This is a genomic window from Synechococcus sp. LTW-G, assembly GCF_054459035.1.
Genome location: NZ_JBTKYW010000005.1, coordinates 110,579 through 156,354, shown reverse-complemented (window position 1 = coordinate 156,354; position 45,776 = coordinate 110,579). Strand labels below are relative to the sequence as shown.

Annotated in this window: 50 protein-coding genes, 2 tRNA genes and 1 pseudogene (1 of these 53 cut by a window edge); 27 read left to right on the top strand and 26 right to left on the bottom strand. The window is 63.1% G+C overall.

All coding sequences use genetic code 11. From position 1 onward, the window contains the following. The coding region (locus ACXIQ9_RS09615) for a tetratricopeptide repeat protein (RefSeq protein ID WP_459016529.1) at positions 1–1,184 on the top strand (1,184 nt) is incomplete at its 5' end. Continuing rightward, positions 1,142–1,588, top strand: coding sequence for a DUF6165 family protein (locus ACXIQ9_RS09610; protein WP_459016536.1), 447 nt, complete (start codon positions 1,142–1,144; stop codon positions 1,586–1,588). The genes ACXIQ9_RS09615 and ACXIQ9_RS09610, both read left to right, overlap by 43 nt. Here ACXIQ9_RS09610 and ACXIQ9_RS09605 read toward each other — a convergent pair whose 3' ends face one another. The 4 genes and pseudogenes from ACXIQ9_RS09605 to ACXIQ9_RS09590 form a co-directional block, all read right to left on the bottom strand. Then, the gene (locus tag ACXIQ9_RS09605; protein ID WP_459016528.1) at positions 1,589–1,834 is read right to left on the bottom strand and encodes a hypothetical protein; all 246 of its coding nucleotides are present in this window, start codon (positions 1,832–1,834) and stop codon (positions 1,589–1,591) included. A gap of 82 nt (positions 1,835–1,916) precedes the next feature. After that, positions 1,917–2,471, bottom strand: a complete 555-nt coding sequence (locus tag ACXIQ9_RS09600; protein WP_459016527.1) for a hypothetical protein — start codon at positions 2,469–2,471, stop codon at positions 1,917–1,919. Between the two features lie 323 nt (positions 2,472–2,794). Then, complete coding sequence (locus ACXIQ9_RS09595; protein WP_459016526.1) at positions 2,795–3,865, bottom strand: site-specific integrase; 1,071 nt, start codon at positions 3,863–3,865, stop codon at positions 2,795–2,797. A gap of 178 nt (positions 3,866–4,043) precedes the next feature. Beyond that, positions 4,044–4,343 (bottom strand): annotated as a pseudogene (locus ACXIQ9_RS09590) (DNA-3-methyladenine glycosylase); the annotation flags it as partial. A gap of 96 nt (positions 4,344–4,439) precedes the next feature. Here ACXIQ9_RS09590 and ACXIQ9_RS09585 point away from each other — a divergent pair. From ACXIQ9_RS09585 to gatC, 3 genes are read left to right on the top strand one after another with little or no spacing between them, the layout of a single operon-like run. After that, entirely contained in the window at positions 4,440–4,577 is a 138-nt protein-coding gene (locus tag ACXIQ9_RS09585; protein ID WP_459016525.1) for a hypothetical protein, read from the top strand. Positions 4,578–4,624: 47 nt separating this feature from the next. Beyond that, positions 4,625–5,401, top strand: coding sequence for a creatininase family protein (locus ACXIQ9_RS09580; protein ID WP_459016524.1), 777 nt, complete (start codon positions 4,625–4,627; stop codon positions 5,399–5,401). 9 nt (positions 5,402–5,410) lie between these two features. Continuing rightward, entirely contained in the window at positions 5,411–5,704 is a 294-nt protein-coding gene (gatC, locus tag ACXIQ9_RS09575; protein ID WP_459016523.1) for an Asp-tRNA(Asn)/Glu-tRNA(Gln) amidotransferase subunit GatC, read from the top strand. A gap of 3 nt (positions 5,705–5,707) precedes the next feature. Here the strand turns inward: gatC and crtR are convergent, their stop codons facing one another. Both crtR and ACXIQ9_RS09565 read right to left on the bottom strand, forming a co-directional pair. Beyond that, positions 5,708–6,733, bottom strand: a complete 1,026-nt coding sequence (gene crtR / locus ACXIQ9_RS09570; protein ID WP_296416457.1) for a beta-carotene hydroxylase — start codon at positions 6,731–6,733, stop codon at positions 5,708–5,710. 47 nt (positions 6,734–6,780) lie between these two features. After that, positions 6,781–6,862 (bottom strand) — tRNA-Leu (locus ACXIQ9_RS09565). Positions 6,863–6,913: 51 nt separating this feature from the next. On the opposite strand from ACXIQ9_RS09565, the gene ACXIQ9_RS09560 reads away from it, so the two are divergent. Continuing rightward, on the top strand, positions 6,914–7,459 hold the full coding sequence (locus ACXIQ9_RS09560) for a Ycf66 family protein (protein ID WP_459016522.1): 546 nt from the start codon (positions 6,914–6,916) through the stop codon (positions 7,457–7,459). Between the two features lie 114 nt (positions 7,460–7,573). After that, complete coding sequence (gene ileS, locus ACXIQ9_RS09555) at positions 7,574–10,438, top strand: isoleucine--tRNA ligase (RefSeq protein WP_459016535.1); 2,865 nt, start codon at positions 7,574–7,576, stop codon at positions 10,436–10,438. Here ileS and ACXIQ9_RS09550 read toward each other — a convergent pair. Beyond that, entirely contained in the window at positions 10,435–10,749 is a 315-nt protein-coding gene (locus tag ACXIQ9_RS09550; RefSeq protein WP_459016521.1) for a DUF7734 family protein, read from the bottom strand. The genes ileS and ACXIQ9_RS09550 overlap by 4 nt on opposite strands. Before the next feature lie 9 nt (positions 10,750–10,758). Next, positions 10,759–11,376, bottom strand: a complete 618-nt coding sequence (locus tag ACXIQ9_RS09545) for a DUF3177 family protein (RefSeq protein ID WP_010314528.1) — start codon at positions 11,374–11,376, stop codon at positions 10,759–10,761. A 50-nt stretch (positions 11,377–11,426) separates the two neighbouring features. Between ACXIQ9_RS09545 and ACXIQ9_RS09540 the strand changes: the two genes are divergently transcribed. The 4 genes from ACXIQ9_RS09540 to ACXIQ9_RS09525 are packed head-to-tail and all read left to right on the top strand — an operon-like array spanning position 11,427 to position 15,677. Then, entirely contained in the window at positions 11,427–12,701 is a 1,275-nt protein-coding gene (locus tag ACXIQ9_RS09540) for an FIST signal transduction protein (RefSeq protein ID WP_459016520.1), read from the top strand. 9 nt (positions 12,702–12,710) lie between these two features. Then, positions 12,711–13,421 carry a tRNA (guanosine(46)-N7)-methyltransferase TrmB gene (gene trmB / locus ACXIQ9_RS09535; protein WP_459016534.1) on the top strand — a complete coding sequence of 237 codons (711 nt, stop codon included), beginning with the start codon at positions 12,711–12,713 and terminating at the stop codon, positions 13,419–13,421. Continuing rightward, positions 13,418–14,725, top strand: coding sequence for an IctB family putative bicarbonate transporter (locus tag ACXIQ9_RS09530; protein WP_459016519.1), 1,308 nt, complete (start codon positions 13,418–13,420; stop codon positions 14,723–14,725). The genes trmB and ACXIQ9_RS09530 overlap by 4 nt, the downstream gene beginning before the upstream one ends. Beyond that, positions 14,718–15,677, top strand: coding sequence for an N-acetylglucosamine kinase (locus ACXIQ9_RS09525; RefSeq protein ID WP_459016518.1), 960 nt, complete (start codon positions 14,718–14,720; stop codon positions 15,675–15,677). Before ACXIQ9_RS09530 ends, ACXIQ9_RS09525 begins: the two co-directional genes overlap by 8 nt. On the opposite strand, the gene glmM is transcribed toward ACXIQ9_RS09525, so the two are convergent. Next, a complete protein-coding gene (glmM, locus tag ACXIQ9_RS09520; protein WP_459016517.1) occupies positions 15,656–17,032 on the bottom strand; it encodes a phosphoglucosamine mutase in 1,377 nt (458 codons plus the stop codon). The two genes, ACXIQ9_RS09525 and glmM, sit on opposite strands and share 22 nt — an antisense overlap. Before the next feature lie 97 nt (positions 17,033–17,129). Here glmM and ACXIQ9_RS09515 point away from each other — a divergent pair, with 97 nt between their 5' ends. Further along, positions 17,130–19,145, top strand: a complete 2,016-nt coding sequence (locus ACXIQ9_RS09515) for a transglycosylase SLT domain-containing protein (RefSeq protein ID WP_459016516.1) — start codon at positions 17,130–17,132, stop codon at positions 19,143–19,145. A gap of 9 nt (positions 19,146–19,154) precedes the next feature. Here ACXIQ9_RS09515 and ACXIQ9_RS09510 read toward each other — a convergent pair whose 3' ends face one another. Both ACXIQ9_RS09510 and ACXIQ9_RS09505 read right to left on the bottom strand, forming a co-directional pair. Continuing rightward, entirely contained in the window at positions 19,155–19,682 is a 528-nt protein-coding gene (locus ACXIQ9_RS09510) for a hypothetical protein (protein ID WP_459016515.1), read from the bottom strand. Next, complete coding sequence (locus tag ACXIQ9_RS09505) at positions 19,682–20,110, bottom strand: NIL domain-containing protein (protein WP_459016514.1); 429 nt, start codon at positions 20,108–20,110, stop codon at positions 19,682–19,684. The genes ACXIQ9_RS09510 and ACXIQ9_RS09505 overlap by 1 nt, the downstream gene beginning before the upstream one ends. A gap of 84 nt (positions 20,111–20,194) precedes the next feature. On the opposite strand from ACXIQ9_RS09505, the gene ACXIQ9_RS09500 reads away from it, so the two are divergent. Both ACXIQ9_RS09500 and thyX read left to right on the top strand, forming a co-directional pair. After that, complete coding sequence (locus ACXIQ9_RS09500) at positions 20,195–20,734, top strand: thioredoxin domain-containing protein (RefSeq protein ID WP_459016513.1); 540 nt, start codon at positions 20,195–20,197, stop codon at positions 20,732–20,734. Positions 20,735–20,788: 54 nt separating this feature from the next. Then, a complete protein-coding gene (gene thyX / locus ACXIQ9_RS09495; RefSeq protein WP_459016512.1) occupies positions 20,789–21,511 on the top strand; it encodes an FAD-dependent thymidylate synthase in 723 nt (240 codons plus the stop codon). Between the two features lie 3 nt (positions 21,512–21,514). On the opposite strand, the gene dcd is transcribed toward thyX, so the two are convergent. Together dcd and ACXIQ9_RS09485 are read right to left on the bottom strand one after the other, a co-directional pair. Next, entirely contained in the window at positions 21,515–22,108 is a 594-nt protein-coding gene (gene dcd, locus ACXIQ9_RS09490; RefSeq protein WP_010314503.1) for a dCTP deaminase, read from the bottom strand. Beyond that, positions 22,108–22,686 (bottom strand): cob(I)yrinic acid a,c-diamide adenosyltransferase, encoded by a 579-nt coding sequence (locus ACXIQ9_RS09485; RefSeq protein ID WP_296416446.1) that lies wholly within the window; start codon positions 22,684–22,686, stop codon positions 22,108–22,110. The genes dcd and ACXIQ9_RS09485 overlap by 1 nt, the downstream gene beginning before the upstream one ends. 117 nt (positions 22,687–22,803) lie before the next feature. On the opposite strand from ACXIQ9_RS09485, the gene rph reads away from it, so the two are divergent. The 4 genes from rph to ACXIQ9_RS09465 all read left to right on the top strand — a co-directional run bounded on the left by rph (position 22,804) and on the right by ACXIQ9_RS09465 (position 26,034). Further along, positions 22,804–23,538, top strand: a complete 735-nt coding sequence (gene rph / locus ACXIQ9_RS09480; RefSeq protein ID WP_459016511.1) for a ribonuclease PH — start codon at positions 22,804–22,806, stop codon at positions 23,536–23,538. A 64-nt stretch (positions 23,539–23,602) separates the two neighbouring features. Continuing rightward, a complete protein-coding gene (gene ntcA / locus ACXIQ9_RS09475) occupies positions 23,603–24,343 on the top strand; it encodes a global nitrogen regulator NtcA (RefSeq protein ID WP_029626096.1) in 741 nt (246 codons plus the stop codon). 75 nt (positions 24,344–24,418) lie between these two features. Next, positions 24,419–25,600: a DUF3084 domain-containing protein gene (locus ACXIQ9_RS09470; protein WP_459016510.1), complete on the top strand. Its 1,182-nt coding sequence runs from the start codon at positions 24,419–24,421 to the stop codon at positions 25,598–25,600. After that, the gene (locus ACXIQ9_RS09465; protein WP_459016509.1) at positions 25,597–26,034 is read left to right on the top strand and encodes a RuvC family protein; all 438 of its coding nucleotides are present in this window, start codon (positions 25,597–25,599) and stop codon (positions 26,032–26,034) included. The genes ACXIQ9_RS09470 and ACXIQ9_RS09465 overlap by 4 nt, the downstream gene beginning before the upstream one ends. On the opposite strand, the gene ACXIQ9_RS09460 is transcribed toward ACXIQ9_RS09465, so the two are convergent. From ACXIQ9_RS09460 to psbH, 4 genes are read right to left on the bottom strand one after another with little or no spacing between them, the layout of a single operon-like run. After that, complete coding sequence (locus tag ACXIQ9_RS09460; RefSeq protein ID WP_010314492.1) at positions 26,031–26,288, bottom strand: DUF3146 family protein; 258 nt, start codon at positions 26,286–26,288, stop codon at positions 26,031–26,033. The genes ACXIQ9_RS09465 and ACXIQ9_RS09460 overlap by 4 nt on opposite strands. Before the next feature lie 6 nt (positions 26,289–26,294). Next, positions 26,295–26,927, bottom strand: coding sequence for an aminoacyl-tRNA hydrolase (pth, locus tag ACXIQ9_RS09455; protein ID WP_247476314.1), 633 nt, complete (start codon positions 26,925–26,927; stop codon positions 26,295–26,297). A gap of 8 nt (positions 26,928–26,935) precedes the next feature. After that, the gene (locus ACXIQ9_RS09450; protein ID WP_296418256.1) at positions 26,936–27,187 is read right to left on the bottom strand and encodes a TatA/E family twin arginine-targeting protein translocase; all 252 of its coding nucleotides are present in this window, start codon (positions 27,185–27,187) and stop codon (positions 26,936–26,938) included. Between the two features lie 4 nt (positions 27,188–27,191). Beyond that, the gene (psbH, locus tag ACXIQ9_RS09445) at positions 27,192–27,392 is read right to left on the bottom strand and encodes a photosystem II reaction center phosphoprotein PsbH (RefSeq protein ID WP_010314489.1); all 201 of its coding nucleotides are present in this window, start codon (positions 27,390–27,392) and stop codon (positions 27,192–27,194) included. Positions 27,393–27,478: 86 nt separating this feature from the next. On the opposite strand from psbH, the gene psbN reads away from it, so the two are divergent. Then, positions 27,479–27,619 (top strand): photosystem II reaction center protein PsbN, encoded by a 141-nt coding sequence (gene psbN, locus ACXIQ9_RS09440; protein WP_010314488.1) that lies wholly within the window; start codon positions 27,479–27,481, stop codon positions 27,617–27,619. On the opposite strand, the gene ACXIQ9_RS09435 is transcribed toward psbN, so the two are convergent. Next, the gene (locus tag ACXIQ9_RS09435) at positions 27,616–30,594 is read right to left on the bottom strand and encodes an alpha-mannosidase (RefSeq protein ID WP_459016508.1); all 2,979 of its coding nucleotides are present in this window, start codon (positions 30,592–30,594) and stop codon (positions 27,616–27,618) included. The genes psbN and ACXIQ9_RS09435 overlap by 4 nt on opposite strands. 100 nt (positions 30,595–30,694) lie before the next feature. On the opposite strand from ACXIQ9_RS09435, the gene ACXIQ9_RS09430 reads away from it, so the two are divergent. Further along, complete coding sequence (locus ACXIQ9_RS09430; RefSeq protein WP_010312075.1) at positions 30,695–30,814, top strand: photosystem II reaction center protein I; 120 nt, start codon at positions 30,695–30,697, stop codon at positions 30,812–30,814. A 158-nt stretch (positions 30,815–30,972) separates the two neighbouring features. Continuing rightward, complete coding sequence (locus ACXIQ9_RS09425) at positions 30,973–34,164, top strand: DUF3769 domain-containing protein (protein WP_459016507.1); 3,192 nt, start codon at positions 30,973–30,975, stop codon at positions 34,162–34,164. Here ACXIQ9_RS09425 and ACXIQ9_RS09420 read toward each other — a convergent pair. From ACXIQ9_RS09420 to ACXIQ9_RS09390, 7 genes are all read right to left on the bottom strand, one after another. Beyond that, the gene (locus ACXIQ9_RS09420) at positions 34,158–34,661 is read right to left on the bottom strand and encodes a pentapeptide repeat-containing protein (protein WP_459016506.1); all 504 of its coding nucleotides are present in this window, start codon (positions 34,659–34,661) and stop codon (positions 34,158–34,160) included. The genes ACXIQ9_RS09425 and ACXIQ9_RS09420 overlap by 7 nt on opposite strands. Before the next feature lie 54 nt (positions 34,662–34,715). After that, positions 34,716–35,339, bottom strand: coding sequence for a 3-isopropylmalate dehydratase small subunit (leuD, locus tag ACXIQ9_RS09415; protein WP_459016505.1), 624 nt, complete (start codon positions 35,337–35,339; stop codon positions 34,716–34,718). A gap of 25 nt (positions 35,340–35,364) precedes the next feature. Then, the gene (gene leuC, locus ACXIQ9_RS09410; protein WP_459016504.1) at positions 35,365–36,774 is read right to left on the bottom strand and encodes a 3-isopropylmalate dehydratase large subunit; all 1,410 of its coding nucleotides are present in this window, start codon (positions 36,772–36,774) and stop codon (positions 35,365–35,367) included. Between the two features lie 32 nt (positions 36,775–36,806). Next, the gene (locus ACXIQ9_RS09405; RefSeq protein ID WP_459016503.1) at positions 36,807–38,048 is read right to left on the bottom strand and encodes a competence/damage-inducible protein A; all 1,242 of its coding nucleotides are present in this window, start codon (positions 38,046–38,048) and stop codon (positions 36,807–36,809) included. Next, a complete protein-coding gene (locus tag ACXIQ9_RS09400) occupies positions 38,038–39,135 on the bottom strand; it encodes a glycosyltransferase family 4 protein (RefSeq protein ID WP_459016502.1) in 1,098 nt (365 codons plus the stop codon). The genes ACXIQ9_RS09405 and ACXIQ9_RS09400 overlap by 11 nt, the downstream gene beginning before the upstream one ends. 115 nt (positions 39,136–39,250) lie before the next feature. Next, positions 39,251–40,540: a serine hydroxymethyltransferase gene (glyA, locus tag ACXIQ9_RS09395; RefSeq protein ID WP_459016501.1), complete on the bottom strand. Its 1,290-nt coding sequence runs from the start codon at positions 40,538–40,540 to the stop codon at positions 39,251–39,253. Positions 40,541–40,647: 107 nt separating this feature from the next. Beyond that, positions 40,648–40,721: transfer RNA gene (locus tag ACXIQ9_RS09390), tRNA-Arg, on the bottom strand. Between the two features lie 83 nt (positions 40,722–40,804). On the opposite strand from ACXIQ9_RS09390, the gene ACXIQ9_RS09385 reads away from it, so the two are divergent. The 3 genes from ACXIQ9_RS09385 to ACXIQ9_RS09375 are packed head-to-tail and all read left to right on the top strand — an operon-like array spanning position 40,805 to position 41,635. After that, positions 40,805–41,044 carry a hypothetical protein gene (locus ACXIQ9_RS09385; protein WP_459016500.1) on the top strand — a complete coding sequence of 80 codons (240 nt, stop codon included), beginning with the start codon at positions 40,805–40,807 and terminating at the stop codon, positions 41,042–41,044. A gap of 23 nt (positions 41,045–41,067) precedes the next feature. Continuing rightward, complete coding sequence (locus tag ACXIQ9_RS09380) at positions 41,068–41,355, top strand: DUF3181 family protein (RefSeq protein ID WP_459016499.1); 288 nt, start codon at positions 41,068–41,070, stop codon at positions 41,353–41,355. A gap of 25 nt (positions 41,356–41,380) precedes the next feature. Next, on the top strand, positions 41,381–41,635 hold the full coding sequence (locus tag ACXIQ9_RS09375; RefSeq protein ID WP_010314477.1) for a hypothetical protein: 255 nt from the start codon (positions 41,381–41,383) through the stop codon (positions 41,633–41,635). Here ACXIQ9_RS09375 and murJ read toward each other — a convergent pair. Then, positions 41,632–43,254, bottom strand: coding sequence for a murein biosynthesis integral membrane protein MurJ (gene murJ / locus ACXIQ9_RS09370; RefSeq protein WP_459016498.1), 1,623 nt, complete (start codon positions 43,252–43,254; stop codon positions 41,632–41,634). The genes ACXIQ9_RS09375 and murJ overlap by 4 nt on opposite strands. 45 nt (positions 43,255–43,299) lie before the next feature. On the opposite strand from murJ, the gene sfsA reads away from it, so the two are divergent. The 3 genes from sfsA to ACXIQ9_RS09355 form a co-directional block, all read left to right on the top strand. Next, positions 43,300–44,070: a DNA/RNA nuclease SfsA gene (gene sfsA / locus ACXIQ9_RS09365; protein ID WP_459016497.1), complete on the top strand. Its 771-nt coding sequence runs from the start codon at positions 43,300–43,302 to the stop codon at positions 44,068–44,070. 25 nt (positions 44,071–44,095) lie between these two features. Next, positions 44,096–45,316, top strand: a complete 1,221-nt coding sequence (locus ACXIQ9_RS09360) for a 4-hydroxy-3-methylbut-2-enyl diphosphate reductase (RefSeq protein ID WP_459016496.1) — start codon at positions 44,096–44,098, stop codon at positions 45,314–45,316. A 95-nt stretch (positions 45,317–45,411) separates the two neighbouring features. Continuing rightward, positions 45,412–45,776, top strand: partial view of a DUF1997 domain-containing protein gene (locus tag ACXIQ9_RS09355; RefSeq protein WP_010314473.1) — the 5' portion only. It continues 274 nt past the right edge of the window; the window shows 365 of its 639 coding nt (coding positions 1–365); its start codon is at positions 45,412–45,414; its stop codon lies beyond the right edge, outside the window.

Below are 45,776 nucleotides of genomic sequence, written 5' to 3'. Positions count from 1 at the left end.
ATGCTCTCAAAGAGCAAGGCAACCTAGACGCTGCCATTGCCTCATACAACACTGCTCTTCAACTCAAGCCCAACTACACAGAAGCTCACAACAACCTCGGCAATGCTCTCAAAGAGCAAGGCAACCTAGACGCTGCCATTGCCTCATACAACACTGCTCTTCAACTCAAGCCCAACTACCCAGAAGCTCACTGGAACTCTTCGCTGACAATGCTTCTTTGCGGCGACTACAAGAATGGCTGGGAGAAATACGAATGGCGAACAAAGAAAAAGAAAAACGCCTCAAAGCCACACGCCCAACCCCAATGCAGCCTATGGGATGGATTGAAACCAGATCCAAGCAGCCAATTTCTCCTGGTCAGCGAGCAAGGTCTTGGCGACACGCTCCAGTTCATGCGTTATGCCATTGCCCTAAGAGAACAAGGAGCTTCTGTTTCCATCTGCGCCCAAGCCAAGCTACACACCCTGATCCAGGCATCAGGAATTGATACATCACCTCTCACGCCACAACAAGCCAACAAAATCAATGATGGGCAATGGATACCTCTTCTATCTGTTCCTCGCCACTTAGAAGTCAGCCCAGACAACCCCGTCATCACCGAGCCATACATCAAAACCACTGACGAACTAACCTCCAAGTGGCAAGACATTCTGGATACCGAGAAACAACCCATCATTGGCATCAACTGGCAGGGAAATCCAAAAACAGAAAAAACAGCTCTGCGTGGTCGCTCGCTCCCACTTGAGAGCTTCGCGCCAATTGCTCAGCTGACAGACGCCTCATTGCTCTCACTCCAAAAAGGCTTTGGCAGTGAGCAGCTAGAAACCTGTTCATTCAAGGATCGTTTTGTCAGCTGTCAGCCGCAGGTAGATGAAACCTGGGATTTTCTTGAAACCGCAGCCATCATTGCCAACTGCAATCTCGTCATCACCAGCGACACCTCTGTGGCACACCTTGCGGGCGGAATGGGCAAAGCCACCTGGCTGCTGCTCCATAAAGTTCCTGATTGGCGATGGGGGTTAGAAGGCGACACCACCTTCTGGTATCCCTCTATGCGCCTCTTCCGCCAGAACGAGCGGGGAAACTGGAATGAGGCGCTTCAACGGGTGGCAGAGGCACTTCAGGAGCAGTTTCCAGGGGTATCAGCTGGCAATCATGCCGATCTCAAACCACAGCAGGCATAGAGCAATCCACCTCACCAAAACCACTCGCCGAAATCCAAGCGCCCATCTCCGTTGGCGAACTGATTGACAAGATCACCATTCTCCAAATCAAGACCAACCATCTCCAAGGAAAGGCTCTGCGGAATGTGCAGAAAGAGCTATCAGCCCTACAACAGACGCTGGATGCTCTGGATCTTCAGGTAGATCAAACGCTCATCCAGCGCCTCAAGGAAGTCAATCAAGACCTCTGGCTGATAGAAGATGACATCCGCGATCAAGAGCGAAAGAACAGCTTTGGTGAAACCTTCATCCGTCTAGCAAGATCGGTCTATCAGCAGAACGACAGGCGGGCAGCCATCAAAAAAGAGATCAACACCACCTATGGATCTGCCCTAGTGGAAGAGAAGGCATACCAGGATTACTAATCATTGCTTAGCTGCCTTAGCTGCTGGGGTCTTGGCGTATTCCTGATGGATTTGCTGGATCAACAGTTGCTGCAGATCCCTGAATGCCTTGTTCCTCTTCTGCACTTCCACCAGCATCGCCGCTTCCACATTAGGCAACCGAATAGTGATGGTCTTCATTGGATGACCTCTTTGCTCTCCAACTGCTCTAATCGCTCCAGCTTCTCTGCAATCGCTGCACGACAGAATGCTGAGATATTCAGGCAACGGCTTCTCTTCAAGTGCAGCATTGCCTGATGGAGCTGCTGGGCGTCGCCTTCTGGGTAGGTAATCGTGAGTTGGTTTCGTCTCATTGTTTTCTGGGTGATAGGTCGCTGTTGAATGGGTCAAGGGCAATCAGCTCCAGATTGGTCTGCTTATCCAAATAGCTGCTGATGCGTCTGTAGTCATCTTCTGCTTGGTTGATGCGTTGAACATCCACAGATTTCCATTTAGACAACGCTTTGACCTTATGGGGCAATCGCTTGTGAAACAGGGTTTCCATCCCATATTGGTTATTTAGGCTCTCTGGCAGCTTCTCCACAATCAGGTGCGTATGAAACTGACCTGTGCATTGGTGGCTGGTTTCGTGGAAAAACAGCATCCTTGGATAAGAGTATTCACCAGCACCCTTGATGGTCTTATCACGGCTCTTATAGATGATGCGGTGGAGTTTCCGTTTCAGGTCAGCCACATCCTCAAGCAACTCATCCTCCTTGCTGTGGTGGTCTTGGTAGTGGAAGCTGATGAACCACCACGGGCTGATGCAGCTGAGCTCGTCGTGGATAAGGCGTTTGATATTTCGTTTCAGCCTTTGGGCTTGCTGGCGGTCTTGTAGTTGATATTGAGTTTTCATTGAAGTCATTTGAGTTCCCCCTGTTTCTTCTCACGCTGAAGCACTGGCACACTCATACTCATTGGCATCCAGCATTTCTCTTCTGTTGAGTTGCTCGCAGCTATCGCTCCTCAATCCACCGAGTGAGCACTGCAGGCGATGATTATTTATTCAGGTTGTTGTTTTTACACGGCATCAATATGCAGCTTTACTAACACTCCAATATTTGCAGGCAAAGCCAACAAGAAGGATACATTGCACAAGCTTATTTTTATTGCCATTCCTCTGTTGCATCGCTTAGCGACGCACCCACTTTTATAGCTTAGCTCATAACATCTTTTCCATTTTCAGCTTCAGGTTGTCTGCCAACTCGGCATCTTCAATCTGCCTGTGGGTTTGGCATAGGTATCCAGCAGCATCTTGGTGGAGTGCCCTGCTGCCGCTGCCAAGTCAGCTGGTGAATTTCCTATCGCTAACGCGTGAGACAAAAAGCTATGGCGTTGGGCATAAAGGCGGCGGGGCTTCAAGCCACAACGCTGCAATGACCGCCTCCACACACGACCCACCAGATGGTCATAGACATTGCTGAAACTCGTTGGGGTCACAAAGACAAGCCCATAAGGCTCATACACGCCCAGATGCTCCATCTGCACCTTGTGCTGTCTCAACACCTGCAGCACCTGTGCGGTCAAGGGCACAACCCGCTCTCTCCCTGTCTTCGTCGTTGCCCAACTGTGATGACCTGAGGAATAGCCATCACGCCTCAAGCTCTTGCAGACCAGCAGCTCACCTTCTTCCCAGCGGATGCAATCCCAGGTCAATCCCCTGATTTCGGCATTTCTCAGCCCCGTGCTCAGCCCAAGCAAAAACAGCGGGTAATACCAGCTCTCATTGCTCTGCAGGTAAGTAAGCACAGCCTGGATTTTATCCACGCTCAGCACATCGCTGTGCACCGACCGCCGCTGCCACTTCAGCTTGTGAGAAAACAGATGGCGATTGCCGCCTGAGCATTGCCGGTAGTGGGTCATCAAGCCAGCAATGGTGCAGTCGCTCAGCCCCTCTGCTCGTAACCACGCCAGAAATGCCTCAGCGTCACTGCGGTTACGCATGGGCTGCCCATATCGCTGGAGCACCCTGTAGGCGTGGATAGCAGCAGCTTGGCGTTTGGTCTCTGCCCTGACCCTCAGTGCCTCCAGCAGCCCCACCTCCTTGCCATTGATGAGCGGCTGATATGCCATCAGGCTGCGGTCAAATACTCCCTGCTGGTAGTCGCTCCAGATTTGGGCACTAATGGCGTGTGCCTTTGCTACTGCCACAGGGTCGCTCCAACGCCCCAAGCGATTGATGAAGGCATCTCGCCCATCAATCCTCACGCGCACCTGCAGGCTGCCGTTGTTGTTTCTCAGGGAAGGTGGTTTCTTCAAGGGAGTGCTGCTGCTGCTGACAAAGGGCTACGGCTGCACAACTGACCCAGCCAAGACAGCCGCGTCCGCCCGTAGCTCTTCTTAGCTGTGGGGGTCTCTGGGAAGAAAAAATCGGGGAGTTTTCTGGGCGGCGGCTTGGGAGTTGGCTGGGAGACCTGCGGCAACTGCTGAAATCTCAAGCCCAGCTTTGGGTCTTCTGCTTCACGGCTCGCTTCACGCAGTGGTGAATGCCATAGCTCACATAGACATAAAAACGCCCTGGCTCACCAAAGAGCGTTTCGTTGCTGGGTGAGCGGCGGCGGAAGCCGTGGCAGGCGGGGTCGTCCTGGGAATACGCCTCGGTTTCCACCACCACACCCCAAAGCAAGCTGCCGTCTGTTTGGCGTTTCACCAGCAGGCAACCGATGAGGTCGGGGGCGACCAGTTCGGCAGGGCGGGCGAAAAAGACTTTGGGGAGCGCTGGGGGGTGCTTCGGCATCGGCCGCCTCCAGGCAGGCAGGTCACAGTTAACCGACCCTGCGCTGCGCGCGAAAGCCGCGGACGCCAGAATCAGCCCATCGGCTCAGCCCCGGCGATGCACACCGAAGGATTCACCCTGGCAACGGTCTTGATTGGCGCCAGCGGGCTGTTTGTCTTGGCCACCTTGTTCTTCGGAACCAAAGGCGGCTACTACGACACGGACAAGTACGACGGCAACGGCACCGCGCACTGACACGGCCGAGATCTAGGGATACTGAAGCGATCTCACGCCTCACCCCCGTGACTGCTCACTGCACCGAAGACATCCGACTGCAGCTGCGGAGCTGGCCTGAAGTGGAGGCCTATCTGACCCAGAACAAAGGGGTGATCATTCCCCTGGGCTCCACCGAGCAGCACGGACCCACCGGCGCCATCGGCACCGACGCCCTCACCGCCGAAGCCGTGGCCCTGGAGGTCGGACGGCGCCTAGGAGTCCTGGTCACCCCGGCCCAGGCCTTCGGAATGGCGGAACACCATCTGGGCTTTGCCGGGACCATGAGCCTGCAGCCCTCCACCCTGCTGGCGGTACTGCATGACCTGATCCTCTCCTTGGCCCGCCACGGGTTTGAGCGGATCTACGTGATCAATGGCCATGGCGGAAACATCGCCACCTGCAAGGCAGCCTTTGCCCAGGCCTACGGGACCGCTGCAGCCCGCGGGCTGCCCAATGCCGCTCGACTGCGCTGCAAGCTGGCCAACTGGTTCATGACCTCGGAAGCCATGGGCCTAGCCAGAGAGCTCTACGGGGACAAGGAAGGACACCACGCCACCCCCAGTGAAATCGCCATCACCCTGGCGCTCGAGCCCAGCCTGGAGAGCAAGCAACAACCTTTGCCCGATCCAGCACCCGCCGGACCAATTCACAGCCCCGAGGACTTCCGCCGCCGCCACCCCGATGGCCGCATGGGCTCCCATCCCTCCTTGGCCACTGCAGAGGACGGCCGCCGCTTTTTGGACGAGGCCGCGACGGGGCTCGTGGCTGATCTGGAGCGCTTTTTAAGCGAGTCGGCCAGCTAGGTTCACCCCATGAGCAACATCAGCGCCGACGACGTCCGCAAGGTGGCCAAGCTGGCTCGCCTCGATCTGCCCGAAGACATAATCGCGACCTACACCGGTCAGCTCGAGCGGATTCTCGATTACGTCGACCACCTGCAGGCCGTCGATACCGATGGCGTTCCCGCCACCACCCGGGCTGTCGAAGTGGTCAACGTGACGCGCGAAGACACCGTTGTTGCGACCGACGTGCGGGAGCAACTGCTCAACGAAGCGCCTCTGCGCGAAGGCGACTTCTTCAGGGTTCCAAAAATCCTGGCTGAGTGAAGCTCAGCGCCTGGGCGAGACAGCCGTGCGGTGAAGCAGAGCCACAACGTGGCGCCTTGCCCTGAAGGAAGGCAACAGTCCAGCAATCGGACGAAGTTTGCTGCGGCGGCGGCGGTGACTGCGCACGCCAAGAACGATGTCGTAGAGAAAGTTCGTTAGATCGCTCTTGGTTTCAAACAAACCGAGGCGCTGAGGCGAGCCCTTGGCATCCAGGATTGGCTTGGTGGCGTGATAGGCCGGCCGATACTCAAACCAGGGAATTGAAGGCCATAGGTGATGAACCAAGTGATAGTTCTGACCCATGATCAGCCAATTCATTAAACGCCCTGGATAGACCCTGGCGTTGTGCCAACGGTTGCGGGACGAGAAGGGGCGGTGGGGGAGGTAATCAAAGAACAAGCCCAGGGTCACCCCGACCATCAGGGCTGGCGCGAACCAGACATTGAAGATGAAATCAATGAAGCCATATTTGATCCCAGCTAGCACAATCGCGAAGAAGATTCCCCGGGCAATCCCCCACTCAAGAAGCTCATGTCCGCGCCAAAGCTTGCGCTGGAAAAAGAAGTACTCGTGATAGAAAAAACGGGGCGCAATCAGCCAAAGCGGACCGAAGGTGCTGACGATGTGATCCGGATCATTCTTCGGATCATTCACATGGGCGTGGTGCTGCAAATGCACCCGGGTGAAGACCGGAAAGCTGAAGCCCAACAGCAACGCCGCCCCATGCCCCATGAAGGCATTCCAGAAGCGACTGGGGTGCGCAGCGTTGTGGCAAGCGTCGTGAATGACCGTCCCTTCGAGATGCAGGGCGAGAAAACCCGTGGCCAGAAGCACAGGCAGGGGCCAACCCCAGAGGAACCAGCCCGCGATGCTCAACGCCGCAAGGGCATATCCCCCGAGGAACAGACCCACCGTTGGGTTCCAGGGCGCCGGGGGATCGAGGTATTCCCGAGGCACTGCGCTGACGGAAGCACGCACCTCTTGGCGTCCAAGCTCTTGCAACTCAGATGGGGCCAAGGTTTGCGTCATTCCTACTGAATAAGGGCCAGCTTAGAAAAACCGACCTCTCGAACGGATGCCCACCGGGGGACTTGAACCCCCACGACCGAAGCCACTGGTACCTAAAACCAGCGCGTCTACCAATTCCGCCAGGTGGGCAGGCGACGACTGTAGAGAGCGGCCCAGAATGGGGTCAACGCCTCAAATCCGATGCTGGCCACCCTTGGCGGAACCCTTGCCCTGCTGGTGGGCCTGACGGTGATGCTGCTGCCGCTGCTCGCCACCGAGCTCAGTCGCCCCCGCGATGCCGCCTGGGGGGCTGTGGTTCTGCTGCTGGGGCTGACCCTGGTCACCAGCGCGGACCGGCTGACGGGCTCCCCGATGCTGGCCGTGCTCTGCGGAGGCCTACTCATTGCCCGCCTCGGCAGCGAGGTCCTGCAAAGCCGTTGGCGCATGCTGAGCGTCGAGGAACAGCAGCGCATCGCGTCCATCGAGCGCTGGCAAACAAGTCTGAGTGAACTGTTCAGCAGCAGCACCCAGGCCGCTTCGGTCCTGAACGAAACGGGTGGATCGCTCCTGAACGCTTTCAAAGGCGGGCCCAAACAGGGCAAGAGCAGCAAGCGCTGGGTTCGCGTTGAAACCGAGAACGCCGCTGAACCCCCTTCCGCTGTTGAGCCCACCATCGAACCCATTGTGGTGGCGTCCTTTGATGAAGTGGAGGAGCTGATCGAGGCCTCCAGCCCCCAAGCGGGATAATCGACCCTTGCTGCCCCAAGCGCTGTGACCGCCAGCACTGCTTCCGAGTCCTCCGCCAACGCCGGGCAGATTTCCTACAAGGACACCCTGAACCTGCTGAAAACGCCCTTCAACATGAGGGCCAATTCACAGGTGCGCGAGCCCGAGATCCAGGCGTTCTGGGCTGAGCAGCGGCTCTATGAGCGCCTGAGCGAAGAGAACACAGGTCCCTGCTTCACCCTCCACGACGGGCCGCCCTACGCCAACGGCGCCCTGCACGTCGGGCACGCGCTGAACAAGATCCTCAAGGACATCATTAATAAGACCGCCCTGCTCCAGGGCAAGCGGGCTCGCTTCGTCCCCGGTTGGGACTGCCACGGTCTACCGATTGAGCTGAAGGTGCTGCAGGAGCTCAAGAGCAGCGAGCGGGCCGAGCTCACCCCCGTCAGCCTGCGCAAGAAGGCCCATGCCTACGCCCTCGAGCAGGTGGAAGGCCAGAAGGCTGGTTTCCGCCGCTGGGGCATCTGGGCCGACTGGGATCAGCCCTACCTGACCCTGCAGAAGGACTACGAGGCCGCCCAGATCGGGGTGTTCGGCGCCATGGTGCTGGCCGGTCACATCTACCGGGGCCTCAAGCCGGTCCACTGGAGCCCCAGCTCCCGCACGGCCCTCGCTGAAGCCGAGCTCGAGTACCCCGACGGCCACAGCTCCCCCAGCGTGTTTGCCGCCTTCCCTGCTGTGGAACTCCCCAGCGAGCTGGCCGGCACCCTCGAGCAGGCGGGCCTGAGCCCCGCACAAGCCACGGCCAAAGGCGGCCTGGCTGTCGCCATCTGGACCACGACCCCCTGGACGCTGCCGGCCAACCTGGCGGTCTCCGTCAATGAACGGCTCGACTACGCCATCTGTGCCATTGAGGCCCAGGGCGACAACCCCGCACCAGCCGCCACCCACCTGGTGGTGGCCGCCGAACTGCGGGAAAGCCTGGAAACCAGCCTGGGGCTGAGCCTCAAACCCCTGGTCAGCGTCAAAGGGAGTGCTCTTGAAGGCCTGCAATACCGCCATCCACTGCTAGAGCGCACCAGTCCGGTCGTGATCGGCGGGGACTACATCACCACCGAAGCAGGCACCGGCCTGGTCCACACCGCCCCGGGCCATGGCGTCGACGACTTCAATACCGGCCGCAAGTACAAACTCCCGGTGCTCTGCCCGGTGGATGAGGCCGGGAACCTGACGGCAGAAGCCGGCCCCTTCGCCGGAACCAATGTCCTCAAGGACGCCAACCCAACGATCATCAGCGCCCTGGAAGAGACGGGCCTGCTGCTGAAGCAGGAGCGCTACGAGCACCGCTACCCCTACGACTGGCGCACCAAAAAGCCGACGATTTTCCGGGCCACCGAGCAGTGGTTCGCCTCGGTGGAGGGCTTCCGCCAGGCCGCCCTCGATGCCATTGCCCAGGTGGAGTGGCTACCAGCCAGTGGCCGCAACCGCATCGAAGCGATGGTGAGCGAGCGGGGGGACTGGTGCATCAGCCGTCAGCGCACCTGGGGTGTGCCGATTCCCGTCTTCTATCACCGTGAAACCGGTGAGGTGCTGCTGAACGAAGCCACCCTCAGCCACATCCAAGGGCTGATCGCTGAGCACGGCGCCGATGTCTGGTGGGAGCGCGACGAAGCAGGGCTTCTGCCTGAGACCTACGCCGCGGAAGCAAGCCAATGGCGCAAGGGCACCGACACGATGGATGTCTGGTTTGACTCCGGCTCCTCATGGGCAGGCGTGCTCGGCGGCATCGAGGGCGCCAGCAGCCGCGCACCCCAACTGCACTACCCGGCTGATCTCTACCTCGAGGGCAGCGATCAACACCGCGGCTGGTTCCAAAGCAGCCTGCTCACCTCCGTTGCAGTCAACGGACACGCCCCCTACAAGCGGGTGCTCACCCACGGCTTCACCCTCGATGAGAAGGGCCGCAAGATGAGCAAATCCCTGGGGAACGTCGTCGATCCGGCGGTGCTGGTCTCGGGCGGCAAGAACCAGAAGCAGGAACCGCCCTATGGCGCCGATGTCCTTCGGCTCTGGGTGAGTTCCGTCGACTACTCCGCCGACGTCCCCCTGGGCCCCGGCATCGTCAAACAGCTGGCGGACGTCTACCGCAAGGTGCGCAACACGGCGCGCTACCTGCTAGGCAACCTCCACGACTTTGATCCCAGCAAAGACGCCGTTCCCTACGAAGAGCTACCGCTGTTGGATCAGTGGATGCTGCAGCGCACCGCGTCATTGATTGACAGCGTCAGCGGAGACTTCGAGCGCTACGAGTTCTACCGCTTCTTCCAGGCCCTACAGAACTTCTGCGTCGTCGATCTCTCGAACGTCTACCTGGACATCGCCAAGGATCGCCTGTACGTCAGCGGCGCCAATGACTTCCGCCGCCGCAGCTGCCAAACGGTTCTGGCGCTGGTGGTGGAGCGACTCGCGGGCTTGATCGCCCCAGTGCTGTGCCACATGGCAGAGGACATCTGGCAGAACTTGCCCTACTCCGTTGCCGAGACCTCAGTGTTTGAGAGGGGCTGGCCCACGGCACCCGAGCAATGGCGCAACAGTGCCCTTGAGCAACCGATGAACCAGATCCTGGAGCTGCGCGCCCTGGTCAATCGGCAACTGGAAAGCTGCCGCAGCGCCGCCAAGCTGGGGGCCTCCTTGGAAGCGCAGGTTCAGCTGAGCCTCGGCGAAGGCAGCGAAGCGACCCAAGCAGCCCTCACCTGGCTCGAGAACAGCGCCCACCCCAAGGTCGACAACCTGGCGGATTGGCTCCTGGTCTCGGCCTTGGAAATCGGCGGCTCAAACCCCGAAGCCGTGCTGGCCGAAGCCAGTGAGAACGGCATCACCGTCCAGATCCGCAAAGCGGCCGGTCAGAAGTGCGAGCGCTGCTGGCACTACGAGAGCGACATTGGCGAGCACGCTGCGCACCCGACCCTCTGCGGCCGCTGCGTCGAGGTTCTCGCTTAAAGCCAGGCGGATGGGTCGAGGTAAGTCTCGGCCCCGGAGGCGCGCGCGAGGCACTGCTCGGCCTGTGGCTTGAGCGGGCCCTGCAGCAGCTCGGCCTGCTCGATCCGGGCTGCCTCAGGCAGCAGGGGCTGATCAGGATCGAAATCCGTGGGGTGGGAGACGCTGCTGGAGAAGCCACGGAAGATCAGCAGCTCAAACGGCTCCCATCCCTCACCCACCGGCAAAGCCCCCCGCAAACGCAAGACCCGATCAGCCCGGCTTCGGCTGATCTCCTCCAGCTGGTGCAGCAGTTCAGCCACGCTGATCGCCATCGGCCCGACCTAGAAGCCGCCTGCGACCCGGCCCTGCTTGGGCAGGCGCACGATCAGCCATTGCAGAAGGCCAACGCCATAGGCCACGAGGGAGACGTAGCCGACAAAGGCAGCGATGGCCGCGGTCCAGCTGCCACCAAAGACGAAATCAAAGAAACCGGCGACTCCACCATGGAGATCATCGGGGGCCTCGAGCCAAACCCTGCAGATCGGACGGGTCAATCCGCCACCAACGCAGTTGAGGGCCACGGCACTCAAGGCCGCACCAAGCAGGCCGAACACCGTGAGCCCCCAACGCCAGGCGCGCACCACAAAGGGCAAAGGGCGCCAGGGGGGCAAGTCCGCCAACTCCTCGTTGAGATCCACCCAGAACCAGACGCTGATCACCACCAGCAGCTGGGAGAGGACCGCCAGCAGATAACCCAGGGGACGGTTGTCCGTCAGCAGCAGCACCGTGATCAGCAGCAGGCTGGCGACCTTCCAATAGATCCCCATCAAGCGGGTGAGCGCCTGCTCCCGCTTCAATGCCGACCAAATCAGCAGCACCAGGGGCAACCCCAGGGCAAAAACCGCAGCCAAGCGGTAATCCAGCCAGACGAGGGTGCGATAGAGCAGCAGATCTGGCACTCAGCAACAGGCAGTCAGTGGTCATTATCCAGCGGCTGTAAGGTCCGCCGATGGCCTGGAACGCTCGCCTCTCTTCGTTGTTGCCCTGGCGACAAGCGCCGCAGCAGGCGCAGTGCACCACGGCACTGAGCTGCGAACCCGCCCTCGAAGCCGCCATCGCCGATCTGGCACAGCAGCTCAAACAGGCCGGTCAAAGGGGCCCGGCGGACCTTGGTCTGGTCTTCTGCTCCAGCGCCTATGCCAGCGATCTGCAGCGGTTCATGCCCCTGCTGAAGCAGGCCATCGGAGCCCAGCACTGGCTGGGGTGCTGCGGCGGCGGCGTGGTCGGCACCAACACCGAGGGATTGGCCCAGGAGCTGGAACACCAGCCCGCCATCAGCGTGACCCTGCTCACCCTGCCCCAGACGCAGATCGAGCTCTTCAGCCTCAACAGCGAAACCTTGCCTGATCTCGACGGATCCCGGCAGAGCTGGATCAACTGGGCCGGGGTCGACCCCAACGGCGGGCATTCCATGCTTCTGCTCCTGGATCCCACCTGTACGTCGATCAACGACGTCATCAGCGGTTTGGACTTCGCCTACCCCGAGGCCCAAAAGATCGGAGGCATTGCTGGACAACACAGCGCCCAGCACGGCTCACTCTTGATCGGCGATGGCGTCGTCAATGGTGCCGTTGGCTGTTTGATCAAAGGGGACTGGCGCCTTGATCCGGTTGTCGCTCAGGGCTGCAAGCCGATCGGCCCAGTCTTTGAAATTGAGCAGGCCGAACGCAACGTGCTGCTGCGTCTCAGCCACGACGGGGAAGCCGACACGCCCGTGGCCTGCCTGCAAACAATCCTCAAGGGCCTCTCTCCAGAGGAGAAGGAGCTCGTGCGGCACTCGCTGTTTTTAGGGGTGGCCAAAACCAACTTCCAGCTGCCCAGCGATGGCGCCCCGGCATCAGGGCCAGCGGTCCTGGTCCGCAACCTGATCGGCGTCGACCCACGCACCGGTTCCGTGGCGGTGGCCGAGCGGCTGCGGGTGGGGCAGCAGGTGCAGTTTCAATTGCGGGACGCCGAGACCTCCAGACAGGAACAACAGCAACTCCTGGGGCAACAGCGAAGCCGCAACGCCGAGCCAATGGCCGCACTGCTCTTTGCCTGCCTAGGCCGCGGGGAGGGGCTCTACGGCTCCCCCAATGGCGATGTGGACGGATGCCGTCAACAATTCCCTGCTGTTCCCATCAGCGGTGCCTTCTGCAACGGCGAGATTGGCCCCGTCGCCGGTGCAACCCACCTGCATGGCTACACCGCCAGCTGGGGCTTTCTGGTGCCGAACACTCCCTGACTTCCGATGGTGCGCCAACACGTCAACCCGCTGAGCCGCTTCTTCCAGTTGCCGCTGGAGCTGCCCCCACCCCAGGAGCTGTTCAGCGATCCAGGCCAACCCGTGCACCTCGACATTGGCTGTGCCCGGGGCCGCTTTCTCCTGGCGCTGGCCCAGCAGCAACCCGAGCTCAACCACCTGGGGGTCGAGATCCGGCGCGCCCTGGTGGCCGCAGCGGAAGCGGACCGTCAGGAGCTCGGCCTTGGCAATCTGCACTACCTCTTCTGCAACGCCAACATCAGCGTTGAGGGTTGGCTGACGGCATTGGCTCCGGGTCAGTTGGATCTGGTCTCCATCCAATTCCCCGATCCCTGGTTCAAAAAAAGGCACCACAAGCGACGGGTCCTGCAGCCTGCGCTGCTGCTGGCCATCGCCGCGGCCCTGGAGCCAGGTAAGCGGCTCTTTATGCAGAGCGACATTTTGGACGTCATCGAACCGATGGTCGCCGTCACCGAAGCGAGCGGCTGCTTCAGCCGACCGGCAACTGACGCCCGCCCCTGGCGGGCAACCAACCCCCTGCCCGTGCCAACCGAGCGGGAGACCTACGTCCTCGAGCAAGGGCTACCGGTCTACCGAGTGCTCTATGAACGCAACGAAACGCCGTTGCCGAGCCTCCAAGAGCTGGAGCAACAGCTCGAAGCCGCCGATAATCCCGAGACATCAACCCACCCCTCGGCATGAGCGCAGGATCGGCGCCATCCACCCCCTGGCTGTTGCGTTGGCAGGGGATCTTGGGCGACGCCAGCGAAGGGCCCCTGGGATCACGGTTGAGCCTGATCGCCGGAAGCGTGCTCTGCGTGCTTCTGGCCGCAATGCCCTTCGTCACGCGGGCAGGCCTCAGCCTGCTGATCCTCGCGTCGGGATTGCTCTGGCTGATCTGGTCGCTCTGCCTCCCCGCCGGTCGCATCGGCCGCATCAGCGGTTGGCTCCTGCTGATGCTCGGCATCGCCGTTCTGGCCACAGGGTTTTCACCGGTCACTCCAGCCGCCTTCAAAGGTCTGCTGAAGCTGATCAGCTATCTGGGGGTCTACGCCCTACTGCGGCAGCTGCTCGAGCAGGCGCCGCTCTGGTGGGATCGGCTCGTGGCAGCCCTCTTGGGGGGTGAACTGCTCAGCAGCGTCCTCGCCATACGGCAGCTCTATGGCGACACCAGTGAGCTGGCCCGCTGGGCCGATCCCAACTCCGTCGCCGACGGAACGATCCGGGTCTACGGCCCCCTGGAGAACCCGAATCTGCTGGCGGGCTACCTGATCCCGATCCTGCCCATTGCCTTGATCGCTCTGCTGCGATGGCGCTCATGGCCCCAGCGTCTCTTTGCCGCCAGTGCCCTGCTCTTGGGCAGTAGCGCCCTCTTCCTCAGCTACAGCCGGGGCGGCTGGCTTGGGATGGTGGCAGCCCTCGGCGTTGCGGTCCTGCTCCTGGTGCTGCGGCAAACACGCCATTGGCCGCCCCTGTGGCGCCGCCTCTTCCCCCTGCTTCTGATCGCGGCAGCCGTCTGCGTGCTGGTGGTCGCCGTGACGCAAATTGAGCCCCTACGGATCCGGGTGATGAGCCTCGCGGCAGGCCGCGTGGATAGCTCCAACAACTTCCGCATCAACGTCTGGCTCGCCGCCATCGAGATGATCCAGGAGCGGCCCTGGCTGGGGATCGGCCCCGGCAACAGCGCCTTCAACCTGATTTATCCCCTCTATCAACAGCCGAAGTTCAATGCCCTGAGCGCCTACTCGGTGCCGCTTGAGCTGCTGGTGGAAGGAGGCATCTCCAATCTCATCGCGGGGCTCGGTCTGCTCTTCGCCAGCCTTAGGGCTGGCTTGAGCCAACTCAAAGGCGAGTCCAGCTGGGCCCTGCCGGCCCTGGCCGCCGTAGCCGCCATCGCTGGCCTCTGCGTCCAGGGCGCCACCGACACGATCTTCTTCCGGCCCGAAGTCCAACTCACCGGCTGGTTCTGCCTGGCCACCTTGAGTGCCAGCAGCAGCGATGGCTGAAGGGCAGCTACTCGCTGGCTTTGATGCTGGACAAACCCATACCAGCTGCAAACTGGCTCGACTGACGAGCACGGGAGCGCTGATCCCCATCGCCCTGGGCCGGGGTTCGGGGGTTCGCCATCTGGCCGCACCAGGAGCTGACGCCTCTTTCCAAGATGCTCTCCAAACGAGCCTGCGCGATGGGCTGATGCAGGCCGGGCTGGGCGGCGAGCAGCCCATCGCCGCAGCGGGAGTGGGGGCCAGCGGCATTGAGCGGGGCAGCGCCGTCCAAAGCCAAGGGGAGGCCTTGGCGGCCGCCGCCCTACAGCTTCCCAGGGCCGCTGTTCAAGTCAGCGGTGATGAGCACACCGCCCTGCTGGGCGCCCATGGCGAGGCCGCTGGCGTGCTCGTCATCAGTGGCACGGGCTGCATTGCACTGGGTCAAACGAGCTCCGGGCACTGGCATCGCACGGGCGGCTGGGGCTGGCTGCTGGATGGGGCGGGCTCGGCGATGGATCTAGGCCGGGACGGCTTAGCGATCAGCGTGCAGATGGCCGATGGACGGCTGAGGGAAACCTGCCTCAAGCAACAGCTCTGGCAAGCCCTCGGGGTCAGCACCCCGCAAGAGCTCAAGGCCGCCGTCGTCGCCGAAGGGTTTGGCGCGGCCGGCTTTGCCCAGCTCGCTCCCGTGGTGGACGCCTGCGCCGCAGGCGGCGATGACCACGCTCAACGCATCGTTGAACGTTCAGCGCTGGCCCTCAGCCAGATGGTGCGCACCATTGCCTCCACCCTCGAGCTGCAAGCTCCGCGGGTCTGTTGCAGCGGCGGCGCGCTCACACACTTGGGGACACTGCGCCGCGCCTTCGCCGCGGACCTCGAGCAACGCTGCCCCGGTGCCGCCTTGGTGGCCCCCAAGGGCGATTCCTGTGATGGCGCCCTGCAACTGGCCGTTCAGGCGGCGTTGAGGTGCTGATCGGCGAGTTCCGCCAACTGGCGACTCCAATGGTCGACATCAGCCTGCTCAGCGGCCTCCACCATCACCCGAAGCAACGGCTCGGTACCGCTGGCCCGCACCAACACACGCCCAGTACCGTCCATCGCCGCTTCCGCAGCCTGCACAGCCTCAAGCAGCGGCGCGCAGCTCTCCCACCCGGTGCGCCTGCTGCGATCCGGAACGGTGACATTCACCAGCTTCTGGGGATAGGGCTGGAAGCTGCCATCGAGCCAGTCGCTCAGGGAACCCCCCTGGGCCTGAATCAATCGCGCCACCTGCAGCGCCGTCAGCAGACCATCACCACTCATGCCGTGGCGGGCCGAGAGGATGTGACCGGATTGTTCACCGCCCAGGGACGCGCCGAGTTGCTCCATGGCGGCATGCACGTATTGATCACCGACGGCAGTGCGCTCCAGCACGCCACCTCGCGCTTGCCACGCACGCTCAAAGCCGAGGTTGCTCATCACCGTCGCGACGATCCGGTTGTCCGGAAGGGCCCCCTCGGCCATCAGGGCCTGGCCCCAGAGGTAGAGGATCTGGTCGCCATCGACGACCCGACCACGGCCATCGACCGCGAGCATCCGATCGGCATCGCCATCAAAGGCAAAACCCATGGCCGCCCCCTGGGCGATCACCTCCGCCTGGAGAGCCTCGAGATGGGTGCTGCCGCAGCCCTGGTTAATCCGGGTCCCATCGGGCTGGCCATGGAGCACCGTGACCTCAGCGCCCAACTCACGGAAGACGCGTTCACCGCAGCTGGTCGCCGAACCCCAGCAAAGATCCAGCACCACCTTGGCGCCATCCAACCGAGCTGAACCCACGCTCTCCAGCAGGCGCTGGCGGTAGTCGTTCAGCAGATCCGGGCGCTGCACAAGCCGTCCATTGGCGCTGAAGCCGCCCAGCACATCGCCGCGGCCATGCAGACCCGCTTCGATCTCGGCCTGCTGCTGCTTGGCCAGCTTCGCCCCGCAGGCTCCAAACACTTTGATGCCGTTGTCATGGGGCGGGTTATGGCTGGCCGACACCATCAGGCCGCCACTGGCTCCGAGCTGACGAATGGCGCCGGGAACGGCGGGGGTGGGACAAAGGCCGATATCCAACACCTCACGGCCCGCTGCGGTCAGCCCAGCGGCCAAGGCGGCCACCAACATCGGTCCGCTGCTGCGGGAATCCATCCCCAACACGACCGGACCACCCGCGGGGAGGACCCGGCCGCACCAGTAGCCAACCTGAAGGGCCAGGGCGGGCGTGATGACCTGCCCAACCCGGCCGCGGATGCCATCGGTTCCAAAACTCGCCGTACCAGAAGGGAATGGCGCCCCAAGCGGAGACATGGCGAGCTGATGGATCAAGGCTCGCGGCAGATTACGCCTGGTTTGCGATGCAAGCGGGGCGCATCTCACCAAGAATGCGCAGAGTTATCCCACTGCTTTGGCCCAGCGCCCCCGTTCCGCTGAAGGACGCCAAAGCCTTCTTGGCACAGCACTGCTTGGTCTCTGCTGCCTGGGAACGGGCGTTGCCCTGGCCGCCGGGCGGCAACTTCTGGTGCAGCTGGCTCCGCCACTCACCCCCAACAGCAGCGCAGCCGAGCTGACCCGCAGCCGCAAACACAGCCTCGATCCAGACCGGCGGCGGGATGCGGCACTGCTGCTGAGTGGACAAGCCAAGAGCAGCCCTGAAGAGCGGCGCTATTGGCTCCAGGGCCAGGGCTGGGGCAACCACAGCAACAGCAGAGTGCTGGCGGCGATCAGCCTCAAACGCGCGGCCCTCGCCGCCCAAGCGAGTGGGCGCCCCCAGGAAGCCCAAGCTCTCTGGGCAGAACTGCTGCGGCGCTTTCCGCAGGAACCCGCCAGTGCCGATGCCCTCTATGCCCTGGGCCGGCAGCAACCCAAGTTGCGGCTGACGCTGCTGAAGCGCTTTGCCGCCCACCCGGCGGCCCTCGCGGCAGCGCTCGAAGCAGGCGACGCCCTACACCTCGCCCGCTGGGGTGCCCGCTGGCCCGGTGCCGAAGCGCTCCTGCTGCAAACCTGCGAGACCCGTGCCGCTGCGCTCAGCGCCGAAGACAAGCAGCTGCTCGCCGCAGGGCTCGCGCAACTGGGACGCAGCGAAGCCGCCCTGCGCTGCCTTGGGACTACCCCCGCCACAGCAGAACTGCAGCTGCGCCTGGCTCAAACCCTGCTGCGGGGGAACCGCACGCAACAAACGCAGGCCGAAGACTGGCTCTTGCGCATCGCCAAGAGCGAAGGCCCGCAGGGTGCAGAGGCAGCACGCCTCTTGGCGCAATCTCCGGCAGCAGGAGCGGTTGAACGGCTCCAACAACTGCCGCCAACCCTCCAGGACAGCGCCCCCGTGCAGGCTCGCCTTGCCGAAGCGGGACAGGTCGATCCAGCCACCGTGCTCAGCCGCTGGCCCGATGACCCAGCCAGCTGGGAACTCCAGTGGAGCGAGGCGCGCAAGGCCTTGCTGCAGCGGGACTGGCGCCAAGCGAGTGGCTGGCTCAACCAACTGGAGAGCGCCAACCTGCCCGCACCACTAGCGGCGCGCCAGTTGTTCTGGCGCGGCTGGAGTGCCCAGCAGCAGGGGGACCAGGCGAGCGCGGAGCAGTTCTGGCGGCAAACCCAACGGAGCCAACCCCTGGGCTACTACAGCTGGCGGGCCAGCGAACGCCTGGGACAGTCCCACCAGGAACTCAGCAGCGCAGAGCCGCTTCAGCCCTGGCAACCCCTGGCCAGTGGTGACGCACGCATCGATGCCCTCTGGCAGCGGGGGCAAGCACTGGAGGCCTGGGAAAGCTGGCGCACCAAGCAAGGGGGCAGTTCCCCCAGCCGACCTGAGGAGTTTCTGATCGAAGGTCGACTGCGCACGGCAATCGGCGATGACTGGACCGGACTCGGACAACTCGAGCGGGCCAGCTTTCGCCTGCCCCAGATCAGCTGCCGGGGACAACTCGAGCGGGAACAGCAGCTGCACCCCCGGCGTTTTGGCGCAGAACTGGGCGCCGCCAGCGAAGCGACGGGTGTCGATCTCGCCCTCTTGCTGGCGGTCGCCAAGCAGGAATCCCGCTTCAGCCCAAGTGTGCGCTCAGGGGCTGGAGCCAGTGGCCTGCTGCAACTGATGCCAGCCACCGCCAGCGAACTAGCGGGCGACCCCCTGGACCATCAGTCCCTGATCGATCCAGCCCGCAACGCAGCCCTGGGGGCGGCCTACCTCAAGCAACTGCTCAGCAGCACCGGGGGCAACCTCTTCCAAACCGTCGCCAGTTACAACGCTGGCCCCGGTGCCGTCGCCAGTTGGCTCAACTCTCGGGGCTTTGATCTGCAGCGCGAACCGGAGCTCTGGACCGAGGCCATCCCCTACCCCGAGACTCGTCTGTACACCAAAAAAGTGCTGGGCAACTACTGGAGCTACCGGCGGCTCGCAGAAAGCGCCGAGACCCTCTGCCGCTGATGCCGGCCCCTAAGCAAAGACGAACCCGAGGTGGGCATAGAGGGAGCGGCCCACCAGGATTCCCGCCAGGACCCAACTGCAAAGCACAAAGGCTCCAAGCAGGGGCGCCGGTGCAATCCGAAGCCGGGTGAGATCAAGCCGGGCGAGCAAGACCGCCGAAGCCAAGACCAACACTTCAGAGAGCACCGCCAGGTGCAGGAGGTAAAGGCCCCCGGTGATCACCACCAGCAAGGTCACCACCAGGGTCAGCGCCTTACTGGCCGCCATCAACTGCGAGAGCTCCCGCAGAAGCAGATCGGGCATGGTGCAGAGCACCACCACCAGAAGCGCCTGCATGCACTGCAGCGGCCAGAACCAAGGGCCCGCGAACTCCTGCTGCACCGGCGTGCTGGCCTGGGTCAGCAACTGCGGAGACACATCAGCCCAGTGCAGTCCCATAAAGGCGCTGACAGCAAAGAGCACCAGCAACATCGGTGCCCGCAGCGGCAGGACCAGGAAGCGAAGAACAGCAGTCACAGGGCGCATGAACGGGCGCATCACTGGGCAGCGCCCACAGCTTGATCCAACACCAGGGCGATCGCTTCAAACGGACACGAGGGGATGCATTGCTCGCAGACCAGGCAGCGCTGCGCGTTGAACTCCAGTCGCCAGTGGGGAGTGGTGAAACTCAGGGCACCACTCGGGCAAACGCTGCTGCAGATGCCGCAGTCCACACAACGCTGGGGATCAATCGCGATCTCACCGGAGGCCCGGTTCAAGCCCAGACCCTCCCCCTCCAACCACTGCTCAGCCGCATCGAGATCATCGATGTCGCCCGAGAGCTCCACCACCATCGTTCCGCTCTGGTTCGGAGCGATCTGCGCCCGCAGAATCTTGGCGGCGATATCAAATTCGACCGCAAGGCGATAGGTAATCGGCTGATGCACCGCCTCCCGCGGGAAGTGAAGGGTGATGCGGCGTTTCAAGGGCGCAACTCAGCCACCGTCAGGGTATCGACGCGGAATGGGAACAGCCCTGGCAGATTGGCGCCAAGGATCAACACACCACCTGTGGACAGCAACACGGCAGCCCTGGGACGGCGCGAGCGCATGCTGCTGGCTGCAGTGGCCGCTCTGCTGGCCTTAGGGCTCTTCCTTCTGCGCGGCGGGCTCTCACCGACGGCGCCCCTGGAGAAGCTGGCCCGCCAGTCGCTGGAGCCCGCCGTTGCCCTCAACAATGGCCGGCCCAGCGTGGTCGAGTTCTATGCGGACTGGTGTGAGGCCTGCCAAGCCATGGCCCCAGCGATGGAGAAGGTCGAGAGCCAACACCACGATCAACTCGATGTGGTGCTGCTGAACGTCGACAACCCCCGCTGGCAACCGGAGGTGGATCGCTACGACGTCAACGGCATCCCGCAGCTGGAATTCTTCGATGCCAGTGGCACCCGCGTGGGCCGCGCCGTCGGCGCCCGCAGCCAAAGCGAATTGGAAGCCCTGACTGAAGCCTTGGTGGCAGGCACCCCCTTACCGGCCATGGCGGGCGTTGCCGAGACCAGCGTCCTGCCGCAAGCGGAGGCGACCACCATGGCAGGCCCCCGCAGCCACAGCTGAGTCCCCCAAAGCCCGTTACCCTGCAGCACCAGCTCCCCACGCCATCGCCCGCCCATGAAACGCTTTCGGGTTGAGCTGATTGCAGCGACCCCCAACCCCCAGCAGTGCGTCTATGCGGGGATGCACCAGGACTACAGCGAAGGGTTTGTGGCGGCCGATCGCGCTGAATGGCCTGATGAGACCAAGGCCGGCGAGATCTGCGTCAAACGTCTCCTGGCTGGTGAGCGCGGTCACTACGGTCCGCTGGAGCACGCCCAGATTGTGCTGAACGTGGGCTGGTTCCCCCACTCCGTGATGCAGCAGGCCCGCACCCACCGGGTGGGCGTGAGCTTTGACGTCCAATCCATGCGCTACACCGGCGATCGGATCTGCCGGGCCGCCAACGGCGAGCTGGAACTCGAAGAGGTCTTCTACCTGCGCCCCGAAGGGCAGTACAGCGATCGGCAAGGCAAGAAGTACACCTACAGCGCAGACGAGCGCGCCAAGGATCTCGCCCTTTGCCAAGCCGCGGCCGAGCGCTATCGCGACATGCTCGCGGCGGGGTTCGCCGAGGAGCATGCCCGCGGCATCCTTCCCTTCGATTACCGCCAGCACTTCGTGGTGAGCTTCTCGCTGCGGGCGTTCCTGCACTTCATGGACCTACGCGCCAAACTCGATGCCCAGGAGGAAATCCGGGTGCTCTGCGATCTGATGTGGCCCCACCTCCAGGCCTGGGCCCCAGAGATCGCTGCTTGGTACGAGAAGACTCGCCTACACAAGGCACGCCTGGCCCCTTAGGGCTCAGACCTTGGCCAAGGTGACCCGCTCGGGCTGGTGCTGGTACTTGCCAGCCCGGTCCTTGTAGGTCGTCTCGCAGGGATCGCCCTCGAAGAAGAGCAGCTGGCAAATGCCCTCGTTGGCATAGATGCGGCAGTCCGCGCCGGAGGAATTGCTGAACTCCAGGGTCAGGTGACCTTCCCAACTGGCCTCAGCTGGGGTGGTGTTAACGATGATCCCCAGACGGGCATAGGTGCTCTTGCCCAGGCAAATCACGGTGATGTTGGGAGGAACGCACATCTTCTCGAGCGCCACACCCAAGCCATAGGAGTGGGCTGGGAGGATGAAGTACGAGCCGTCCTCGTCCTCGTGCAGAGGCACCGGCTCCAGGTTGGCGGGGTTGAAGCGCTTTGGATTCATGATCGTTCCGGGGACGTGCCGGAAGATCAGGAACTCCTGCGGCGAGAGGCGCAGGTCGTAGCCATAGGACGAACAGCCAAAGCTAAGAACCGGCTTTTCGCTGTTCTCCGGATCGAGATGACGAACCAGCTGCGGCTGAAAGGGCTCGAGCATGCCCAAGGCGGCCTGCTCGTTGATCCAACGGTCGTTTTTGAGCATCAGAAACCTCGGCGCAGCTGGGTGACCTGATCGGCCATGGCCAACAGAGCAGTGGGCATGGAGGGCCCCGTCAGGATCACATCCAGGTGGGACGGCCGCTGCTCCAGGGCTGAAACGACCTCCGCCTCGGACAAGTAGCCCAGTTCGACGGCCAGGCCCAACTCATCGAGCACCAACTGATCCAGCTGACCGCTCAGCAGCTGCTCACGGGTGTACGCCCAGATCTCGCGCACAGCCTCGACATCGGCCTGTGAGGCCGGCACGGGCTCAGCCAGGCAACCCGCCACGGCTGGCCTCAGCCACTGAAGACGGCCACAGAGCCACACACTGCGCTCCAGCCCCTGATCGACCCCACCTTTGAGGAACTGGCTCACCAGAACGCGGCTGCCAAGTCCGGCGCTGCGCAGGGCCTGACTGAATACCCCACTGAAGCTGCCGCGGAAGGGAGCGGTGTGCACCTGAAGCTGACCCTCCTGCTGGGCCGCCAGGCGCACACTGCGCGCGGGGGCCGACGCGGGGACCACAGCCAATGGACGCAGGTGTCCAGCACGGGGCGTGGCTGCAATGCTGGCCGTCATCGAGTGCATGGCTGCCGCTTGGGATCCTGAATGTAGCGGCGTTAGGCCGTCCGGCAAGCAACAAGCACTACCTGTAGTGCAAACACCCGTACCATCGAGGCACTGAGCCAGCCCGCGATGAGCAGCACCCAACCCAGGCGGGACGGCCGCTGCGCAACGGACCTGCGCAGCACGCGCTTCGTTTGGGATCCGATGGGCTTCGCCCTGAGTTCCGTCACGGTGTACACAGGCAACACGGCTGTGATCTGTAGCGTTTGCTTAGAGGAGGGTGTTCCGAAGTGGCGTAAAGGCTCCGGCAAGGGCTGGCTGAGCGCCGACTACCGGCTGCTCCCAGCCAGCACCCCCAGTCGGCAGCCACGGGAGCTGATGAAGCTTTCCGGTCGCACCCAAGAAATCCAACGCCTCATCGCCCGCAGCCTCAGGGCCTGCCTTGATTTGGAGGTTCTGGGGGAGCGGACCCTGCAAATCGACTGTGACGTCCTTCAAGCCGATGCCGGCACCCGCACCGCAAGCATCACTGGAGCCTGGGCCGCCTTAGCCGTCGGCCTGCAACGCCTGGAGCAGCGCGGAGTGCTGGAACGATCGCCCCTGGTGGGGCAGGTGGCGGCGGTTTCCGTTGGCCTCGTGAATGGGGCCGCACTCCTCGATCTCGACTACAGCGAGGACAGCCGAGCAGAAGTCGATCTCAACGTGGTGATGAATCAAGAGCAACATTTGCTCGAAATTCAAGGCACTGCCGAGGGCGCACCCTTCAGTCGCCAACAGCTTTCCAGCCTGGTTGACCTAGCGGAAAGCGGCATCGATCAACTGATGCAGGCCCAGAAGCAGGCCTTGGCAGAGGCAGCAAATTAGTTTCAATGGCTACAGGGCGGCCCTGGACTGATCCGTAGGTTCCAGGCAACTCAGTCGCGCTGACATGGTCGTGGCCACGCAAGGATTCAGCCGCTACTCCCCTAGCCCTACGACCGGTACGTCAGTGATCGCACCGATCGCGGGGAGTCCCCTGCCGCCCAATGCCACGCTGCTGGATGTCATCCGGGGCCTGAGCGGTAGCACCACCGAAATCGTTGAGCGTGGCAAAACAATCTTTTTCCCCGGCGACCCCGCGGAAAAGGTTTATCTGCTGAAACGGGGTGCGGTCCGACTCTCCAGGGTCTACGAATCCGGCGAGGAAATCACCGTGGCACTGCTGCGGGAGAACAGCCTCTTCGGCGTGCTGTCTCTACTGACAGGCCAGCGTTCGGACCGCTTCTATCACTCGATTGCCTTTACTCGCGTCGAGCTGGTGACGGCTCCCGCCACCTCCGTCCGCAAGGCGATCGAACAAGACCCGGCGGTTGGTCTACTGCTTCTGCAGGGTCTCTCCTCTCGGATCCTGCAAACCGAGACCATGATCGAAACCCTCACCCACCGCGACATGTCCTCGCGACTGGTGAGTTTCCTGCTGGTGCTCTGCCGCGACTTTGGTGTACCCAGCAGCGAAGGAATCACGATCGACCTGCGCCTCTCCCACCAGGCCATCGCCGAAGCAATCGGATCGACCCGCGTCACGATCACCCGACTCTTGGGCGACCTCCGCAACGACGGGCTGGTGCAAATCGACCGCAAGAAGATCACCGTCTTCGATCCGTTGGCCCTCGCCAAACGCTTCAGCTAAACGGCTGAACTGGTGGCCGATCCCAGCTGCGTTCCAAGCCACCGCAACCGATACTGACCGTCGTCGCCCAACGTCGTGTCCGGCTGGATCCTGATCCTGGCGTTGCTGATCCTCGGGGGAGTGCTCTCCACCCTGGGGGATCGCTTGGGATCCAAGGTCGGCAAGGCGCGGCTGAGCTTGTTCCGGTTGCGGCCCAAGAAAACCGCCGTGGTGATCACGGTGCTGACCGGCAGCTTGATCAGTGCCATCTCCCTTGGCCTGATGCTGCTCGTCAGTGATCGCTTGCGCACGGGGCTCTTCGAACTCGATCAGATCGAGCAGCGCCTGCGGGACAGCCGCGATGCCCTGAGCTCAAGTCGCAAGGACCTGGCCCAAAGTCGGAGCGCCCTGCAGAGCGCAGAGAACGAGCGCAGCGAGGCCCAACGCCAACTCAAGGTGGTGGCCGAGCAGGCCAGCCGGCTGCAGAAGGAACTGGCTCCCCTGATGGAGCAACGCAAACAACTGGAGGCCGAGCGCGACCGCCTGAGCCGTGACATCGCCGCGAAGGATTCCGATCTCCAGCGCAACCGCACTGAGCTCGCCAAGCTCAACAGCAAGATCAAAAGCAGCAGCCAAGAGCTCGAGCGTCTCGAACGCAACCTGATTGCCTTACGTCAGGGTGATGTGGTGATCAGCAGTGGCCAAATCCTGGAGGTGGCCAAGGTTCGGATCGAGAAGCCCAGCCAGGCCCGAGACGTGATCCACGCCCTGCTGCAGCGCACGAATTTGAACGTCTACCAGCGCGTGCTGCCGGGCGAAACACCGAACCGTCAAATCCTGTTGGTGCCGCGCAGCGACATCAGCAAATTGGAGACCACCCTCAGCAAACGCGGCGAGTGGGTCGTGAGTCTGATCTCAGCGGCCAATGTGCTCAAAGGGGAGCGTCAGGTCGTGGCCTTCCCGGATGTCAGACCCAACAAACGGGTGGTGCGTAGTGGAGAACAACTGGCCACCACCGTGCTGGAGACCGATGAGCGCTCCCCGGATCAGGTGCGTAGCCGTCTGAACCTGCTCCTGGCAGCAGCCTTTACCCGAGCGCAACGTCAAGGGGCCCTGGCCAACGGCCTGCAATTTGACCCAGCACGCCTCAATCAACTGGCTGAGGCCCTCGTCAACCGCCCCCTGGGCGAGACCGCCAAGCTCGAGGCCGTCTCCAGAGGCAACAGTGATCTGGCCGACCCGATTGCCGTCGACATTCGCTGGCAGCGCCCGCAATGACTTGGATCGGACTCGATCCCGGCCGCAGCAAATGCGGCTTGGTCCTTTCTGACCACAGCACAGGCCAGATCGAGGTTGCCGCCGTGCTCTCCCCGGAGGAATGCTTCAAGCAGATTGCGATCTGGCAAGAGCGCCCGGGGATTGAGGGCGTTGTGCTCGGTGATGGAACGGGCAGCAAGCACTGGCAGCGGCAACTGAACGACCTTGGCCTGGCTGTCCAGGTCATCCCTGAAGCGGGAACCACCCTGGCCGCACGAGCCCGCTACTGGCAGCTGGAGCCCCCCAGGGGCTGGCGGCGAATGCTCCCCGAGGGCCTGAGGCTGCCCCCACGGGACTACGACGATGTCGTGGCTCAACTGCTGCTGGAGCGCCATTGGAGAACGGAGCTCAAGCGGGAACCTGGCTTGGTCGTCTTGCGCCAGCTCGCTGCCTAAAATCTGGCCCGCACGCTGAAGGCGTAGTCCCCACCCGCCTCCAGCTGGTAGTCGGTTTTCAACAGGAAGCGCAGCAACGCGTCCTGGATCAAGGCCCGGCCCAGGGAGGGCTCCACCTGCAGCTCGCCGCGGTCAAAGAACCAGGCGAACGTCCACTCGAACCCTCCAGCGCTGACCTCGCCCTCCAACACCCGCTGGCTAAAGCTTTGGCGCAGCACCCGCAATTGCGCCGTTGTCGTGGGGAGGCGACTCACGCGGACTCAGGCAGTGGGTTGCTCGACCAGCTTGGCGGCAGAGGGAGCAACAAAACCGTTGAGCCTGTTACCAGCCCGCTCAAACCCCAGGCGCTGAATCAGATCCAGACCAGCCAAGACCTCATCGATGACCTCCTCGAGCACCGGCTGTTCGGCGACGGCAAAGCGGCCGAGGACGTGGCCGACAGTGCGCTGCTTACGCTCCACCGGATTCAAGGCCGGAGCGCCAATCCCGATGCGCAAGCGGGGGAACTCTTGGCCGCCGAGATGGGCAATGGTGCTGCGCAGACCGTTGTGGCCGCCAGCACCGCCCGAGAGCCGCAGGCGCAAGCGACCGAGGGGGAGATCCATGTCGTCCACCAGGATCAGCATCTGGTTTGGCTCGAACCCAAACCAATCGAGAGCAGCACGAATCGAACGACCGCTGTCGTTCATGTAGGTCTGAGGCATCAACAGACGCAGGCGTTCAGCACCCTGTCCCACCTCCGCGGCGAGGGCGTGGAGCTTGGACTGCTGCTTAAAGCTGCTGTTTTGACGCTTGGCAAGCTGCTCCAGCGCCATAAATCCGACGTTGTGGCGGGTTCCGGCGTACTTCTCGCCCGGGTTCCCTAAACCAACAACAAGACTCAGAGGAGTCATGGAGTCCTTCAACCGGCCGCTTGCTCGTCGTCGGCCTTGAGTTGAGGCTGGGGCTCAGCAGAAGCCTGGGTGACTTCCGCTTCCACCGTGTCGACCGCCTTTCGGAACTCCTGCTCGAATTCCTTGGAGGCGGACTGAAAACCCTTCAGGGTTTTTCCAAGGGTGCGACCCAATTCGGGTAAGCGCTTGGGACCGAACACCAAGAGACCCACGGCGGCAATCACCGCCATCTCAGGCAATCCGATCCCAAACACGTTCATCGGATCAGCCGATGCCGTTCCAGTTGACGGTGATGCCGTCGAGGATCAGGGACTTGTTGTACAGCTGGAGGATCACCAGCAGGAACACCAGGAACAGGGCCATGAACACGCCCATCACGGGGGTCGTGCCCCAGCCGGGCACAACCTTGCCGTACTCGGAGTTCAGGGGGCGAAGCAGATCTCCCAGGCGGGTGCGTTGAGCCATGTCGGGCTGTGCTCTCTGGCAAGGAGTAGGTCTCGTTACTGTAAGGGGCCTGGCCGCCTGAGCGGCTGGCCCCGTCGAGAGTTGTGATGGAAACCACCTCCCCAGCCATGTCCGTGGCACTGGCAGTCTTGGCTGTGCTGCTGGGCCTCACCGGCTTCGGGATCTACACCGCCTTTGGTCCTCCGTCGAAGCAGCTCAGCGACCCCTTTGACGACCACGACGACTAAACCAGCTCTAACGAGACGACCTGCCAGGGCTTGAGCACAAGAGCTCCGCTCTGCCAGGTCTCAGCATTCCCCCGGCGCCAACGCCGTGGCGAGTCCAGCGTCCAGCTCTGTCGCTGAGGGCTGAGGTTCTGCAGCCGCAGCGCCAGCTGCCCTGGGGTTGAGCCGGGCCTGCAGCTGAGCACGCGGATCTGGGGATTGGCTGGACCCATGCCCTCCATCAAGTCGATCGGAGCGAAGATCTCCGCCTGCTGGGCCGCCTTTTGGGCCGGGCGAATCCAAAGCGGTTCTCGAAAACGCTGCGCCAAACGAGGCACCCCGGCCGACGCCCACCCGGCTGCGCAAGGGACCAACGCGAGCCGAAGCCGTTGGTGTCCGTTATCGGCCGAGGGGTCAGGCCAGGTGGGTGCTCTAAGCAAGGAGACCCCCAGCTGAGCGGGGGTGGCGGAGACGCCCTGGGGCCCATCCAGCAGCACCGCCAGACCACCCGCTCCAGCCTTCGCCTGACTAGCCAGCCAACTGATGGCCGTCACTTCCCAGCGCGCCTGCTCCCTGACCGTCAGGGCATGGGCCGGCCGCTCAAGCACCCCCGCAGAGGTGTCCGCGGCATAGCGCTGAGCAACCTGCGCCAAGGGCAATTCCAATCGCAACAGCTCATGGCGCTGACGCCAATCGACCGTCAAGGCCAGCTCCAGATACGGCGAGGCTGCCCGCAGCTGAATGTCGAGTCGAAGCGCGCTTTGGCCGCAGCGGCCGCGGACGACAAAGCGGCAACAGAGCGGTCCCTGCTCCACCAGTTCCGGTGCTCCCTGCCAAGTCAAAGGCAGCGGCTGCTCGCGGTAGTCCGCCGCAATGTCCCAGGCATCCCAAAACTCGCCCTGATCGCTCCAACGGCGCCATTGCAAAGGGCCCGAGAGTTGGGGCACACCATCAGCTCCCCAGAGCTGCTGAACGCCGTCCGCCCCGATCTCGACGCGCACCAAGCCGTTGTCCAAGCGCCAGTGCCCAGCGCTCGCCTCGCACACAACCGGGGCTGTGATTGCTGCCGAGGCCTGCGGCAGCCAATCCGCGCGCTCAAGGGGAAGCGCCTGAACAGCCGAATCCAAGGGGAGCTGAACCCATGTCCCACCGGCTGGCCGTCGCTGACTGGGGAGCTGCTCCTGGGCCCCCTCGATGCACCAGGCGCCAGCGGGCAGGCGCAGGGTGACCCGCTCCGCAGGCTGGGGCTGGAGTTGCACCAGCCACCAAGGTTCAGCTCCGCCGCGCGCGGGGAGCAGCGCCTGCAGCCCGTGGTCGCGTCGACGGGCCGCCAAGCGCCGCGCTTGGCGCCACTGCGGTTCCGCCTGCTCAAACACCTCAGGGATTGAGGTGCCCGGAAGGATGTCGTGGAACTGCTGAAACAGCAGCGTCCGCCAGTCCGCACCGGGCTGCTCGCTGCCGCGGAGGTGCAGCAGGGCATGGACCCAATCGAGCTCCCGAAGCAAGCGCTCAAGAGTGCGGTTATGGCGCTTTTGATCCGGGCGGGTGGTTGCACAGCCGCGGTGCAGTTCGAGATAGAGCTCGTCTCGCCAGACCGGCAATCGGCTCGCCAGTGGCTCCAGTCCCTCGAGATAACTGCGCAGGGTTCCGTGCTTCTGGGGGCAGGCCACGGGCTGCTGCTGCCAGAGGGCCAGCTGCTCCAGCATCTCGGCGGTTGGGCCACCGCCGTGGTCGCCAACCCCCGGAAGCCATAGGGCCTGATCCACACCCGTCGCCGCCTGCCACTGCTGGCGGTAGGTCTCCATCCCCTGGGGATCGCCGGCCGTACCGATGGGAGCCGTCGCCAGGGCCAACAGCTCCGAGCCGTCGGCGCTGCGCCAGCGAAACAGGCGATGGGGGAAAGGGTTGCTGCTGTTCCAGGCCAACTTGTGGGTGCAGAACCAACGCACTCCGCTCAGCTGGGCGATGGCAGGAAGCCCAGCTGCGAAGCCAAAACTGTCGGGCAACCAGCAGAGCTCGTGCGTCCACTGGGGGAAGCGGGTGCGGCTATAAGCCTGCCCCTCCTCGAACTGCCGCAGCAGCGAGGGGGCTCCAACCAAGACGCAATCGGTTTCCACCCAGGGGCCATTGACCGGCTCAAAACGACCCTGCGCCGCTGCCACTTGCAGGCGGGAAAAGAGCTCCGGACGGTGCTGCTCCATCCAGGCGTAGAGCGCCGGGGTGGAGTGAGCGAAGTGGAGCTCGGGAAAACGCTCCATCAACGTCAGGGCCGAATCGAAGGTGCGAATCGCCGCCTGCCAGGTGTCCGCCACCGGCCAGAGCCAGGCCAAATCCAAATGGGCGTGGCCCAAGAGATGGAAACCGCCAGGGGGGCGAGCCTGGGCCATCCGCGCCAACAGGTTGGGAAAGGCTCCCTTCTCGAGCTCTGGCTTCAACGCAGCCAAGGCGTCCCCAGAGAGACGCGAGGCACCGAGGTAAAGAGCTTCGGCCGCCAGCACCCCAGCAGGGTCAGCGGGATCCGTCGGCTCCTGCTCGAGCCGGCTGTGGATCAAGGCCCCGTCGTCATGCAGCGGGGAGCGCAGCCGCAGCTCCAGCTGCAATGGCTGGCCTTCCCACCAAGGGGACGGCAGGACCCAGCGGCAGGCGCTGTCGAACAGGTCACCCTGGTGCACCAAGGCCCCATCGGCCCAGAGCTCCACGGCATCGGCCCACCAACAGAGGGCCAGACGGGCACGCCGATCACCGCGCTGAGCCACTTGCCAGGACTCAGGGCAGACCAGCTGCAGGCGCAGGCTGATCCATCGCCCGCCGCGCGGCCAGCTCAGCAATCCACGTTGATGCCAGTCGGGGCGGTGGCATGCCCCCCAGGGGTCATCCAGGGCCAAAACGCTGTCTCCGTCTGGCGCCTGCACGCTCCAGAGCGGCAGCAGGTCCCAACGGGTTTGTGCCTGAAACGTTTCAATCCAGGAGCGAACAGCGCCCTCTGGCCCCTCTGACATCGGTCAACGCGTTCACGACCCATAGGATGATGCGGCTGCCGCCGGCTCGTTCAGGGCCCATTTGGCGCTTGTCACTCCCTGTCACCCGCCGGACAGACCCATGCTTGCCCTCAAGATCTCGGTTTACTCGGTCGTTTTCTTCTTTATCGGGATCTTCGTTTTCGGCTTTCTGGCCAGCGATCCCAGCCGGACGCCCAGCCGCAAAGACCTGGAGGAGTGATCCTCAGGTGGGCTGAGCAACCGGCACCACCTCGCCCTTTTTGACCAGTTAGCCGTGGCAAGATCGCGGCCTTACGCGACCCCTTGGTGACTCAGCTCCGGAAGAGACTGATCCAAGGGGTTTCTGCATGTTCCATTGCCGCCACGAGCCTGGTCCCCTTGGGTGCTGCCTGGGCGGCAGAGCCGGCAGCGGTCACCCCTGTTTCAGAGCTCACCCAGGCCAGTGCTGATCAATCACCACCTGTGGTGATCAAGCTGCTCGCCAACGAGCAGGGCTTTGATCAACGCATCAACCGTTTCGTCGCGCGAGGCGATGTCCAGATTGACCTGGCCGGGGGCCGGGTTCTGGCGGATCGGCTGGAATACGAGACCGCAACACGCACCCTGCTGCTGAGCGGGCGCGTTCGTTTCCAACGCGGTGAGCAGTACTTCCAGGCCAACAGCCTGCGTTACAGCCTGATCGAAAACAGTGGCGATGCCGATGCGGTCTATGGCGTCCTTGATTTCGACACCAGTGAGGTCGACTTCGATCTCAAGGCCTACCCCTCCGTCGCTCTGCCCTCGCTGAGCTACTGGCCAACCTCCAGCCCTTACGAGAAAGCGACGTTTGGAACGGCAACGCCAGAGCTGATTCGCAAAGGCCCCCGCGGAGAGATTCTGGTCAGTGCCGACTGGAGCAACCAAGCCAGCACGGCTGAGCTGGCGCTGACTCAATCGCCGCTCGAAAGATCCGGCGAATCACTGCTGCCGGGGTTAGCCCTCAACGGAGTCACCAGCCCCGAACAACTCCTGGGTCTACCGGAGCGCCCGGACCTCGCGGAGTGGCGCGTTCCACCGATTGCTGTTGCTCCTGCGGCTCAGTCGATGGCCTGCGCGCCACTGATCCCGCCCGTTCCGGATTGGCATCCCTATCCCCTTGCCGTCACGGCCTGGGGTTACGGACAAGCGATCGATGCCAACTTCGGCGACTCCTTCACCTTCAACGGGCGCTGGCGCCCAGAAAACGTCTGGGGCCTGAACTTCAACAAACGCCTGGTCGATGCGGGTCCCCTGGCCCTGGAATTTGACTCCAACGCCCTGCTGCACAAGACCAGCTGGCAGCCCGGCGGGGAGTTCAACAACAGCGAACCCTTTGCTCCGCTCCCCCCCCAAACCTTTGGGGAGTTCACTGCAGCCCTGGGTCTACGGGCATGGCTGCAGCCCTGGCTGAGCCTGGGTTTCTTCGAAGGCGTGAGCCTTCTCACAAGCAACAGCCTCTACGAGCAGACTTTCCGCGAGAACTATCAGACCTTCCTCAATTACTTGGGCTTTGAAGTCGAGGCCCTGGTCAAACCCCAGTGGTCCGTGGTCGGCCGCCTGCATCACCGTTCTGGTGCCTACGGCACCTACGGCGGCGTCAGCGAAGGCAGCAACGCGTATCTCGTCGGGGTTCGCTACCGCTACGGCCAATCCCAGCCGCCGCGGATTGCGCCGCTGATGCCTCCGGCGGCCGGCTGTCCTGGCGCACCAAGCCCAGAGGCCGAAGAGGACATGAAGCCCCTGGCCGATCAGCTGAACGCCGTAGCTGAGGCCATGCCCTCCCAGGCCACCAGTGCCAGCCAACCCCCTGCACTGCCAGCCCTTTCGACTGTCCCAGCCGCGGAACTCGAGGCGGAACGGCACAAGGCGATCGAAGCCACAGTCGATCAGCGCGTGAGCGACCTCTACTACGTCCGCAGCTTGAAAGTGGAGCGGCGCGCGGGAACACAGTTCGCCAGCCGCGCCGAAGAAGAGGAGGAATTCGGCACGGTTGAGCCAAGTCAGTTGGCGAACCCCAATGGGGATCAAAAACTGATCGAAGGCTTCATCAGTCGCTGGCGCTTTCAGGCGGCCCGCATCTGGATCACGCCGGAGGGATGGACCGCAAATCGCGCCGCCTTCAGCAACGACCCGTTCACGCCAGCGCAATCCTGGATCGATCTCGAGAGCGTCGTCGCTGTTCAAGAAAGCGATGAACGCACCAAGATCAGCGCCAAGCGCAGTCGCTTGATTCTTGAAAACCGTCTTCCGATTCCGATGCGGAAGAACATCGTCCTCGAAAAGGATCAACCCGCCGACAACCCTTGGGTCATTGCGGATGACGGCGTGGATCGCAGCGGCATCTACTTCGGCTACAACCTCAAACCGATTGAGCTCGTCAAAGCAAAGAGCTTTAAGAAAGCAAACGGGATTCAGGTCGATCAGCAGTCCTTGAGACTTGAGCTACAGCCTCAGTTCATGGTGGCTCGAGCTCTGAATGGGCAGGTCAATAGCTTCGTTCTCCCCGGAGATCCCGTTGGCGGTCCAACAGGATCACAACCCGCTCAGATTGGCGATTTGTTTGGCGCACTCATCAAGCTAAAAGGATCCGTATTTGGCTACTCAACGAGCGACTTTACCGTCAGCCTGCCAACACTAAACCCCCAAAACATCGCTAACGGGACTAGGAGCTGGGGCGATTTCTCCAGGGAGATCTTCATCCCGAGACTCGGATTCATTGGAGGCGGAACTTACACCACACGACTCTTCGGGGCTTATCGCTACAAAACCTACAATGGCTCCCTAGGCCAACAGGATGTGTATTCCGCGTTGGGGGCATCTCTTGAGAAAAAAGGTGAGCTAAGGCCCTGGGGAAAGATCAACCACAACTATTACTGGCGCGCAGCCTTCGGCAATTTCCAAGGCACCGAATTCGAGACCTCCAACCTGATCGACAGCACCCGGGGCAGTTTCTATGGGGCTGTGAACAGCAGCTTGCAGCTCTGGCGAGGCAAAGCGGGCGATCGGGACAACCCCAGGACCACCCAAAACACTCCCCGTCCGATCGAGCCCGGACTTCGGCTCAACACCAACACCAACGTCCGGCTCGACTACTACGGCGACGGAACAAGCCAAAACACCATCACCCTGACCGGCGGTCCGACGCTCACCTTGGGCCGGCTTGAGAAAAACTTCTTCGACTTCACCGAGATCTCCATCTCAGGCGGCGGCAGCCTCCAGCAAGGTCAAAGCCCCTTCAGCTTTGATCGCAATGTCGACCTCGCCACCCTGGCCTTCGGCTGGAAGCAACAGCTCTTTGGTCCATTGCTCTTCAGCGGTGGCATCGGCGTAAACGTCGATGGCAATTCGGGCTACTACGGCGACATCACCGGATCCTTCGCTGAGCTGATCTGGCAGCGTCGCGGCTACGAATTCGCCATCTACTACAGCCCCTACGAGCAGGTCGGTGGCGTTCGCGTGAAGCTGAACGACTTCAACTACAGGGGGACGGGCCTGCCATTTGTGCCATACACCCCAACCGATTTCACCAAACAACGCCAGGGCCTCTATTGAGGCGGTAACGCCGGCAACGGGCTGGGGCCATCGAGAACTTCACCGCCAACCATCACCTGGCTGCCGGTGAAATCAACACCGACGAGGATGGCCTGATCAAGCCTCAGCCCAGGCGTCAGGGCCTGAATCATCACAGCTCCGCTCAAATCGGCGCTGCTCAAGTTGGCCCTAGAGAGATCCGCATTGCTCAGCCGGGTCTCCTGCAGCCGTGCACCCTCCAAGTTGGCTCCACTGAGGTCAGCTCCCTCCAAGTTGCTGCCCCTGAGGTCCGCACCGCGCAGATCCGCTTCGCGCAGATCGATGCCGTTCAGCATCAACCCACTTAGGTCCGCACCGCGCAGATCACACCCTCGGCAGTCAGACCAAGCCGGAGCAACCAGCGCCGGCGCCTCCGTAAACGGCTCCACAGTCAGAGGAGCAGATCGCCCGGCGCCAGGGCAGCCGATCAAAGCGAGCACCAGGGCTGTCGATCCGCCCCCAAGCCAGCCGCTCGCCATAGCCCCTACGCCGCTATCTCATTCATAGACAGTGGAGCAACTGTCCGCCACAGATCAGGCGGCTTGGAACTGACGCAGATAGGGAAGGCGCTGGGCCGTGGCCTTGAGTGCCTCGTCATTGGCCAGCAACTGGCCCGTGGCATCCCACTGGCCGCTCAGCAGCATCTGCTTGGGACCCGCCGCCAAGGTCAACGCCCACTGCTGGTCGCCGCACGAGAGCGTCAAGGACTCCACATCCACCACGAAAGCGGCCGTTGCATCGGCTTCAGCGACGGACTGAATGGCCAGCATGGTGTCGTGGTCGGCTGAGAGACAGGGGATCCCCAGAGCCAGGCAGTTCCCGTAGAAGATCTCGGCGAAGCTCTCGCCGACCACGGCCCGGATACCCCAGCGCATCAGGGCCTGCGGGGCATGCTCGCGGCTGGAGCCACAGCCGAAATTGCGGTTCACCAGCAGCACAGAGGCCTCTTGATGCTCCGGGCGATCAAAGGGATGGGCACCGGCCAACTCAGCGCGGTCATCCGCGAAGGCCGCGGGCCCGAGGGCATCAAAGGTGACGCACTTGAGGAAACGGGCCGGAATGATCCGGTCGGTGTCGATGTCATCGCCGCGCACCACAACGCTGGTGCCAGAGACGCGGCCGATTGAACCGGAGGGGAAAGAAATGGAGCTAGCCATCGGTTAAGAAGAAAAACGCGAGCAATCAGGCGTTGAGCAACGCGCGCACATCACTGACGCGGCCATGAATGGCTGCCGCGGCCACCATCGCTGGGCTCATCAGCAGGGTGCGGCCACTGGCAGAGCCCTGGCGTCCCTTGAAGTTGCGGTTACTCGAGCTGGCACTGATCTGGCGGCCTTCCAAACGATCAGGGTTCATGGCCAGACACATCGAGCAGCCGGGCTCGCGCCACTCAAAGCCCGCCGCTTCAAAGACCTTGTCGAGACCTTCAGCCTCGGCGGCGGCCGCCACCTGCTCGCTGCCGGGAACCACAAAGGCCTTGATCCCTTCTGCCACATGGCGTCCCTTCGCCACTGCTGCCGCGGCCTGAAGATCGCTCAAGCGGCCATTGGTGCAGCTGCCGATGAAGCAGACATCGACCGGCAGACCGGCGATCGGGGCGCCGGGTTGCAAATCCATGTAGCGGTAGGCCTCTTCCGCCAGGGGCCGCTCATCGGGCTCGGTCTGCTCCAGGGTGGGCACGGCCTCGTCGACCCCGATCCCTTGGCCCGGGGTGATGCCCCAGGTGACCGTCGGCGCAATCGAAACTGCGTCAAAGCGCACTTCATCGTCAAAGACCGCGTCGCTGCCGCTGGCCAAGCCACTCCACCAGCGCACCGCCTCAGCCCAAGCCTCACCGCTCGGAGCAAAGGGACGGCCCTTCAAATAGTCAAAGGTGACCTGATCGGGATTGACGTAACCGCAACGGGCGCCGCCCTCAATCGCCATGTTGCAGAGGGTCATGCGCTCCTCCATCGAGAGGGCCTCAATCGCTGGACCGGCGAATTCGTAGGCGTAACCCACACCACCCTTCACCCCCAGGGTGCGGATGACATGCAACACCAGGTCCTTGGCGTAGACCCCTCGCTGGAGCTGACCATCCACCCAGATCCGGCGGACCTTGAGCTTGCCCATCGCCAGGCTCTGGCTCGCCAGCACATCACGCACCTGACTGGTGCCGATGCCAAACGCAATCGCGCCGAAGGCCCCGTGGGTGGAGGTGTGGGAGTCACCGCAGGCCACGGTCATGCCCGGCTGGGTCAAACCCAGCTCGGGGGCAATCACGTGCACGATCCCCTGGCGACCGCTGCCGATGCCGTGCAGGGTGATGCCGTGCTCGGCGCAGTTGGCCTCGAGCGTCGCCAACATCTCCTCCGCCAGGGGATCAGCGAAGGGGCGCGCCTGGGAGGTGGTCGGAACGATGTGATCCACCGTCGCGACTGTGCGCTCGGGGTGCCGCACCGTCAGGCCCAAGTCCTTCAAACCAGCAAAGGCCTGGGGACTAGTGACCTCGTGGATCAGATGCAGGCCAATGAACAGCTGGGTGGCCCCACCCGGCAGCTGGGAGACCTGGTGTAGATCCCAAACCTTGTCGTAGAGGGTGCCGGAGCTCACGCCGATGCCTGCAGCGGAATCGACGAGCCTACTCAGGCCAACTGCAGCCTCAATCGGTTGAGGGCCTCACCGGCGCTGAGGGTCTGAATCCAGGTCCGCCCACGACTCGTACCGAAGCGCACCCCCTCGCTGCTGCAGCCATCCGGACCGGCGATCGCCAGATGCACCAAGCCCACGGGTTTCTCGTCGCTGCCACCACCGGGTCCAGCCACGCCGGTGATCGCCAGCCCCCAATCGGAACCCGTTACGCGCCGCGCCCCTTCTGCCATGGACTGCGCGACCGGATCACTCACGGCACCGTGGGCCTGCAGCAGCTCCGCCGGCACGCCCAACAGTCCCTGCTTCACGCCATTGGCATAGGCAATCACCCCACCCAGGAACACATCAGACGCCCCAGGAACAGCGGCCAAGGCCGCGCCCAATCCACCACCGGTGCAACTCTCGGCAACAGCGACCGTCTGCCCCCGCAGCCGCAGCTGTTGCAGAACAACCTCAGCCAGGCTCTGCTCATCCACACCAAAACAGCTCTGCCCGGTGCGGCGGCGGATCTCGCGCTCCACGGGCAGAAGCAGGGCTTCAGCATCCGCCTGATGCTCGGCCCTGGCCGTGATGCGCAACTTGACCTCCCCGGCACCGGCATAGGGGGCCACGGTCGGGTTGGCCTGCTTAAGCAGATCCGCCATCTCCTCCGCCAAGGCTGATTCCGAGACCCCCCAGAACCGCAGCATCCGGCTGGCGAAGACCCCCGCGGCCAAGCCGGACTGACGCAGCCAGGGGGCCGCGGTGTGCTGCCACATCGCCTTCATCTCACTGGGAACCCCCGGGAAGGTCAGGACCGTGAAGCCTGGAACTGGGCTCCAGATCATTCCCGGGGCCGTTCCGGTGGGGTTCGGCAGCACGGCAGCACCCTCAGGCAGAAAGGCCTGGCGGCGGTTGCTCGGGGAGCAGGTTCGGCCGCGAGCGGATAGGCGCGCCTGGATCTCGGCCCAGATTTCGGGGTGCTCCACCAAGGGGGTCTCAAACGCGGCGGCGATGGCCTCCGTTGTGAGGTCGTCTGGGGTGGGACCCAGCCCCCCGGTGGTGATCAAGACGCGGCAGCGCCCAGCCGCCTGCCGCACCTCAGCCATTAATCGCTCTCGGTTATCGCCCACCACCATCTGGCGCTGGTGGGGCACCCCAAGGGCTGCCAGTTGCTCCGCAATCCAGCGGGCATTGCCGTTGGTGATGTTGCCCAGCAGCAATTCGCTACCGACGCAGAGGACCTCAGCCGTCAACGCCCTGGTCCTGCTGGGCCCGCTCACGGCTCAAGCTGCGGCGGCAGATCGTCACCGCCGCAATCAAGACCGCGGTGGCCAACGTCAACCAAAGGAAACGCAGTTCCGCCCCGGCAAAGACCAGCGCCAGAGCCGCCAGCCACTGGGTGAAGGCGTAGATCAACAGCACCGTGCGGCGGTGGCTGAAGCCCGCTCTGAGCAAGCGGTGATGCAGGTGGCGGCGATCGGGATAGAAGGGCGAATGTCCCTCACTCACCCGGCCCATGATCACGGCGGACATGTCCGCCAGCGGCAGGGCCAGGATCAATAAGGGGAACAGCAGGCTGACGCTCGTCAAACCCTTTGCCGGGCCAATGATGCTGATGGCGGCCAAGGCAAAGCCCAAGAAATAGGAGCCGCCATCGCCCATAAAAATCTTGGCTGGATTGAAGTTGTGGCGCAGAAAGCCAAGGCAACTGCCAGCCAATGCCGCGGCCAGCAGACCAGGGGCCGGCTGCGAGAGGCTGTAGCTCACCGAAAGCAAGGCAACCGCTGCAATGCCGCTGACACCGGCAGCCAAGCCATCCAAGCCATCGAGCCAGTTGATGGCGTTGGTGATCCCCACAAGCCAGATCACGGTGAATAGCAGGCTCAGCGGTTCAGACAGGGGAATGACCCCTGCACTGCCAGCGAAGGGCAGATCGATGGCACCAATACGAACGCCTTGACTCCAGACGGCCATCGCCACCGCGACCTGCCCTCCGAGGCGGGGCAACGGTGGCAAGGCAAACAGGTCATCGGCCAGGCCAATGACGAAGTAGCAAAGGGAGCCGGCCAGGGTGGTCCAAATCAGGGCATCCCGCTGAGGCGGCAGCTCCACAAAGCCGCCTAAACGCCAAATCAAGAGCAGCCCGAGCACAAAGCCGGCAACGATGCCAACACCTCCCAGGCGCACCATCGGCGTGGTGTGCTGCTTTCTGGGGTCAGGCTGGTCAATCAGACCCCAGCGCAGCCCGAGTTGGCGCACCAGAGGGACGATCAAGGCGGTCAGCAGTGCAGCGCTTCCGAAGGCCAGAACAGCGGCAAGATCCGGCCGGCTGGAAATCATCGAAGGCGGTGCTCAATGCAGTGCGCAGTAGCCCAAACAAAAGGCCCTGCCTGCCAAATCTTAAGCAGGGCCTGGGAGTTCGGCGATAGGCAAGACCCCCTGAGGGGCCAGTCGCTCAAGCGGGCTGCAGCTCGCGCTGGTGGGCGTAGAGGGGGAAACGCTCACACAGCGCAGCGACGCGCTGGCGGCAACGCTCCTCAATCGCTGCGTCCTCCGGATTCAGCAGGCGATCGGCAATCACATCGGCCACCTCACGGAAGGCCTCTTCATCGAATCCGCGGGTGGTGCAAGCGGCGGTTCCCAGCCGCAGACCGCTCGTCACAAAGGGGGACTGGGGATCAAAGGGAACCGTGTTCTTGTTCGCCGTGATGTGCACATCGCTCACGAGGAGGTCGGCGACCTTGCCGGTCATGCCGATGCCCCGGAGATCCAACAGGACGATGTGGTTGTCGGTGCCCGCACTCACCACATCAATGCCGCGCTCTTTGATGCGCGCCGCCAGGGCATGAGCGTTGGCAACCACCTGCTTGGCATAGGCCTTGAAGCTGGGCTGCAGGGCCTCACCAAAGGCCACTGCCTTGGCCGCGATCACATGTTCCAGAGGACCGCCCTGGCTGCCGGGGAAGACGGCTTTATCGAACTGCTTGGCGAACTCCGCATCACGGCAAAGGATCAGGCCGCCGCGGGGACCACGCAGGGTCTTGTGGGTGGTGGTGGTGACCACATCACAGACGGGCACGGGGTTGGGGTGAACACCCGCAGCCACCAACCCAGCGATGTGGGCCATGTCGGCCAACAGGTAGGCGCCGACCTCATCGGCGATGGCTCGGAAGGCCTGGAAGTCGATCGTGCGGGGGTAGGCGGAGTAGCCGCAGACGATCAGCTTGGGCTTGTGCTCGAGCGCCAGCTTGCGAATGGACTCGAAGTTGAGCTGCTGGGTGGTCTCATCGACGCCGTACTGGACGACGTTGAACCACTTGCCACTGACGTTGACGGGTGAACCGTGGGTCAGGTGACCGCCATGGCTCAGGTCCATCCCCATGATCGTGTCGCCGGGCTTTAACAGCGCCAGGAACACCGCGAAGTTGGCCTGAGCGCCGCTGTGGGGCTGGACATTCGCCCAGGCCGCCCCAAAGAGCTGCTTGGCCCGCTCAATCGCCAGCTCTTCGATCGCATCGACGTGCTCGCAACCGCCGTAGTAGCGCTTCGAGGGCAGACCTTCGGCGTACTTATTCGTGAGAACGGAGCCCTGGGCTTCCATCACAGCCTGGGAGGCGAAGTTCTCCGAGGCGATCAGCTCCAGGTGGGTCTGCTGACGCTGCAGCTCCTTGCCAATCAGGGCAGCGATGGCGGGATCGCTGGCAGCCAAGGGGCGGTTGGTGGCTGCTGCGGTGGACTCCGCCATGACAAATCAGGGCTCAGGTTGACCTGAATCGTAAGAAACCGCAGCACTGCACGCTGGCCGGTGCCTCGCAAATAAAAAAGTCGCCCCGAAGGACGACTCTTTGAAGGCGCGCCTGGAGAGATTCGAACTCCCGACCCTCTGATCCGTAGTCAGATGCTCTAATCCGCTGAGCTACAAGCGCCTGCGCCTGCCTGGACATTCTGCCCACATCGAGGGCCCACACGTCAACCGACCAGACTGGAGTCAACGAGGAGCCGCCCAGACATGCCGATCCGTTGGTATGGCCCTGCCAACCCTGAGGACCCCACCTACCGGCACTTCAACCGGATCGTGAATCTGGTGCTGCACGGCATGGTCTTTGCCGCCCTCAACAGCGGCCTCTGGTTTGTCCAGGAAATGCGGCACCCCTGGAGCCACCTCAACTGGCTCACCAGCACCTGGGCCGTGCTGTTGGTGGCCCACCTGATCAGCGTGGCCGCGCAACGTCCGAAGGCGTCATCCTGAGCGCAGCTCTGAGCTCGGCTGGCATGGCCCTCTCCCCTGGCGAGATCCGCGACCTGCAACTCGCGATTGCCGATCGCCTCTACATCCAAATCGGAGGCTGGCACCTCTACCTCGGAGACGCTGGCCTCGCCGAAACCCTGGCGATTGAATGCGCCGCCAGGCTCGATCAAGGGGCCTGTGTCTGCGCACGGCAGTCCCTCGAAGCCGTGCAAGTGCCGATTGGTGGCGGGAGCAGCAAGCTTCCCCTGGCCCGACTGGTCCCGGCCGGACAACTGCAGGACCTGGAGGATCTGCTCGAGAACCACAGTTAGGGTTGCTCCCACCTGCCAGGGCCCAGTGCTGGTCATCGAGGTCACCAACGCTCGCGAGGTGGTGCGTCAGCGCATCGGTCGTCTGGGCAGCCGTTTGATCGGCAAAGTCGTCGATGCGGAGGCCCAGGTCGAGAAAGCCTTGATCCAAGAAATGGAAACGGCCTTTCGCGACTTCGGCATCGAAGCCCGGATCTACTCCGTCGATGGTCCAGCGATGGTGGGCAAAAGCCACCTGGAGCTGCCGATCCAGGTCCGCGAGGAGCGGGTCGTCGAGCTCTAACCCCGGCCGGGCAGACGCGCCCGCAGCTGACGGCCGATCTCTAGGGCCTCAGGCACCTTCGCTCCGCCTGCAATCAAGCCATAAACCAAAAGGCCCAGGCCACCGCTGAAGCTGCACTGCAGCACTAGGCCCAGAAGATCCTGGGGCCAAGCAATCGCCTGGGCCGTCGCCCAAGCGATCAAACCAGCCACCAGAGCTGCCGCCAGCAAGAGCACGCTGTCCCGTGCCCAGTTGGCGAGCGGCATCCCTGGAACGCGGCGCTGCAGGGCCAACAGCAGACCGAAGCAGGTGATCAGATTCACGCCAACCGTGGCGAGCACCAGCCCAGGCGCGCCGAAGTTCAACGCGGGCAGCTGCAGCCCCCAGGGCGTCGGACCACCCACCAGGACCCAATCGAACAGGGCATTCAGCGCGATCCCCGCCATCGAGAAGCGAAACGGGGTCGTGCCATCGCCGAGGGCATAAAAGACGCGCACCAGCACGTCCCGCCCCAGGTAGGCCGGCATCCCGACGCCGTAGGCCATCAGCAAACCGCCCACCAGGGCCGCCGCTCCAGCGTTGAAGGCGCCGCGCTCGTAGACCAAAGCGACGATCGGACCCGCCAAGGCCACCATCAGCGCCCCCAGCGGGAGCATCGAGGCATTGGAGAGCATCAAGCCCTGACGAATCCGAGCAATCAGCTCCGGGCGATCCTCAGGGGCTGTGAGCCGGGCAAAGACCGGCAGCAGCGGCACCAGCAGCGCATTGGAGAGCAGACCCAAAGGGGTCTGCACCAGAAGGTTGGCGTAGCCCAAACCTGCCGCCGCACCGACGATCCCTGAGGCAAAGAAGAGATCGGTGAAGACGTTGATCTGCAACATCCCCGACGAGAGGGTGGCCGGACCCATCACCTGAAGCACCTCCTGAACACCAGGGTGCTTCCAATCCCAAACCAGCTGGAATTTGTGCAGCCCCTGCTTGGCCAGGGCCGGCACCTGAATCAACCACTGAAAGATGGCCCCCAGCAGGGTCGTTCCTGCCAAGACCGCACCGCCCAGGAAGGCGTACTGGGGAAGAGCAATGTCGGAACCCAGGTGCAACCACAGAATCCCCAGGCCGGCGATCACCGCCACGCTGGAGAGCAGGGGACTGACCGAGGGCAGCCAGAACTCATCGGCGGCGTTCAGGGCCCCAAAACCCAGGCCAATCAAGCCGGCGAACAGCGCCATCGGCGCCATCCAACGCAGCTCCAGCACCGCGATCGCATGGCGCTCGGCATCCAGCCCCGGACCCACCAGGTCGATGAGCGGATCAGCAGCCACAAACAACAGCAGGGTGACGCCAATCAGCGCCGCACCGACCAGGGTGTTGATAGCGGCGAGGACATGGGCACCTTCTTCGCGGGGACGACGGGCCAGGGCGCTGACCATGGCGCTGTGGAACGGGCCGTTAATCCCTCCGAGCAGGATCAACAGAAAGCCCGGAAGCACATAGGCGTAGTTGTAGGCGTCGTAGGCCGCCCCCACGCCAAAGGCAGCGGCGATGGCCTGCTGGCGCACCAGGCCAGCCAATTTGCTGAGGGCCGTTGCGACCGCCACGATGAGGGCGATTCGCCGCAGTGAGCGGTTGGATTGGCTCATCGAGGCGCCGCAGGGCCCAAACTCGGGCGATTCTTGCCGCTCTGCATGCCAGCTGCCACTTCCCTGCCAGTCCTGGCACTGGAGGACCTGCATGAGGGGGTCCTGCTCAAGCGCTACAAGCGCTTTCTGGCGGATGTGCAGCTGAGCAGCGGCGAGGTCGTCACGGCCCACTGCGCCAACACCGGACCGATGACCGGCGTGCTGCACGTCGGCGGGCGCGTCAGGCTGCGCTACGCCCCATCACCGACCCGCAAGCTCGCCTGGACCTGGGAGCAGGCCGAGGTGCCCGGTGCCGATAGCCAGCCGGTCTGGGTCGGGATCAATACGGCCCTGCCCAACCGACTGGTGCGAGCCACGATCGAGACCGGCTGCCTTGAACCCTGGCTGGGTCCGATCGAGAGCATCCGCGCGGAGGTGGCCTATGGCCTCAATCGCCGCAGCCGCATTGACCTGCTGCTCACCCCAGCAGAGGGAGCGGAGGACCCGCGACCGATTTACCTCGAGGTCAAAAACACCACCTGGTGCGACGGCGATCTAGCGCTCTTCCCAGACACGGTCACGGAACGGGGGCAGAAACACTTGCAGGAGCTGATGGGGGTCCTCCCGGAGGCCCGGGCGGTGCTCGTGCCCTGCCTGAGCCGCTCCGATCTCGGGCGCTTCGCCCCCGGCGATCAAGCCGACCCGCGCTACGGCGAACTTTTCCGCGAAGCCCTGGAGGCTGGCGTGGAGATCCTCCCCTGTCGCTACAGCTTCAGTGCAACGAGCATCGACTGGCTTGGGGTGGCCAGCGTCCAAGCCCAGAGCGAGGGCTCATAGAGTTAGGGACCTCGAGCCAGCCGCTGTGGATACCCGCGCGTTTAAGCGATCGCTGCATCACTCCGATCGCTACAACCGCCGCGGCTTTGGTCTGGGGGAAGAGGTGGCCGGCAGCCTTGAGCAGGCTTACCAAAGCAATCTGATCGCCAGCATCCGTGAAAACGGATACGAGCTCAAACATGGTCGACTTCAGGTGAAGTTGGCCGAAGCCTTCGGTTTCTGCTGGGGGGTCGAGCGGGCCGTGGCCATGGCCTACGAAACCCGCAGGCACTATCCGACTGAGCGGATCTGGATCACGAACGAGATCATTCACAACCCCTCGGTGAACGATCACCTGCGGGAGATGAACGTGTTGTTCATCGACGTCGAGAACGGAGTCAAAGACTTCTCCAAGGTCGCCAGTGGCGATGTTGTGATCCTTCCCGCCTTTGGCGCCACCGTCCAGGAGATGCAACTGCTCAACGAGCGGGGCTGCCACATCGTCGACACCACCTGCCCCTGGGTCTCCAAGGTATGGAACACCGTGGAGAAGCACAAGAAGCACGACATCACCTCGATCATTCACGGCAAGGTGAAGCACGAGGAGACCCTCGCCACCAGCTCCTTTGCCGGCACCTACCTGGTGGTCCTCGATCTGGCCGAAGCGCAGCTGGTCTGCGATTACATCCTCGCCAGCAGCGGTGGAGCAAACCCCAGTGCGGAGCAACGTCAGGCGTTTATGGAGCGCTTCTCCAATGCCTGCTCACCGGGCTTTGATCCCGACCGGGATCTCGCTCGCGTCGGCGTGGCGAACCAGACCACCATGCTCAAGAGCGAAACCGAAGAAATCGGTCGCTTGTTCGAGCGCACGATGCTCAGGCGCTTTGGTCCCGCTGAGCTCAACGACCACTTCCTGGCCTTCAACACCATCTGCGACGCCACCCAGGAGCGACAGGACGCGATGTTCGCCCTGGTGGATGAGCCCCTCGATTTGATGGTGGTCATTGGCGGCTACAACTCCTCCAACACCACCCACCTCCAGGAAATCGCCATCACGCGCGGGATTCGCTCCTTCCACATCGACACCCCTGAGCGCATTGGCCCCAGCAACCGAATTGAGCACAAGCCCCTGGGGACCGAGCTGGAGGTCGTTGAGCCCTTCCTCCCTAGCGGTCCGCTGCGGGTGGGCATCACCTCCGGCGCCTCCACTCCCGATCGCGTTGTAGAGGATGTGATTAGCCGCTTAATGGCCTTAGCCGACGCCTAGTCGAGCTGTCACAGACGCTGCAGAGCCGGGCCCCGAGCGCGCTTTACATTGATTCATCTGACCCACAGCCAGGCCCTCCAACAGAGCCTTCTGCGTTGATCTCATCGGTGACCACACCAGAACCTGAGGTCGACGCCAGCGACCTGCCCCTGCGGCGCAGCGAGGACACACGAGTCCGCTGCTACAGCAGCCAATTCGCTGATGTGATGGAGATGCGGGCCCCCGCCAAAACAGTGGCGGCCTACCTCGATCGCCACGAAGGTTGGTTCCGCCGTTGCGCGGCGCCCATGGAGGTCAACAGCCTGGGACAAAACGGCTATCGGCTCACCCTCGGCCGCTTCGGCAACTTTGGCTTCGAAGTGGAACCGACGATTGGCCTTGAGCTCCTGCCTCAAAGTCAAGGGGTCTACCGCATTTGCACAGTGCCGCCCGAGCAGTTCCAACCGGGCCTGCGGGACCT

Excerpts from the sequence above, each read along its gene's own strand:
- glmM (WP_459016517.1), bottom strand. The coding sequence starts at position 17,032 with ATGTCTCCGCTTGGGGCGCCATTCCCTTCTGGTACGGCGAGTTTTGGA.
- ACXIQ9_RS09485 (WP_296416446.1), bottom strand. The coding sequence starts at position 22,686 with ATGACGGCCAGCATTGCAGCCACGCCCCGTGCTGGACACCTGCGTCCA.
- ACXIQ9_RS09560 (WP_459016522.1), top strand. The coding sequence starts at position 6,914 with ATGCTGGCCACCCTTGGCGGAACCCTTGCCCTGCTGGTGGGCCTGACG.
- psbH (WP_010314489.1), bottom strand. The coding sequence starts at position 27,392 with ATGGCTCAACGCACCCGCCTGGGAGATCTGCTTCGCCCCCTGAACTCC.
- ACXIQ9_RS09585 (WP_459016525.1), top strand. The coding sequence starts at position 4,440 with ATGCACACCGAAGGATTCACCCTGGCAACGGTCTTGATTGGCGCCAGC.
- ntcA (WP_029626096.1), top strand. The coding sequence starts at position 23,603 with ATGGTCGTGGCCACGCAAGGATTCAGCCGCTACTCCCCTAGCCCTACG.
- ACXIQ9_RS09435 (WP_459016508.1), bottom strand. The coding sequence starts at position 30,594 with ATGTCAGAGGGGCCAGAGGGCGCTGTTCGCTCCTGGATTGAAACGTTT.
- gatC (WP_459016523.1), top strand. The coding sequence starts at position 5,411 with ATGAGCAACATCAGCGCCGACGACGTCCGCAAGGTGGCCAAGCTGGCT.
- rph (WP_459016511.1), top strand. The coding sequence starts at position 22,804 with ATGAGCAGCACCCAACCCAGGCGGGACGGCCGCTGCGCAACGGACCTG.
- thyX (WP_459016512.1), top strand. The coding sequence starts at position 20,789 with ATGAAACGCTTTCGGGTTGAGCTGATTGCAGCGACCCCCAACCCCCAG.
- dcd (WP_010314503.1), bottom strand. The coding sequence starts at position 22,108 with ATGCTCAAAAACGACCGTTGGATCAACGAGCAGGCCGCCTTGGGCATG.
- ACXIQ9_RS09430 (WP_010312075.1), top strand. The coding sequence starts at position 30,695 with ATGCTTGCCCTCAAGATCTCGGTTTACTCGGTCGTTTTCTTCTTTATC.
- ACXIQ9_RS09550 (WP_459016521.1), bottom strand. The coding sequence starts at position 10,749 with ATGGCGATCAGCGTGGCTGAACTGCTGCACCAGCTGGAGGAGATCAGC.
- crtR (WP_296416457.1), bottom strand. The coding sequence starts at position 6,733 with ATGACGCAAACCTTGGCCCCATCTGAGTTGCAAGAGCTTGGACGCCAA.
- murJ (WP_459016498.1), bottom strand. The coding sequence starts at position 43,254 with ATGAGCCAATCCAACCGCTCACTGCGGCGAATCGCCCTCATCGTGGCG.
- ACXIQ9_RS09600 (WP_459016527.1), bottom strand. The coding sequence starts at position 2,471 with ATGACTTCAATGAAAACTCAATATCAACTACAAGACCGCCAGCAAGCC.
- ACXIQ9_RS09450 (WP_296418256.1), bottom strand. The coding sequence starts at position 27,187 with ATGAACGTGTTTGGGATCGGATTGCCTGAGATGGCGGTGATTGCCGCC.
- pth (WP_247476314.1), bottom strand. The coding sequence starts at position 26,927 with ATGACTCCTCTGAGTCTTGTTGTTGGTTTAGGGAACCCGGGCGAGAAG.
- sfsA (WP_459016497.1), top strand. The coding sequence starts at position 43,300 with ATGCCAGCTGCCACTTCCCTGCCAGTCCTGGCACTGGAGGACCTGCAT.
- psbN (WP_010314488.1), top strand. The coding sequence starts at position 27,479 with ATGGAAACCACCTCCCCAGCCATGTCCGTGGCACTGGCAGTCTTGGCT.
- ACXIQ9_RS09400 (WP_459016502.1), bottom strand. The coding sequence starts at position 39,135 with ATGATTTCCAGCCGGCCGGATCTTGCCGCTGTTCTGGCCTTCGGAAGC.
- ACXIQ9_RS09380 (WP_459016499.1), top strand. The coding sequence starts at position 41,068 with ATGGCCCTCTCCCCTGGCGAGATCCGCGACCTGCAACTCGCGATTGCC.
- leuD (WP_459016505.1), bottom strand. The coding sequence starts at position 35,339 with ATGGCTAGCTCCATTTCTTTCCCCTCCGGTTCAATCGGCCGCGTCTCT.
- ACXIQ9_RS09540 (WP_459016520.1), top strand. The coding sequence starts at position 11,427 with ATGGCCTGGAACGCTCGCCTCTCTTCGTTGTTGCCCTGGCGACAAGCG.
- ACXIQ9_RS09385 (WP_459016500.1), top strand. The coding sequence starts at position 40,805 with ATGCCGATCCGTTGGTATGGCCCTGCCAACCCTGAGGACCCCACCTAC.
- glyA (WP_459016501.1), bottom strand. The coding sequence starts at position 40,540 with ATGGCGGAGTCCACCGCAGCAGCCACCAACCGCCCCTTGGCTGCCAGC.
- ACXIQ9_RS09530 (WP_459016519.1), top strand. The coding sequence starts at position 13,418 with ATGAGCGCAGGATCGGCGCCATCCACCCCCTGGCTGTTGCGTTGGCAG.
- ACXIQ9_RS09420 (WP_459016506.1), bottom strand. The coding sequence starts at position 34,661 with ATGGCGAGCGGCTGGCTTGGGGGCGGATCGACAGCCCTGGTGCTCGCT.
- ACXIQ9_RS09525 (WP_459016518.1), top strand. The coding sequence starts at position 14,718 with ATGGCTGAAGGGCAGCTACTCGCTGGCTTTGATGCTGGACAAACCCAT.
- ACXIQ9_RS09465 (WP_459016509.1), top strand. The coding sequence starts at position 25,597 with ATGACTTGGATCGGACTCGATCCCGGCCGCAGCAAATGCGGCTTGGTC.
- ileS (WP_459016535.1), top strand. The coding sequence starts at position 7,574 with ATGAGGGCCAATTCACAGGTGCGCGAGCCCGAGATCCAGGCGTTCTGG.
- ACXIQ9_RS09510 (WP_459016515.1), bottom strand. The coding sequence starts at position 19,682 with ATGCGCCCGTTCATGCGCCCTGTGACTGCTGTTCTTCGCTTCCTGGTC.